General features: G+C 51.0%; 43 protein-coding genes and 1 tRNA gene (2 of these 44 cut by a window edge). 22 read left to right on the top strand and 22 right to left on the bottom strand.

Going from position 1 to position 57,671, the window contains the following annotated elements; all coding sequences use genetic code 11:
• From ltrA to KDC22_RS01145, 4 genes are all read left to right on the top strand, one after another.
• Positions 1-278 carry the final stretch of a group II intron reverse transcriptase/maturase gene (ltrA, locus tag KDC22_RS01130; RefSeq protein WP_211720874.1) on the top strand. 1,015 nt of this gene lie to the left of the window's left edge, so 278 of the gene's 1,293 nt are visible here — the last part of the coding sequence; its start codon lies off the left edge, out of view; the stop codon is at positions 276-278.
• A 242-nt stretch (positions 279-520) separates the two neighbouring features.
• The gene (locus tag KDC22_RS01135) at positions 521-2,668 is read left to right on the top strand and encodes a pectate lyase family protein (RefSeq protein ID WP_211721790.1); all 2,148 of its coding nucleotides are present in this window, start codon (positions 521-523) and stop codon (positions 2,666-2,668) included.
• A gap of 146 nt (positions 2,669-2,814) precedes the next feature.
• Positions 2,815-4,083 (top strand): AAA family ATPase, encoded by a 1,269-nt coding sequence (locus tag KDC22_RS01140; protein ID WP_211721791.1) that lies wholly within the window; start codon positions 2,815-2,817, stop codon positions 4,081-4,083.
• Positions 4,084-4,085: 2 nt separating this feature from the next.
• Positions 4,086-4,574: a hypothetical protein gene (locus KDC22_RS01145; protein ID WP_173135485.1), complete on the top strand. Its 489-nt coding sequence runs from the start codon at positions 4,086-4,088 to the stop codon at positions 4,572-4,574.
• 73 nt (positions 4,575-4,647) lie between these two features.
• Here KDC22_RS01145 and KDC22_RS01150 read toward each other — a convergent pair whose 3' ends face one another.
• On the bottom strand, positions 4,648-4,875 hold the full coding sequence (locus KDC22_RS01150) for a helix-turn-helix domain-containing protein (RefSeq protein WP_173135482.1): 228 nt from the start codon (positions 4,873-4,875) through the stop codon (positions 4,648-4,650).
• A gap of 146 nt (positions 4,876-5,021) precedes the next feature.
• Here KDC22_RS01150 and KDC22_RS01155 point away from each other — a divergent pair, with 146 nt between their 5' ends.
• Both KDC22_RS01155 and KDC22_RS01160 read left to right on the top strand, forming a co-directional pair.
• Complete coding sequence (locus KDC22_RS01155) at positions 5,022-5,291, top strand: DUF6809 family protein (protein ID WP_173135479.1); 270 nt, start codon at positions 5,022-5,024, stop codon at positions 5,289-5,291.
• Positions 5,292-5,542: 251 nt separating this feature from the next.
• Positions 5,543-6,520: a hypothetical protein gene (locus KDC22_RS01160; RefSeq protein ID WP_211721792.1), complete on the top strand. Its 978-nt coding sequence runs from the start codon at positions 5,543-5,545 to the stop codon at positions 6,518-6,520.
• A 97-nt stretch (positions 6,521-6,617) separates the two neighbouring features.
• Here KDC22_RS01160 and KDC22_RS01165 read toward each other — a convergent pair whose 3' ends face one another.
• Together KDC22_RS01165 and KDC22_RS01170 are read right to left on the bottom strand one after the other, a co-directional pair.
• A complete protein-coding gene (locus KDC22_RS01165; RefSeq protein WP_211721793.1) occupies positions 6,618-7,424 on the bottom strand; it encodes a WYL domain-containing protein in 807 nt (268 codons plus the stop codon).
• Entirely contained in the window at positions 7,411-8,724 is a 1,314-nt protein-coding gene (locus KDC22_RS01170; RefSeq protein ID WP_211721794.1) for a helix-turn-helix transcriptional regulator, read from the bottom strand. Before KDC22_RS01170 ends, KDC22_RS01165 begins: the two co-directional genes overlap by 14 nt.
• A gap of 175 nt (positions 8,725-8,899) precedes the next feature.
• Between KDC22_RS01170 and KDC22_RS01175 the strand changes: the two genes are divergently transcribed.
• Complete coding sequence (locus tag KDC22_RS01175) at positions 8,900-9,700, top strand: nucleotidyltransferase domain-containing protein (RefSeq protein WP_211721795.1); 801 nt, start codon at positions 8,900-8,902, stop codon at positions 9,698-9,700.
• Between the two features lie 284 nt (positions 9,701-9,984).
• Here the strand turns inward: KDC22_RS01175 and KDC22_RS01180 are convergent, their stop codons facing one another.
• Positions 9,985-12,366 carry a glycoside hydrolase family 94 protein gene (locus tag KDC22_RS01180; protein WP_211721796.1) on the bottom strand — a complete coding sequence of 794 codons (2,382 nt, stop codon included), beginning with the start codon at positions 12,364-12,366 and terminating at the stop codon, positions 9,985-9,987.
• A gap of 222 nt (positions 12,367-12,588) precedes the next feature.
• On the opposite strand from KDC22_RS01180, the gene KDC22_RS01185 reads away from it, so the two are divergent.
• From KDC22_RS01185 to KDC22_RS01200, 4 genes are all read left to right on the top strand, one after another.
• Positions 12,589-13,551: a GNAT family N-acetyltransferase gene (locus tag KDC22_RS01185; protein WP_211721797.1), complete on the top strand. Its 963-nt coding sequence runs from the start codon at positions 12,589-12,591 to the stop codon at positions 13,549-13,551.
• A 425-nt stretch (positions 13,552-13,976) separates the two neighbouring features.
• Positions 13,977-18,539, top strand: coding sequence for an S-layer homology domain-containing protein (locus tag KDC22_RS01190; protein WP_211721798.1), 4,563 nt, complete (start codon positions 13,977-13,979; stop codon positions 18,537-18,539).
• A gap of 110 nt (positions 18,540-18,649) precedes the next feature.
• Positions 18,650-19,795 (top strand): response regulator, encoded by a 1,146-nt coding sequence (locus tag KDC22_RS01195; RefSeq protein WP_211721799.1) that lies wholly within the window; start codon positions 18,650-18,652, stop codon positions 19,793-19,795.
• A gap of 97 nt (positions 19,796-19,892) precedes the next feature.
• Positions 19,893-20,615 (top strand): GntR family transcriptional regulator, encoded by a 723-nt coding sequence (locus tag KDC22_RS01200; RefSeq protein WP_211721800.1) that lies wholly within the window; start codon positions 19,893-19,895, stop codon positions 20,613-20,615.
• A gap of 151 nt (positions 20,616-20,766) precedes the next feature.
• Here the strand turns inward: KDC22_RS01200 and KDC22_RS01205 are convergent, their stop codons facing one another.
• Both KDC22_RS01205 and KDC22_RS01210 read right to left on the bottom strand, forming a co-directional pair.
• Entirely contained in the window at positions 20,767-21,078 is a 312-nt protein-coding gene (locus tag KDC22_RS01205) for a hypothetical protein (RefSeq protein ID WP_211721801.1), read from the bottom strand.
• Between the two features lie 109 nt (positions 21,079-21,187).
• Positions 21,188-21,760: a hypothetical protein gene (locus KDC22_RS01210; RefSeq protein ID WP_211721802.1), complete on the bottom strand. Its 573-nt coding sequence runs from the start codon at positions 21,758-21,760 to the stop codon at positions 21,188-21,190.
• Between the two features lie 339 nt (positions 21,761-22,099).
• Between KDC22_RS01210 and KDC22_RS01215 the strand changes: the two genes are divergently transcribed.
• On the top strand, positions 22,100-24,484 hold the full coding sequence (locus KDC22_RS01215) for a phosphoketolase family protein (RefSeq protein WP_211721803.1): 2,385 nt from the start codon (positions 22,100-22,102) through the stop codon (positions 24,482-24,484).
• Here the strand turns inward: KDC22_RS01215 and KDC22_RS01220 are convergent.
• Together KDC22_RS01220 and KDC22_RS01225 are read right to left on the bottom strand one after the other, a co-directional pair.
• Complete coding sequence (locus tag KDC22_RS01220) at positions 24,481-25,374, bottom strand: TIGR03915 family putative DNA repair protein (RefSeq protein WP_246553214.1); 894 nt, start codon at positions 25,372-25,374, stop codon at positions 24,481-24,483. The two genes, KDC22_RS01215 and KDC22_RS01220, sit on opposite strands and share 4 nt — an antisense overlap.
• On the bottom strand, positions 25,341-26,654 hold the full coding sequence (locus KDC22_RS01225; protein ID WP_246553216.1) for a putative DNA modification/repair radical SAM protein: 1,314 nt from the start codon (positions 26,652-26,654) through the stop codon (positions 25,341-25,343). The genes KDC22_RS01220 and KDC22_RS01225 overlap by 34 nt, the downstream gene beginning before the upstream one ends.
• Positions 26,655-26,799: 145 nt before the next feature.
• Here KDC22_RS01225 and KDC22_RS01230 point away from each other — a divergent pair, with 145 nt between their 5' ends.
• The 3 genes from KDC22_RS01230 to KDC22_RS01240 all read left to right on the top strand — a co-directional run bounded on the left by KDC22_RS01230 (position 26,800) and on the right by KDC22_RS01240 (position 31,704).
• Entirely contained in the window at positions 26,800-27,039 is a 240-nt protein-coding gene (locus KDC22_RS01230; protein ID WP_216857325.1) for a hypothetical protein, read from the top strand.
• A 305-nt stretch (positions 27,040-27,344) separates the two neighbouring features.
• Positions 27,345-30,131, top strand: a complete 2,787-nt coding sequence (locus KDC22_RS01235) for a glycoside hydrolase family 3 C-terminal domain-containing protein (protein WP_211721805.1) — start codon at positions 27,345-27,347, stop codon at positions 30,129-30,131.
• Between the two features lie 286 nt (positions 30,132-30,417).
• Complete coding sequence (locus KDC22_RS01240; RefSeq protein WP_211721806.1) at positions 30,418-31,704, top strand: glycoside hydrolase family 18 protein; 1,287 nt, start codon at positions 30,418-30,420, stop codon at positions 31,702-31,704.
• 97 nt (positions 31,705-31,801) lie between these two features.
• On the opposite strand, the gene KDC22_RS01245 is transcribed toward KDC22_RS01240, so the two are convergent.
• Positions 31,802-32,191 (bottom strand): hypothetical protein, encoded by a 390-nt coding sequence (locus KDC22_RS01245; RefSeq protein WP_211721807.1) that lies wholly within the window; start codon positions 32,189-32,191, stop codon positions 31,802-31,804.
• Between the two features lie 383 nt (positions 32,192-32,574).
• Here KDC22_RS01245 and KDC22_RS01250 point away from each other — a divergent pair, with 383 nt between their 5' ends.
• Both KDC22_RS01250 and KDC22_RS01255 read left to right on the top strand, forming a co-directional pair.
• A complete protein-coding gene (locus KDC22_RS01250) occupies positions 32,575-36,351 on the top strand; it encodes an S-layer homology domain-containing protein (protein WP_211721808.1) in 3,777 nt (1,258 codons plus the stop codon).
• A gap of 126 nt (positions 36,352-36,477) precedes the next feature.
• Positions 36,478-37,383 carry a helix-turn-helix domain-containing protein gene (locus KDC22_RS01255; protein WP_211721809.1) on the top strand — a complete coding sequence of 302 codons (906 nt, stop codon included), beginning with the start codon at positions 36,478-36,480 and terminating at the stop codon, positions 37,381-37,383.
• Between the two features lie 123 nt (positions 37,384-37,506).
• Here KDC22_RS01255 and KDC22_RS01260 read toward each other — a convergent pair whose 3' ends face one another.
• On the bottom strand, positions 37,507-39,297 hold the full coding sequence (locus KDC22_RS01260) for a helix-turn-helix domain-containing protein (protein ID WP_211721810.1): 1,791 nt from the start codon (positions 39,295-39,297) through the stop codon (positions 37,507-37,509).
• 241 nt (positions 39,298-39,538) lie between these two features.
• On the opposite strand from KDC22_RS01260, the gene KDC22_RS01265 reads away from it, so the two are divergent.
• Positions 39,539-39,622: transfer RNA gene (locus KDC22_RS01265), tRNA-Leu, on the top strand.
• Between the two features lie 420 nt (positions 39,623-40,042).
• On the opposite strand, the gene KDC22_RS01270 is transcribed toward KDC22_RS01265, so the two are convergent.
• Positions 40,043-41,329 (bottom strand): Gfo/Idh/MocA family protein, encoded by a 1,287-nt coding sequence (locus tag KDC22_RS01270; RefSeq protein ID WP_211721811.1) that lies wholly within the window; start codon positions 41,327-41,329, stop codon positions 40,043-40,045.
• Positions 41,330-41,457: 128 nt separating this feature from the next.
• Here KDC22_RS01270 and KDC22_RS01275 point away from each other — a divergent pair, with 128 nt between their 5' ends.
• Positions 41,458-42,273, top strand: coding sequence for an AraC family transcriptional regulator (locus tag KDC22_RS01275; protein ID WP_246553218.1), 816 nt, complete (start codon positions 41,458-41,460; stop codon positions 42,271-42,273).
• 114 nt (positions 42,274-42,387) lie between these two features.
• Complete coding sequence (locus tag KDC22_RS01280) at positions 42,388-43,116, top strand: bZIP transcription factor (protein ID WP_246553219.1); 729 nt, start codon at positions 42,388-42,390, stop codon at positions 43,114-43,116.
• A 69-nt stretch (positions 43,117-43,185) separates the two neighbouring features.
• Here KDC22_RS01280 and KDC22_RS01285 read toward each other — a convergent pair whose 3' ends face one another.
• The 7 genes from KDC22_RS01285 to udk all read right to left on the bottom strand — a co-directional run bounded on the left by KDC22_RS01285 (position 43,186) and on the right by udk (position 50,914).
• Positions 43,186-44,520, bottom strand: coding sequence for a 6-phospho-beta-glucosidase (locus KDC22_RS01285; protein WP_211721812.1), 1,335 nt, complete (start codon positions 44,518-44,520; stop codon positions 43,186-43,188).
• A 6-nt stretch (positions 44,521-44,526) separates the two neighbouring features.
• Complete coding sequence (locus KDC22_RS01290; RefSeq protein WP_211721813.1) at positions 44,527-45,522, bottom strand: N-acetylglucosamine kinase; 996 nt, start codon at positions 45,520-45,522, stop codon at positions 44,527-44,529.
• A 125-nt stretch (positions 45,523-45,647) separates the two neighbouring features.
• Positions 45,648-46,637: a LacI family DNA-binding transcriptional regulator gene (locus KDC22_RS01295; protein ID WP_211721814.1), complete on the bottom strand. Its 990-nt coding sequence runs from the start codon at positions 46,635-46,637 to the stop codon at positions 45,648-45,650.
• A 103-nt stretch (positions 46,638-46,740) separates the two neighbouring features.
• Positions 46,741-48,129: an ABC transporter substrate-binding protein gene (locus tag KDC22_RS01300; RefSeq protein WP_211721815.1), complete on the bottom strand. Its 1,389-nt coding sequence runs from the start codon at positions 48,127-48,129 to the stop codon at positions 46,741-46,743.
• A gap of 41 nt (positions 48,130-48,170) precedes the next feature.
• Positions 48,171-49,049, bottom strand: a complete 879-nt coding sequence (locus KDC22_RS01305; RefSeq protein WP_211721816.1) for a carbohydrate ABC transporter permease — start codon at positions 49,047-49,049, stop codon at positions 48,171-48,173.
• Positions 49,046-49,939: a carbohydrate ABC transporter permease gene (locus KDC22_RS01310; RefSeq protein WP_173135817.1), complete on the bottom strand. Its 894-nt coding sequence runs from the start codon at positions 49,937-49,939 to the stop codon at positions 49,046-49,048. Before KDC22_RS01310 ends, KDC22_RS01305 begins: the two co-directional genes overlap by 4 nt.
• A gap of 345 nt (positions 49,940-50,284) precedes the next feature.
• The gene (gene udk / locus KDC22_RS01315; RefSeq protein WP_173135405.1) at positions 50,285-50,914 is read right to left on the bottom strand and encodes a uridine kinase; all 630 of its coding nucleotides are present in this window, start codon (positions 50,912-50,914) and stop codon (positions 50,285-50,287) included.
• Between the two features lie 195 nt (positions 50,915-51,109).
• Between udk and KDC22_RS01320 the strand changes: the two genes are divergently transcribed.
• Entirely contained in the window at positions 51,110-52,201 is a 1,092-nt protein-coding gene (locus KDC22_RS01320; RefSeq protein ID WP_211721817.1) for a threonine aldolase family protein, read from the top strand.
• A 133-nt stretch (positions 52,202-52,334) separates the two neighbouring features.
• Here the strand turns inward: KDC22_RS01320 and KDC22_RS01325 are convergent, their stop codons facing one another.
• The 4 genes from KDC22_RS01325 to KDC22_RS01340 form a co-directional block, all read right to left on the bottom strand.
• Complete coding sequence (locus KDC22_RS01325; protein WP_173135399.1) at positions 52,335-53,849, bottom strand: oligosaccharide flippase family protein; 1,515 nt, start codon at positions 53,847-53,849, stop codon at positions 52,335-52,337.
• A 41-nt stretch (positions 53,850-53,890) separates the two neighbouring features.
• Positions 53,891-54,997, bottom strand: coding sequence for a polysaccharide pyruvyl transferase family protein (locus KDC22_RS01330; protein ID WP_211721818.1), 1,107 nt, complete (start codon positions 54,995-54,997; stop codon positions 53,891-53,893).
• The gene (locus KDC22_RS01335) at positions 54,994-55,983 is read right to left on the bottom strand and encodes a glycosyltransferase (protein WP_211721819.1); all 990 of its coding nucleotides are present in this window, start codon (positions 55,981-55,983) and stop codon (positions 54,994-54,996) included. The genes KDC22_RS01330 and KDC22_RS01335 overlap by 4 nt, the downstream gene beginning before the upstream one ends.
• A 273-nt stretch (positions 55,984-56,256) precedes the next feature.
• Complete coding sequence (locus KDC22_RS01340; protein ID WP_211721820.1) at positions 56,257-57,132, bottom strand: aldose 1-epimerase family protein; 876 nt, start codon at positions 57,130-57,132, stop codon at positions 56,257-56,259.
• A gap of 207 nt (positions 57,133-57,339) precedes the next feature.
• Here KDC22_RS01340 and KDC22_RS01345 point away from each other — a divergent pair, with 207 nt between their 5' ends.
• A protein-coding gene (locus KDC22_RS01345) for a Zn-dependent hydrolase (protein ID WP_211721821.1) crosses the window boundary here: on the top strand, positions 57,340-57,671 show its 5' portion. It continues 898 nt past the right edge of the window; the window shows 332 of its 1,230 coding nt (coding positions 1-332); it begins with the start codon at positions 57,340-57,342; its stop codon lies off the right edge, out of view.

The raw sequence follows: 57,671 nt of genomic DNA on the forward strand, positions 1-57,671 counted from the left end.
AACGTATCCGAGGCGTGGTCAAAGACCGATTAGCACCGCCCGGCATGCGCTGGAAATCGTTCGTGGAACACGTGGAATGGCTCAATCCAAAGATACAGGGATGGAGAAATTATTACTACACGAACTACAGCCAAAAGAGATTAGCCAAGCTGGATTGGTATATCCTGCAGCGATTTACGCGGTGGTATGCGAAGAAGAGACAACGGAGGAGATGGATGAGTTCATTCCCGGAGGTCAAGTATATGGTCAATAAGTGTGGACTAAAAACGCTATTGTAATCTGCATGCCCATGAATGACAAACATCGGAAAGCCGTATGAGGGAAAACCTCACGTACGGTTTGATGAGGAGGGGCTGGGTTGTACCAGCCCTTTACTCTAGAGCAATCATCTCGCTGCAAAATAATCATTATCTCATAATAGTGCATAGATGCTGCTGATATGAGCAAATGATTGTTTAAGCACTATTTTCACATCTGCTATGCTCTGGGGGCAACCAATAAAACCTCGGGAGGCAATAAAATGAAAAGAACAGTTGCAAAGGTTACCAGTATGCTGCTGATATTCTCGCTTACACTATCTCTGATCGCCGGCGGATGGGGAAGTGCAGTAGTACATGCTGCGGGTCTTACGATAACCAGCAGCGGAGGCGGAGATGAAGCGGCATATGTGGAGTGGTCACCCGTGAACAATGCAACAGGATACAATGTGTACGTCAAGGCTGCAAGTGCAGCGGACTCCCAGTATCAGCAGATTCATACTGAATTGATCCGCAAGTATGCTTCCTACTGGAGAGCAGATGCCGTGGGACTTGCGGCCGGAAGTTATGTCATGAAGGTGGAGGCCGTATTGTCAGGCGGGGGCACGGCAAGTGCGGTTACGGGGACGCTGGGAGTAGCGCCGTATGACCGGTCGGGATTTGCTTTTTCGGCCCAATCACCCTATGGTACAGGCTCCGGCGCTTATAATGACAATGGGACGCTCCGAAGCGGGGCGCAAGTGCTGTATATCACCTCTCAGAATGCACAGACCGTAACGCTTCCCGTAGTAGTAAGCAGTTCGGGTACGGTACAGACCGGGGTTGGACTTGGCGGGATTCTGACGCTGAGACAAAAAGGCTATGACACCACGCCGCTGGCTATCCGGATCATCGGAAAAGTGACGGCTGCGGATCTGAGCGGACAGCTGAACAGCAGCGGCTATCTTGAGCTTAAAGGCAAAGCAAATTATACCGAAATGAATATTACGATCGAAGGAATCGGGAAGGATGCCTATGCTTATGGCTGGGGGATGCTGCTCAGATATACCGGGAATGTAGAGGTAAGAAACCTGGGCGTGATGTTGTTCCCTGACGACGGCATATCAATGGATACAGGCAATGCGAATGTGTGGGTGCATAATAACGATATTTTCTACGGATCAGCAGGGAGTGATGCAGACCAGGCCAAGGGGGACGGTTCTACGGACCTCAAGAAGGGATCAACGTATATCACTCTCTCCTACAACCACTACTTTGATTCTGGAAAAGCATCCCTGGTAGGACTTAGCGAGTCTGCCGAATTCTTCGTGACCTTCCACCATAACTGGTTCGATCATTCGGACTCCCGTCATCCGCGGATCCGAGTGGCCTCGGTCCATGTCTACAATAACTTCTATGATGGAGTCTCCAAGTATGGGGTCGGCGTTACTACCGGAGCTTCGGCTTTTGTGGAAGGCAATGTGTTCAGGAATGCTAAATATCCTATGCTGAGCTCCCTGCAAGGGACGGATGCTCTGGGTGAGGGCACGTTCTCAGGAGAGAATGGCGGGATGATCAAAGCCTATAACAATAGTATTGTGGGTGCGGCCAGTATAATCTATGCCAACTCCAGTGCAGGAACAGCTCCGGCGAATGCAACTTCACATGATGCTTACTTAGCATCGTCCAGAAGTGAACCCGTTCCAGGTCTGTATAAAGCTCTAGTGGGCGGAACAGCGTATAACAACTTCGATACTACTGTAGATACTGGAGTGAATGTCTCTGCGGTGGATAGCGTAAGCACGGTTGAACAGAATGTTACGGCAAAAGCCGGACGTCTGGGCGGCGGGGACTTCAGTTGGACATTCAATGATTCCGTGGATGACGCATCCTATGCAATGAACGCGCCGTTAATGTCTGCCATCCGCAGCTATACCTCGGGGCTGGTGTCTGTCGGAGGCAATTCCAGCCCGGTAGGGCCAACTCCGACTCCATCGGCAACGGCAGTGCCGACGGCTACACCTGTTCCAACAGCAACTCCGGTGCCAACGGCAACACCTGCGCCTACAGCCACGCCAGTGCCAACGGCAACACCTGCCGTAGGAGCAGCGGTTCATAACTTTACTGCCTCTGGGCTGGCGAGTAACTTTTTCAATATTCAAGGGAATCTCTCAACTTCGAAGGGGACTGTGGTATATAACGGCCTGACCCTAACCCAATGTCTGAAAATCGAGAGCGCCACCAGCATCCAGTTCACCGCTGCCAAAGCCTCAACCTTAACGCTGGTGTTCAATTCAGAAGGGAACAAGATCAAAGTCGATGGGACAAGCTATCCGATCACGAATGGCATTGCTGCAATCTCGCTCGCGGCTGGGACGCATACGATTAGTAAGGATAGTACGGCTAATTTGTATTATATGGTGGTGGAATAAAAAAGGCGATTCCTTCAAAGCAAGATGGGGAGTCTGAACCAGGGCGGCCTGCACGGGTCGCCTTTTACGGTTTAGTATTACAATAACTATTATTTGCTATAATATAGGTTATACGGATATTACTCCACACGAAGGGAGAGTTGATCGTGCTAAAAAACTTTTCATTTCAAACCTTTAAAAGTTTTGAATCCTCTATATTAGAAATTGAGAAATTGACTTCAATTATTGGCACTAATGCGGGTGGGAAGACGAATGCAATTGAGGGGATGAAGATACTTTCTGAAATCTCTTCAGGAAGAGAGCTATCCGTTATTCTTGATGGTTCGAAGAATGTGGACAGTGACATCCGAGGAGGAAGTGTAGGCTGCCCTAGAATTGGTACGGATACCTTTACACTGGGGTGTTTGGTAGATATTGATGAAGAGTACGACCTGGAGTATAGCATAACCATTAAAGTGAGTAATCGGGTTTTTGTGCTTTCTGAGAGTTTGTTGAAGTTATCCTCTAGCGGTGCTAAGCCAATTGTAGTTTTTCAGACCAAAGGTACGCCTGATGATTATAGCGATATTAACGTAGAGTATAATAATGGGCGTAAGGGGAGGAATCCCGAAGTGACCTGTATCCGTTCTGTATCTGTTTTATCGCAGCTATCCTCCAAAATGCCTACAACCACGGAGAATAACAAGAAGAACGTATTGTATATAAACTTGGTTCTCGAACGTCTGGGAAAGATATTATTCTTAGATCCATTGCCTAGTCGTATGAGAGATTATTCAAGGATGAGTGATCATGAGCTGAGACCAACGGCTGATAACATATCTTCGGTAATCTATGAGTTATGCAAAAATAAAGAATACAAGAAAAAGCTATTGGGAGCATTAAAGGATCTACCGGAAAATGAAATTCTGGATATTGGATTTATTGAAACATCAATCGGTGATGTAATGTTTCAATTAAAGGAAAAGTATGGTGAACAATCAGAATATGTCGAAGCAAAACGCCTCTCGGACGGTACGCTCAGATATTTAGCGATTCTCTCTTCTCTGATCACTGAAGAGCCTGACAGCATGATTGTTATCGAGGAAGTGGATAATGGGATTCACCCTAGCAGAATTAAAAGCTTGATCCAAACCCTATCTCAACTAACCAAAGAAAGACAAATTGATGTAATTATCACCACGCATAATCCGGCACTACTGAATGCCCTATCCAAAGAAGAGTTGTTCGGTGTTGTTCTGTGTTACAGAGATCCAGAGGACGGATCAAGTAAATTCTTTTCCCTCCCTGATATGGAGTCACTGCCGGTATTATTATCTAAAGGCAATTTGGGAGATCTGACAGTTAGAGACGAATTAGTTAGAGCATTAAAGAAGCCAATGGAAGATAACAAAGATCTAAGCTGGCTGGAGGTGTAAATATGTATGTTAATATTATCGACACCTCTATTCTATGTAACATTCTAGACTTACCATTTATGAGTCAAAATCGTTCAGCCGTCATAGATGAACTGGCTGCATTACAACAAGATAAGCAGCAGATTCTTATTCTTCCTTTGGCTTCTATTATTGAAACCGGTAATCACATTGCTCATATTGCTGATGGTAACATTAGAAGGAACCGGGCCGAAAAGATGGCCGAATTAATCAAAAAAACAGTGAACGATGAAGCCCCATGGACCTACTACGGAAAAGAGTTCGAAAGAGAAGATCTGCTGGAAATATCCAAGTCAGTTGTTGATCATGCGGTAATGAAAGTCGGAGTGGGTGACTTGTCCATCATCCAAGTATACAAGAAGTACAAAGAGAATGTTCCAGCTATAGGCTCGATAAGAATATGGAGCCTGGACCATCATTTACAAGCATATTTCGAAGAGATGCCTTCTATTCGGAGAAGAAGAGACAGGTAGATACATAAGATTAACGACGGCAGCGGCAGTCCAAGACGTGATAATTAAAGTCTTAGACTACCGCTGTTTTTTGTCATCCTTCTTCTTTATCATCAACCAAGTCAATAATCTCCCGTATGTCCTCAATATGTAAAGCTTCTGCTATTCTAACGATATGACTGAAATTAATACTTTCTCTCTTACCGTTGGCCAGTTCGCTTAATGCTGCATGGCGGACCTTGGATATTCTGGACAACTCTCTTAATGAAATTTTATGCTTATGAGTCAATTCAGCTATGTTTACTACAATTCTCTTCCTCATTGGAATCCCTCACTTATCTATACGCATAAGCGTATCGTATAATAATTTTATAATTGTTACGTATATACGTAACAAACTCACTTTGGAAATATGCTACGCTGTTTCTGTATCATAAATTAATGTAGTAGCTCATAAAGGAGGCTCCAATGCCGAACATTCTAGAATCGCTATATCATGGCAGTTTATTCCCTAACGAGGACACCATCTCTAAGGACCCCAGTTACCGCCCGCTTAACAGGCAGATTTCGGAATCTATTGAGGCTTGGAGACAGAGGCTGTCCCCAGGTGAGTTCGAGGAGCTGGAGTCTTTGTTGGAACTGTATTCACAAGTGCAGGGGATGGATATGACAGCTGCGTTTGTGTCCGGGTTCAAGGCCGGGACAATGATGATGATTGAAGTTCTGGTCGAGGAGTAGGTAAATCATTTGCAAGTATAAATGTAAGCGAAATTATTAGATCAACCCTTTATAATAATATGGAATTTACACTTTGTGATAAGGGGTGCAGGATGAGAAAAGCGATAATCAGGTTGGTAGCAATAAGTTTAATATTATTGTGTACAATGGGTGCTTCTGTAGTTAAGAATCCGCTAGAGGTTACCCAGAAGTTGTACATTAAAAACGATCAGGGGAATAATGTAATTTTAAAGAATTCAGCAGAGTATGGTATGAATTGGTTCATCACCGATAAAAGTCCTTATCAACACTACACCTTGTATAAGGGGCCGAAAGAACTGATTTATGCCCAGAGTTTTGAGGAAATTATTGCAATTAACGCTGCGTCAGGTAAAGTAAGCTGGAGATTTCCAAGTGATTGGAACAGCGATCTGGGTTCCCTGGTAGGGGCAGACGGTACATATTATATTCTTGGTTATGATTATGTAAAGCACTTATCCTCTACAGTATATCAAGCAGATATCCTGCGGTTTTCAAGTTCAGGAGAAGCCACCACCTTCAAAAATATTAAGCTGCAGACAAAAAGCTTCTTTGAGGATGGGGCATTATTCGATTTTTATCATACAGGGGATAGCGAAGGGAATTACATTGTTCTGACGGATAAAGGCCTGCAGTCGATTCGCAAGGATGGATCAACGAATTGGATGTTGAATACTATTTCTATGAAGGATAGAGCATTGGATCTTAACAACATAATGGGGCTTAGTGCAGATTCTAATGGACATATTATTGTTGATTTTACAGATGCCAAGGCAGTTCTGAATACGAGCGGAAACATTATACGGGTTGAGGATTATAATCAGATGAAGGCTAGGCCGGTCAGTTATTCAGACATTGACAGCAAGGACGGACATGGCGGCTATTACATACTTGATGATAGAGCGGCTACCCTTCAGGATCTGGATTTCAAGACACGTAAGCTGAAATGGAGTTATTCAATGAATCAATATGAGAAGGCTGCCGGAATAAGTCTCTTCTCCGGAAGCTTCGCAACTGATAATAAAGGTAATGTGTACTTTGGCGCCAATAACGGCAATGTGTATTCATTGGATTATAACGGAAAGCCGCGCTTTACGCTGTCGGTTGGCAGTCGTGTAATCTCTTATCCTGACATTGTTAGTGTAAATGACAGTCTCACAGTGATTAGTGTAAATAACAACATTATCTGTTTGCAAAAAAAGAGCAAATAATATCGTAAGATTAGATATAAATTATGTTCTGAAAAAGGAAGGAGGACGGATCTTACCGGGCCGTCCTCTTGTCTATTTGTAATTACGCCTACCCTCTTCACTCCCCCTCCTCCCCATACCGCCCAACCGCCATCTCCGCCGATTTCAACATGCGCCACTTAAGCTGCTTGCCCTCTACAATCTTGACCCGCAGGCCCAGGAAGCGGATTCGGGATAAGAGGAACTCGCTGTCGTCTCTCATGTAATTGACATGAATCTGGTAGATGCCGGTGGATTCATCGAAGGACACGGACTTATCGAAGCAGGAGAAGGCGGAGAGTATCCGCGACAGCTCTGCATTATAAGCCGGGATGACTTGGATGCAGGCGGATTCCTTCAGGCCTTCTAATAAGCGCGCTATCCTTGCCTTCAAGCCTTCAATCTGCTGGGCCGGGAGGGAAGCGGCTTCTACCGACACAATGTTCCGCAGCTTCGTGGACATCAGAGAACGCTGCCGGGTGCTGTACCACTGAAGATACCACTCCCGCTTATACATATTGTACTCCAGCTTATGAGGGAATCCCGCCTGATCCGCGCGTTCGCCGCCATGCTTAATCTGGTAAGTAAGCAGCATCCCCTGATTCTGCATGATCATCCGGCGGAGTGTGCGGAGCAGCGGATGGTAGACCTGGCGCTCTTTACTGCGGGCCTTCTCGATAATAATCTCCCCTACTTCAATGGAAGCCTCGGGTTCCAGCAGGGTATTCAATTTACTTAAAGTCTCCTGTGTAAAAGCAGCCCCCGAAGCCGGATGCCGAAGCATCGTCTTCAGCCAGGAGCGCTCCTGGGAGGTCAGCGCAAGCGACCCCGTTTCATCCAGGCGTGAGATGATCTGGAAGTTGAATATTTTCTCAAAGGGATTCATAGTAGCTCCTGATCTCCTTCCATTCCGCAATGAATTGCTTGCGAAGCCAGCGGGGTTCTAAGATCTCACAGCTCGAACCGAAGCTCCGCAGCCACGGCTTAATCTCATAAATCTCGTTCACGGTGATCTCGTACAGAAACGCTGCTTCGGATTCTTCCGTGATGACTCCCCACTGTCCCTGTGCTTCCACCCGTTCCCGGATGAAGTTAGCACCAGACCGGACAGGATTATAGAATCGGACCGCTACCTTAACCGTACGGTTCGTGTCGGTCACCCAGCTATTCTCCATCTGCGTATCAAGCTGCTGAAGCCTCGCCGCATATTCAGCTTCTTCCACAGGCTCGCCCTCTTCCATCTGGGTAAGGCCCTCCATCCGGAATTTCTTGATCCCCATCCGGGCATGATGCCCGATCAGATACCACCGCCCATATTGATGATCGTAGACGACACGGAGCGGCAGGATGCTGTCGTTGACACCCGCCGACTCCCGCTCGAAGAGGGGATTGGTATTCTGGGAGGTGTAGTTCATCCCTTTCTTCGGGGACAGATAGAGGAACCTGATTCTGCGGCGCTGCTGAATGGCTCCGAAGATCGTATAGAGATGGGCCTCGTCCAGAATACGCGAATGATAATTGTATTTGTATCTATGAGTCTCTGTAGCTTCGGGGGGATAACCCCGGTTCCGCAGCGCTTTCTTCAAAGTGTCGCGCAGCAGGTAACCCTGCACAGATGGAATCTGTGTATTGGCGATGACATCCACATAGTCGTAGAGGTCCAGAAGTTCGTCGCCGCTCAGCTGGTCGATCAGATCGTTGGCAGCCTTGAACCGGTACGGACGCTTCTCATTCACACGCAGAATAACGCCGACTTCCTCCAGGTATTTCAGATCTCCCCGGATGGTTTTCTCATCCGGCAGCAGTGAATCGTCCGGCGTCTGCTCGCAGCAGCGGTCATGCAGTTCCTTGGCCGTTAGCTCCTCACTCTGAAGTGCGGTTAACAGCCAGGTAAGCCGGAGGCTCTCCGTCTCCTTCAGCGACTTCGCCCGGAACAGGAACAGAAGCAGCGGGTCGGCGGATTCATAGTAATTGTAGCGGAGCCACTCGGAGAGTTCGGCACCTTGCTCAACGGGCAGATTCTGCTGGAGAACGGTAACCATTTCCTTCAGGTTGCGCAGCGTTTTGTCATAGGTATGTACCGAAATGCCGAGCCGGTCGGCGAATTGCTGTCTGCTGTAAGCTCCCCCGGCTAAAGACAGCATACGCAGAAACTGAATTTCTTTATCGAAACTTTCCTTGGCCATTTGTATTCCTCCAGCCTGTAGCGAACTCATGGGAAGTGATAGCTCTTATGTATATTAAGCAACAGAGTTGAAGGAAATGGAAGGTTTTTTACCTGCCGCCATACTTCCGCCCTGTTCGCAGATGGGAATATGAGGGAAGATAGGGCCATGAAGCAAGCGAATTGGAGTGATTGCAATGACCGATATAACTAAGCTTATTCGTGAGCAGCTGGAGCAGATTGAACAGGAAGAGCAAGTGACCATACTCTATGCCTGTGAATCAGGCAGCCGGGCATGGGGGTTCCCCTCGCAGGACAGCGATTATGATGTGCGGTTCATCTATCTGCATAAGCCGGAATGGTATTTATCTATTTATGAGCAGCGGGATGTTATAGAGCGTCCCATTAACAATATGCTAGATATAGGCGGCTGGGACTTACGTAAGGCGCTTAAGTTATTCCGCAAGTCCAACCCACCGCTGCTGGAGTGGCTGCAATCGCCGATCCAGTATGCAGAGAAGTTCAGTGTGGCGGAGCAGCTTAGAGGGAGTTCACCGTATACCTTTTCACCGAAATCCTGTATGTACCATTACTTGAACATGGCTAAAGGCAATTACCGCGATTATCTCCAGGGCGGGCAGGTCAAGATCAAGAAGTACTTCTATGTGCTGCGCCCGGTTCTGGCCTGCGAGTGGATTCATAGGTACGGGGAGATGCCGCCGATGGAGTTCGAGGTACTATTAGACCGGCTGATCCCTCAGGATGGGGAGCTAAGGCAGGTAGTGCAGCAATTGCTGGCCCGGAAGCGGTCAGGAGAAGAGCTGGACTACGAGCCGCGATTAAGTGCGATTAACGAGTATTTGGAAGAGCAGCTTCAAGTGCTGGAGAAGGTGGCAGCGGCGGCAGCCTTAGGGGTTAACGAGCACGGTAGTAGAGATCAGCAGCTTGATATTCTTTTTCGGGAGGCGCTGAGAGAAGTGTGGGGCTTGAATGTATAACCAAAGCATCCCGGCGTGGTTCCGTACCTGAAAGGAGAAAGAGATAGATCCGCGATTGTAAGAAGGTTAGAGCTCCGTCATCCTTCATACGATTGCATTCTACTTCTATGCCAGGGTGAATATGAAGAAGCAGGCGGCAGAGTTAAACAAGAAATTGAAATAAGCCGGGAGGCTGCGGGGCATCTAAAGGAACGGCTGGGTCCACGCAAAAATAAAGAGAGCGCCCTAAGGTTTCCCTAAGGTCCCGCTCTCTTGGTCCATCTCTTAAACGTTATTCCGTAACGTTATCCCATCACCACCAGCACATCGTTCACTGCCGCCATCCGGGCTACCGGAACCAGGTCGCCCTGGATGATCTCGCCGTTCATGACGATGCGGGAGACTCCCTTCTGTACACCTTGCTTGTTCTCCACCCGGATGTTCAGCTTCTTCCCGCGGAATTCGCGCACCATGGAGAAGTCGGTCCAGTCAGAAGGGACACATGGGTTCAGGCGGAGGCCATCCTTCTGCGGCTGCACTCCCATGATGCCCTCTGCCAGAGAGACCATGACAGTCGAGGCGGTGCCGGTGAGCCAGTGGACATGTGCCCGGCCTTGATACGGGCTGTCTTTGGATTCGACGAACTGCCCGTGTACGTAAGGCTCCAGCTTGCGGACCTCTGCGGTGTCGTTCATGCTGGCCGGGCTGCAGTTCAGGAAGTACTCGAACGCGCGTTCACCGTTGCCAATCATCGTCTCCGCCAGAATGAGCCAGCCTTGCGGCTGACTGAAGATGCCCCCGTTCTCCTTGGTGGAGACGTTGAACAGGGCCATCAGTGCTACCGGCAAGCCGTATTTCCGGAAAGGCGGGTAGAAGAGCATGGTGCCGTAATCGGTCCGCAGGTTCTCGTACACCTTCTCCATAGCGAGCTTGGCCTGTTCCGGGCGCGCGGCGCCGCTGAGTACAGCCCAGCTCTGCGGGTTCAGCCAGATTCTACCCTCTTCGTTCTCCCAGGAACCGATAATATAGTTGTCTTCGGTGAACCCGCGGACGAACTGGTCGTTCTCCCAGGCATACTTTTGGATATTGCTGTCCAGCTCCTCCAGCAGGCCCTCTGCCCACGCAGCATCCTCCGGTTTATTCTTGTTCTGCGCGATGTCCATGAATACTTTGAAGCCCATGTACAGCTGGAAGGCAACGAATAGGGATTCGCCCTTGGCCCCGAGACGCAGACAGTCATTCCAGTCAGCATGAAGTCCCACCGGCATCCCGTGCGCACCCATACGGTCGAGGCTGAACTGTAGAGCCTGCCGCAGATGCCCATATACCGTATCTTCGCCTTGATCGGAATAAGGAATGACCTCATCTGTGAAGTCCCAGTTACCGCTCTCATTCAAGTACTTGATAACGGTCGGGAACAGCCACAGGGCGTCATCGGCCCGATAGTGGGGATGCCCGGTCTCCCGTACATATTCCGGGTCGTCCGGTGTGCCTTCATGGCCCGGGTTATGGTCAAACTTCACAAGCGGAAGCCCGCCGCCGTTAGAGACCTGGGCCGAGATCATCAGCCGCAGGCGTTCCAGGGCCATCTCATGATCGAGATGAATGATGCCTTGAATATCCTGCACCGTATCCCGGTAACCGAGTCCGTTGCGCAGACCGGAGTACTGGAAGGAGGCCGCGCGCGACCAGATGAAGGTAATGAAGCATTGGTAGGCATTCCAGGTGTTGATCATATGGTTCAGATTGTCGCTTGGGGTCTGGACCTGGAAGCGGTTAAGCTTGCTGTGCCAGAAGGTCTTCAGTTCCTCAAGCTCCCGGTCTACCACGGATAGATCCTTATATTGGCTAAGAATAGCGGCTGCACCCTGCTCCTCATACTGGCCCAGCAGGAAGGCGATCTCCTTCTCTTCCCCCGGCTGCAGCTCCACATTAATCTGCAGGGCGCCGCAGGCATTGGCGTTATAGTTCAGAGAGTTGGAGCATTGGCCATTCTCTACGGAGAGCGGATTTCCGTAGCTGCGGTAATCGCCAAGGAACGTATCGCGGTCCCCATCGTAACCGGCAACCTCTGCACCGGCAGCGCCGAAGAATCGCCAGGTCTGCTCGCCCGTGATGTTCTCGTTGATCACCTGAAGGATTTTATCGTTCTTGAAATACGTCCGGGAAATAAATAGAGTGTACTGCAAATTGACGGTATCCTGCTCATAGTTGTTATCGTTGGTGAATTCAGCGAAGCCGAAGAGGGCCAGCTTCCGCGCAGCGGGGCCGTCATTACGGATCTTCATGCGCCATACTTCATGGGTTTGGTTCAGCGGTACATAGTATAAGGACTCTGTATGAATGTTGTCGTAATCCGAGACGATGTTCGTGTACCCGGTTCCATGATGGCATACGGACTTATACTGGTCCAGGTCTTTACCCACCGGCTGCCAGGAACCGGACCAATAGTCCCCGTTCTCTATGTCTTTGACGTAAATGTAGCGTCCCGGCTCGTCCTTGGAGTTGAAGTGGTAGCGGATATGCCGACCGTTGGCGCCGGATTTCACGAAGCTGTAGCCTCCGGCATTACCTGAGATAATCGCACCGTACTCCGGCGAGCCGAGGTAGTTGGCCCAGGGAGCGGGGGTATTGGGCTTCGTAATGAGATACTCTTTGTTCTTTTCATCAAAATGACCGTATTGCATAACATTCCTCCTCAAAGTAGATGACAGGTAGGATTGTAAACGCGCGTTCATAAAAGGCTTTAAGCTCCCACCCTTTTCCATTATAAGACATATTTAGGCTGACTATGTACTCTATTATTTGAGAAAAACAAAACGTAGAGTCTTTTTATAACCGTTTGCTATATTGGAGCCCGGGAACCTTATGGTTAAGATAGTGGAGATCATTCATAGGAGGGGTGCAGGATGCAGGTCAAGGGTTGGTCTGAAGACACGATGAGCTATGAATTAACGGACGATTTGTCTATCCGCAGAGCAGAGCCGGAAGAGTGGGGGGTGTATTGCTCGGTCTACTATAATATGAGATATAACGGATTTTTTAGAGAAGAGAGCTATGCGAATCCGCGTAGCAATGCCTTTTGGATATATAAAGGAGACAGCAAAATCGGCGGAGTCCGGATGTCACCGAATGTGATCTATCATCTATTTGTAATCCCGCCCTTCAGCGATTCATTCGGAGTATTGAAGTTGCTTAAAGGGCTGTTGATTCATTGGTCAGACCGGAAGGAACCCATACGGACCTATGAGGTTCTGCCGGATCAGGTGCAGCTATATGCGCGTGCAGGCTTTTGGCCGGATGAATTCAGATGCCGCTGGATGCAGCGGCCTACAGAGGTTTTTCAAGTGGACTGGGAGGACAACCTGCGGATAGAGAGCCCTGAAGTAGCGGAGAATGAGGCAGGGGATAAACGGTTCATCCTTACAGAAGAGATTGCCCGCTGTGATTGGGAGAGCTTTAGAGGCGGCTTGGATGCGACCCGGCGGAAGCAAACCGTTGTGGGAGATTTCCTGCCTACTGATCCTGATTACTCTAATGAAATATTAACACAGGCCTCCACGCTGGTATTTGATAAGGCCACAGGACAGCTCATTGCCAACTGCCGGTTATGTCTGCAGGATCAGGTGGCGGCAGTCTATAGCATCGGCGTTAACCCCGCTTACCGGGGAAGAGGACTGGCAACACGGATGCTGCAAAGAGCGCTAACGATGCTGAAGGGTACTTATCCGTTGCTGAGGTTGTATGTAATGGAGGGGAATGATGCGGAATCTGTGTACTATAATTTGGGGTTTATGCCGGGGGTGCAGGAGATTCAGAAGATGGTTATACCGGTACTGAATAACTCTACCCATGAAATTCCGCATAGCTGAGAGGTCAGAAAATATTTTGCTATTATGCCAACCCTCCCTCTGACCCATATGCAGGATCAGACGACACCTTTTGAGGTGTCTTTTTTACTATGTAGAGAACGATAGCGCCACCATCTATGAGTGGGAATTATAATATCTCCTACGAAGGGCGGATGCGCTTCATAAAAACGCAATGATTTTTGTCACAAAAAAGGAGATTTGTAGAGTTAATGTAGAGGTCTGTCGGATACTATTAGAAACTAAGAGATTATCATACACAAACCGGCCATTTCCGTTTAGCACAATTTGGTGAACATCTGCATTAGAGGGGAGGAAATTACAGGTAGGGCAAGCAGTACAGGCAGCAAGAAGGACAAGCAGTAAATGAAGATTTTCAGTGTCGGCTGATGCAATAACAGTACATTTAGATGAGGAGTACAGAGAAAATGACAACATCGAAGAAATGGAACAAAAGAGGGTCCCGCAGTCTGGCCGCCTCTTTGTCGATTGCGTTGGTCGCTGCCAACCTTGCGCTGGCCGGACCCGTGGCCCATGCGGCAGTCGCGGATAATGAGGGTTCGGAAGAAATTATCACTTCGGAGAAGTACCGGAGTTTCACCAAAGACGGCAGCAATGCTGTAAACTTAACCTTCCCGGAGCTATCTATAACCGCAGATGCCGGTGAAGAAATGACAGGCGCCACGGTTGTCATTAACGGGTATAAGCCGGGTGACAAGATTACGTTCGTAACGGAAAACACAGGAATTACACTTAAACCCAGTACAGGGAACGGCGTCTATATATTAGAAGGCAAGGCTTCGACCCAAGAGTATCAGAGTGTACTGAAGAACGCCAAGTTTACCATGACATCGCCAGGAGAGCGCAGTCTGACCTTCGGCCTTGGCCCTGTCCCGTCATTTAATAAAAACGGCCATTTCTATCAGTATGTGGCGGAAACTAGCATCACGTGGCCGAAAGCCAAGGCGGATGCCGAGGAGAAAAGTTATTATGGACGCAAAGGGTATCTGGTGACGATTACCGACCCGGATGAGAACGCTTTTATTGTTGAAAAGACTCCGGTGATTGGCTGGATTGGCGGGAAAGATGTGGCCCGAGAACAGAATGAACAACAGAACGATAGAGCAACCACGCGCGTTTCCACCTTGCAGAACAACGGAGAATATAAAGGCTACGGGGATTGGCGCTGGGTGACCGGACCTGAAGGAAAGATGCAGTACGAAGGCAAATCCGGACTTCCTTTCTACAAGGGGTATATCGCTGATGGAGGAGATAATGATGCCGCCCCGGTTACCGATGCAACTTACGGCCCTATGTACGCTAATTGGGCTCCGAATGAGCCCAATGATAAAACATACGAGCATGTGGTCCATATTTATTCTAGCGGTCCTAATAGCGGAAAATGGAATGATTATCCAACTAACTCCCAGGGGGTGCATGCCTACCTAGTGGAATACGGTGGCATGCCAGGCGATTCCAACACCAGCATTAACACAACCATAACACTGGTGGACAAAACAGCGCTGAAAACGGATGCCGGTGAAGCGCAGGAAATTCTCGACCTCGCTCCGCAGGTCTATACAAAGGAGTCTCTGGCCATTCTTCAAAAGGCAACAGATGCTGCCAACGCTGTCCTTGAAGATGACCATGCTTCCCCTGAAGAGATTGAAGATGCCCGCAAGAGCGTGGCGGATGCGGTTGAGGGACTGGTGAAGCAGCCGCCTGTGGCTGAGGAAGCGAGCTATACAGCCGGAAGAAACGATCAGGTATCCATAAAGTTTGACAAACCGGTCAAATTCAATGGAAACGATGCGGACCCGACGGACGACTTCAGAGTGACACTGGACGGAAGACTGGTTGATGTTACGAAGGCTGTAGTATCGCCCGAAGATCCCACTGTCATTATTCTGACCTTGGCCAGCCCGTTGTCCAATGACCCTGTGGTTAGAATCGAATATGATGACGCGCAATCGGCAATCGAGGCTCAGACATCGGGGAAAGAGCCCGTTTCAGACTTTACCCTGATCGCGAACGGTCCATTCGGTGACTCTTTGCAGATCCAGGAGCCTGCGAAGGGAACAGAGGTATATGGAGCAGACTTCCCGCTCCCGGTAACCGGACAAGCTGCACTGGACTCGGTAGTTACGGCTGCTGTCTATAATGTAGATGCCCATCCTGACGCCTATCTGTTTGACCTTGAGGTGGGAATTACCGTAACCGATAATGTTTACAAATGGGACACCAAGCTGCCGGGGCCGCTTGCACCGGGTTCCTACCATGTGGCGGTTACTTCAACCAAAACGTTCGGCGATGAAGTGAGAACCGAAACGAAGCTGGTGCCGTTTACAGTGCCGCAGCTGGAATTGACCCATGTGGCGGTGAACGAAGGTCAGCCGGATCACGCGGTATTGACGTTCAACCAGCCTGTAGGTTCCATGCTGACCGAGGCTGATCTTACCGGACTTACCGTCGATGGACGGAAGGTTATTGCTGTGAAGTCTGTACAGGGCGATAAAGTAGAAGTCGTTCTGGAGGATGCGCTTGGTCCAAATGATCCATTGGTCGTAGGGTACGATCCTGCTGCCGGTAATGTTACGGCTGAAGGCAACGTCCTGAACGAATTGAAGCCGATCTATGCCGGCGACCAGTCAGGCATCACGAAGGATAACAATGTAATTCCGCTTCAGCTGATTGCCGCCTATCCCGAAGCGGGCAAGCTTAAGCTGGTGTTCAACAAGCCGATCAACGACTTAACGGATCTGGCCGGATTCACTTACGGCGGAGTGCCGCTTCAGGAGCCTTTTGAGATCAATGGCAATGAACTGATCGTTCCGATTCCTGCTGATCATAAGGGCGGTCTGCTGAGCTACGATCCAGCGCTTGGCAACGTAACGGAGAATGGCAACAAGAATAACCCGCTTACGGGTCTGCAGCCGGGAATTGATCTTGGCGGGGATTCCAAGTATATCTCAGACGCAGGCAAGCTGCCTGAGGACGGTCTGGGATTAAGTGTTGGAGGTAAGCCGGTATCCTTAAGTCCAGCCTTCCAGTCAGATGTACCAAGCGGCTATCAGGCGACCGTACCTAATGAGACGGGTACCATTGCGCTGAATCTTGCTAAGTCAGGAGGGGACGGTACGCTGCGCAAGGTTAGCTTGAACGGTGTAGAGGTTCCTGACGGAGACTGGAGCAAGCTGCCGCTTCAGGAAGGGCTGAACATCATCCAAGTAGATATTGTGGATGCGAAGCGTCCGGGCGTTAAGCTGGGGCAATACCAGATTCAGGTCATCCGCGCAAGCGGGAAGCTCGTATCGCTTGATCCTTCGAGCGGCACGCTGCAGCCTGAGTTCAAGCCTGAAACTGCAAGCTATGATGTATCCGTAGCGAACAGTGTATATGAAATGTCATTCAAGCCGGTTACACTTGATCCGGGTGCGGTGGTAACACTTAGCATTGCCGGTGAAGCTCCGGTAGAGGTGACGAACGGAGACTGGAGCAAAGCGCTCCCTCTAAAAGTAGGTAAGAATGAAGTTCTGGTTACCGTTAAGGATTCCGCTGGTAAAACAAACACTTATACGATAATCGTTACCAGACAAGAGCCTGTTTCGAGTGGCGGCGGAGGTTCCGCACCAGCTCCTGCTCCGGATACCACCAAAACCGAAGTCATTGAGGTAGATGTGGCCATCGGCGGAGCCAATGTGGCTGGCATCACGAAAGTGCCGGTCCAGCGGACGACTCACAGCAACGGAACGATAACGGATCTGGTCCGCTTCACCAAGGATAAGGCCGAAGAAGCAGTAAAGAAAGCAAAAGAGACGGGACAAAGCATCGCCCGTGTGGTCATTCCCGATCCGGCAGACAATGTCAGCGAAGTGAATGTCCAGATTCCGGCAGAGACTGCCAAATTGCTGAAAGAGAATGGCATTGTGCTTGAAATCTACACAGAGAATGCGATCATCCGTATCCCTAACGCTTCTCTGGAAGGAATCGGGCAGGATTTCTATTTCCGCCTAGTACCGGTAAGGAATGCAGCAGAGCGCAATGAGATTGAGAAGAGAGCCACACTTGAGGCTGTAGTCCGTGAAGTGGCGAAGGACAATCGGATTGAAGTGGTCGCAAGACCGATGACCATCGAGACGAACCTGTCCAGCCGGGCAGTCACTCTGATTCTGCCGCTCAAAGATGTGAAGCTGCCTGCGAATGAAGCAGAGCGCAAGGCGTTCCTGGCGCAGCTGGGTATTTTCATCGAGCATACGGACGGCACCAAAGAAGTTGTGAAAGGAAAGGCGGTTACCTACAAAGAGGGACTGCTTGGACTGGAATTCTCGATCACGAAATTCAGCACCTTTACCATCATCAACTTCAATAATCAGGCTGCTGCACATAAATCCTATATCGTTGGCTTCCCGGATGGTCAATTCAAGCCGGACGAACGGGTAACACGTGCACAGATGGCACTGATGATCGCCAGAAATCTGAATTATGATGAAAAAGCGGTAGTAAGCCGTCTTCCGTTCCCGGATGTTGCTCTGCGGCATTATGCGGCAGGAGCCATTGCCTTTGTTAACGCACAGGCAGTGATGAAGGGTGATCCGAACGGACAGTTCCGGGCTGCTGCACCGATTACGAGAGCGGAGATGGCAGCCGTTGCTGCCAACTACATGAAGCTCGCTGTATCTTCGGACGGTAAATCCAGCTTCAATGATACAAAAGGACACTGGGCACAAGCTGTAATCGAAGCTAACGTGACGGCAGGCCTGCTGAAGGGCTACCCGGACGGCAACTTCAAGCCGAATGTCTATCTGACCCGTGCCGAAGCTGTAGTGATCGTCAATCAGATGTTTGACCGCGGCCCGCTGCATGGAGCAGAAGCCATCAAATTCCCGGATGTGTCCGAGAATCATTGGGCTTACCTGGATATCCAGGAAGCCGTGGTGGATCATCAGTACCGGATCGACGGTGAGCAGAAGGAACAACTGATCTCAGAATAAACTATGGGGGCTGGAGGAGATATAATTCTCCTTCAGCCCCTAAATTATTAAAAATTAAAGTATAATGAACATACGGTTGTACCGATTTCCCAGTTGTGAAGGAGATCCGAATGAGAGCAATCCTGATTGATGATGAAGAATTAGCGTTGAAATACTTGGAGCACCATCTGCGCAGACTCGGTGATTTTGAAATCATCGGCAAATATACTGATCCTCTGCAAGGCAAACTAAAGGTGGAAGAGACCGATGTCGATGTTGTGTTTCTCGATATCCATATCCCGGAGCTGAACGGGATCGAGCTGGCGGAAATGCTACTCGAACGCAAGCCCCATCTGCAGGTTGTATTCGTAACGGCATATGATAAATATGCCATCAAGGCCTTTGAGCTGAATGCTCTGGATTATGTGCTTAAACCGATTCACATGGATCGTCTGAGGCTAACGGTACGGAGATTGTATGCTCACCGGAGGAATGAGATAGCGGCCTCAACAACGCCGGAGTCAACAAGCTGGAGAATCCTGATGTTAGATGCCTTCCGGATCTATGAAGGAACGCAGGAGTATCATGTTCCGCTTCAATGGAGAACGGCGAAGGCCCAGGAAATCTTTTTCTATCTTCTGCATCACCGTGGAAAAGTGGTCAGTAAAGCCACTTTGATTGAATTACTATGGGCTGATTTTGATCTGAACAAAGCTTACCCGCAGTTATACACTGCTGTATATCATATCCGCAGAATACTGGAGCCCTTTGGCAGAGACCGGATTCTGCTGCAAAACACGGCGGACGGCTATCTGCTGAGGCTGGACGGGGTATACCTCGACGTTGACGAGTTCGACTCCTTCATCAAGGCTGGCCTGGAACTCTCGGAGGATACAGTGTCCGAATATGAACGAATCCTGAAGCTGTTCAAGAGTGAATATCTGGAGGAGTACGATTATGTGTGGGCAGAGCTTGAGAGGCAGCGCTACCAGCTGCAGTGGATCAGGATGAAGCTGAATCTGGTTCATTGGTATATGGAGAGCGAAGACTTTGAGCAGGCCTTCAAGCACATTGAGCAAGTCTGTACCCGTTATCCGTTAGAGGAACAGGCGCAGTTATTATATTTGAAAATATGCGACCGGATGGGCTTTCATTTTCTGGTGCAAAGGCAGTATACGCTGCTGGAGACGGTGATGGAAGCGGAGCTGTCAGAGAAGCCCAACCCGGAGATCGTCAAATGGTATAAAGGCTGGGATAAGAAACGGCAAAAAGGGTGAATCCGGGGATTCATCCTTTTTGCCCGTCCTATCTTAAATATGATATATTTAATCTTGAATGTCTTAAGTTCTGTTATGATCGAAGAAGGAGCGCCCCATGACCCCATTTGTCTACAAGCAAATTATTGCTGACCTCAAAATGAAGATCTTTGCAGGACAGTACGCCGGTATGAAGCTGCCGGATGAGCGCAGTCTTAGCGAGGCTTATCAGGTTAGCCGCAGTACCATTAAGCGCGCGCTGACCAAGATGGAGAGCTCGGGCATTATTTTCAAAAAACGCGGTTCCGGCACCTTCATCAATCCGTTATACATAAAAAACGATTCGATTTTCAATTACGAAGGCTCCAATCTCGGGGTCTCGGACAATTTCCAGATGCACGGCAAGAAGCCGGAGATCAAGGTGCTGAATTTCGAGGTGATCCGGCCCACGGAGGAGCTTCAGCGGGATCTGTTCCTGCAGCCCCATGATTTCGTGTATAAGATCGTACGGTTGCGCCTGTTTGACGGGGAGCCTTTTATGATCGAGACCGGGTACATTCCGATCAAAATCGTGCAAAATCTCGACCAGACGATTATCGAGGGGTCGATTTTTCATTATCTGGAGGAATCGCGCAATCTGGCAGTCACCAAATCCTTTTTGTCTATTTTTGCCGAGCCGTCGTTGCCGAATGATCAGGAGCTGCTGCATCTGAAGGAGAATGAGCCAGTGGGAATTATGGAGGGAATCTTCTTCCTCGATAACGGGACGCCGTTTGAATTCTCGCATATGCGCTTCCATTATGAGTATCTCAAGTTCAACACGTTCGTGTCTGTTCATTAACGAAAAAGGCCGGGGAATTTCCCGGTCTTTTTGGGATCTGCATATAATTTAGCTTCGGTTTAGCGAGGGTTTACGGTTTGTTGGGAGTGCTTGAACAGCTCTTTCAGGGCAACCAGGCTGCTGACTTTACTTATCTCTTCTTTCTTGAGGGTTACTGACTCTTCTCCGTGTTGGTTTCGTACTTCAGATTAAGAGCGGTCATGTTAAGCGGCAGCTTAGGGATAAACATAATCACCCTGGTGTAGGCCTCATAAATTTCAGCAAGAGCTTCCTCCCTTTTCTCTGCTGTTATTGTGTGGGCGGACACATAGGCTTCAAAGCTGTTTAGATCTTTCCCTGTAAACTTTATTGCGAAATTCCCGCTGAAGTCCGGATATTCTGTATCAAAGGTATAGGCCACCCGATCGGCAATCCCCCGTCCCCCCTGACTTACGATTTTCTGTTTAAGCTCCTCTTCACTCAAAGGCCGGAATCCTTTTTTTCAGTGCTCTCCTACTTTAAAATCAAAGCCTGGCAATTCAAGCCGCTGAATAGCTAAGCCTGCATCTTCGGAGGAAACGCCCAGGTCATCTTCAAAACGGGAGAAAAAGTTGTTTTAGACGGTGGCTTTCTGCTTCACTGAAGAATGCTTTGGCTTTGGAGGCGATCTCGTCCAGATTCTCCCGGTTCACCGCTACGTAATTTTCATCAGATATCTCCCGGGACGAACGGGTTCCCCGATAAATAGACATAGGAATATCCTGCAGCTCAATGCCAAAATATTTCTTAACCAGAAGAGGATAATACTTATTTTGAGCGGTTTCCTCATAATTGTTGCTGAGCTGTCTCCTAAGCGGAAGACCACCATCCACATGGCCGTTGGTGCGGCTTACCGTAAATACCAAGCTGCGGTCATTCGCCGGTGATGCCTTAAACACCTGATACCCGTCCTCATTTAATCCTTCTTTAGACACGATAACAAATTCAGATTGATAGGTTGCATTTAAGGCCCGGACGATTCCTTTTTGATAAAAGTATCCGCTTTTGGCAAAGAATAAACCGAACCCTGTCCAAAGGCACAGGCCGATTGCGGCAAGAAGGACAAGTCCTGTAAGGGTCACTTTTACCGTAATACGGGATCGGGAGGGGGTGGATGAAGTTCTCACGAATATCTGATCTCCTTCCTGATAGCAGCTGGGTGATATGCTTATGATTTAAATTTGTAAGTAATTCCAAAATGATACCGTATTCGGAATGGTGATGTCTAGAAGGGAGAAGCTATAGCAGCATTTTCATCGAAAATTTGAATATAATTTATTTACATAAATTATAAAATAAAGGTTATATATAAATTTATTGCTCTCGATTTCATACTATGTTCAAAATTTCACAATATTGGACCGTATCAATTGTTAAAAAGATTGAATTTCTCAAATGCCGATGTATGATGTAACTGTAGAAGTGATACATTCAAAATACAAAGACAAAAATTAGGAGTGGAAGACATGGGATTATTAACCGCACAGGTGGATTATTCTTCTAAAACTTATTTGGCAAAACTTGACGCTTACTGGCGCGCAACCAATTACATCTCCGTAGGTCAGCTCTATTTGAAGGATAACCCGTTGTTAAGAGAACCCTTGAAGGACGCAGACGTAAAAGTGAAGCCGATCGGACACTGGGGAACGATCCCGGGGCAGAACTTTATCTACGCCCACCTGAACCGCGTCATTACTAAATATGATCTGAATATGTTCTATGTGGAGGGTCCCGGACACGGCGGCCAGGTCATGGTCTCGAACTCTTATCTGGATGGAACCTACACCGAGATCTACCCGCAGATCACTCAGGATATTCCTGGACTCACAAAATTATTCAAACAGTTCTCCTTCCCCGGCGGCGTGGCCTCCCATGCTGCTCCTGAAACACCGGGATCGATTCATGAAGGCGGCGAGCTGGGTTACTCCCTGTCACATAGTGTTGGCGCAATTCTGGATAATCCTGATCTGATCTCGGCTGTCGTTGTAGGTGACGGCGAAGCGGAAACCGGTCCTCTGGCTGCTTCATGGTTCTCCAACCGGTTCATCAACCCGATTACAGACGGCGCGGTCCTGCCGATTCTGCATTTGAACGGCTTCAAGATCAGCAACCCTACCATACTGTCCCGTATGAGCAGAGAAGAGTTAACCGCCTATTTTGCCGGAAATGGCTGGGAGGCCTTCTTCGTGGAAGGCGAGAATCCGGATCTGCTGCACCCGGAAATGGCTAAGGTTCTGGATACCATCATTGAGAGAATCGAAGCGATTCAGAAGAATGCCCGTGACAATAACGACACTACACGCCCTGTATGGCCAATGCTGATCTTCCGTACCCCTAAAGGCTGGACTGGTCCGAAGGCATGGGATGGCGTACCGAATGAAGGCTCCTTCCGTGCCCATCAGGTGCCGATTCCGGTAGACCAGAAGAACATGAAGCATGCACCGGCATTGCTGGAATGGCTGAACAGCTACAGACCTGAAGAATTGTTCGATGAGAACGGCCGTTTGAACGCAGATCTGGCTGAGATTCTGCCTACCGGTGACAGACGGATGGGGATGAACCCTGTCACTAACGCAGGTAAGCTGATTAAAGATCTGCACAAGCCGAATTTCCGCAACTACACCCTCGATAATTCCGTTCCCGGTCAAGTGATTGCCCAGGATATGGCGGTACTGGGGAAATACCTGAAAGAGGTCGTCACCCTCAACGAAGAGAACCGAAACTTCAGAATCTTCGGACCGGATGAGACGATGTCCAACCGTCTGGGACCTGTGTTTGAAGTAACCAAGCGCCAATGGATGGATTCCATCCAGGAGCCTCAGGATGAATTCCTGGCCCCTTACGGCCGTGTCATTGATTCCCAATTGTCCGAGCATCAGGCGGAAGGCCTTCTGGAAGGATATGTACTGACAGGCCGCCACGGATTCTTCGCCAGCTATGAAGCCTTCCTGCGCGTGGTGGATTCGATGATTACCCAGCACTTCAAATGGCTGCGCAAGGCTACAGACCAGACCTGGCGCGAAGATATTCCATCCTTGAATGTGATTGCCACATCGACCGTGTTCCAGCAGGATCATAACGGTTATACCCACCAGGACCCGGGTCTGCTGGGTCACCTGGCAGATAAGAAGCCTGAATTCATCCGGGAATATCTGCCGTCCGATGCGAACAGCCTGCTGGCTGTGTTCGACACGATCCTGAATGACCGCCAGAAGATCAACCTGATCGTATCGTCCAAACACCCGCGTCCACAGTGGTTCTCGGCAGATGAAGCTCAGGAGCTGGTGAGCAAAGGCCTCAAAATCATTGACTGGGCCAGCACCGACAAAGGCGGAGAGCCGGATGTGGTCATTGCTTCGTCCGGTACGGAGCCCACGATGGAAAGCCTGGCTGCCATCTCGATCCTTCATGAGAAGCTGCCTGAGCTGAAGATCCGTTATATCAACGTGGTCGATCTGCTGAAGCTGAGAAGCCAGAAGCTTGATCCGCGCGGCTTGTCTGACGAGGAGTTTGATCAATTTTTCACAAAGAATAAACCGGTAATCTTCGCATTCCACGGCTATGAAGGCCTGATCAAAGACTTGTTCTTCGACCGCCACAACCATAACCTGCATGTGCATGGCTACCGCGAGAACGGCGATATCACTACACCATTCGATATGCGTGTGCTCAATCAGATGGATCGCTTCGATCTCACGAAGGAAGCCGTACTGAGCTTGCCGGATGCCGGCAACTATCAGGCCATTGCTGACGAGATGGACGCTATAGTGAAGAAGCATCACCAGTACATCCGTGAAGAAGGCATTGATCTGCCAGAGGTTGAGAACTGGGTATGGAAGGCTTTGAGCTAATCGTCAGATGCAGGCTGTAATTTCAATATAGTTAGCTCCAATGAGGGAGTGCCCGGAGGGTCATGTAAATGGCCGGGGGCACTCCCTTTGTGTGCAGGAACGCCATTGCTGCCGTTCATCTCGACCATGTGCTTCCAGTAGCGCTTCGGCATCAGTGAAGAACGCAAGCGGTCGTTGCGGCGCTCCTTGATTCCGATGGCATGGTAAAAGCCTGTCCATAAGCGGCGGTAAGCCTCCTCCGCTTCATCCGGCTCGGGCGGTGTCCATCCGCTTAAGGGGAGAATGGCCTCCCGCCCAGGCTCATGAACCAGCGCCATTCCGTGGGTCTGGTCGTAGATCATGAAGCTCTCTCCCTGGAACCGGTCGCAAAAGTGCTTCTGAATCACAGGAAGGATGTATCCCTGCGGCTCAATGACTGCGGCCATAACCTGGCCGTATACGGAGAAACGCACAAATCCCGTATAGAGGTGGCCCTCCCGCCGGAGCTGCTGCACGGCCTTCATCAGCGCATTGACGGTGTCATCGGCCAGCATATTCATCACCTTGCGCCCGTGCTGGAAGCCTAGATACAGGAACCTCAGCAGCAGCATTTCCTTATCGGGTTCGCAGGTCCAGAAGCCCATGCGGACCAGCTCCTCGGCTTCAGGACTGATCCGCAGCGGGATGGACTTAAGGACCCGATCAGCCTTGTCCTTGTCGGTCCCGATCCATTTCGCTTCCAGCAGCAGTCCCTGTTCCCCGCCTTCGGCATGAATCGCAAGCGGAGTCTCCTTCCATACATAACTCTCAAATACACAGCAGAGCAGGCCCTCGAAGCTTCCATCATAGGTGTAAGCCAGTGCGGACGGCTGGAACATCAGGTCTCCGCTCCCTTCTTGAACCCGTCCCATCCCCCGGCTGCCGGGAGAGCCGCCAGGTTGAAGTCGTCGAATAGAGTCAGCTGCTCGTATTGCGGCGGCTGGTTAGGCGCGAGCTGCTGTCCGGACATGAGTGAGCGAAGCAGGGTATGCTCGCTCACCTTCAGTCCTTCCAGCGGCTTGTCCTTGCAGGTGATGAAGAATTGGGCGCGCTTGAGGACAACTCCGAGCTTCTTCAGCGCATGATAATCAAGCGCCCCGGCCCGTCTTGCCTTCACAATCCGCTGGGCACTCCTCACGCCGATGCCGGGAACACGCAGGAGCATCTCATACGGGGCGCGGTTGATCTCAACGGGGAACTGCTCCCGGTGATTGACAGCCCAGCTGCACTTCGGGTCCAGCAGCGGATTGAAGTTAGGCACAGCCTCGTCCAGCAGTTCACTCGCCTTGAAGCCGTAGAAGCGCAGCAGCCAATCGGCCTGATAGAGCCGGTGTTCACGCAGCAGCGGGGGCTTGGTATCGAGGGAGGGCAGCAGTGAATCCTCGATTACCGGAGTATAGGCGGAGAAGAATACGCGCTTCAAAGCGTATTTGCGGTATAAGCCTTCCGTCAGATTGAGAATCTGGTAATCTGTATCGGGCGAAGCCCCCACGATCATCTGGGTGCTCTGTCCGGCAGGTGCGAACCGGGGAGCGTGGTTATATTTGACGATATCGGAGCGGTTCTCCTTAATCCGGCCCGAGATCAGCCCCATCGGCTTCAGGATGGATACCTTGCTCTTATCGGGAGCGAGCAATCCGAGACTCTCCTGCGAAGGCAGCTCGATGTTAACGCTCATGCGGTCAGCGAGCAGCCCGAGTCTGGACAGCAGGGCATCGTCAGCTCCGGGGATGGCCTTGACATGGATATAGCCGTTGAAATGATAGACATTCCGCAGCAGCTCCAGCGCCGCTATCAACTGCTCGGTCGTATAATCCGGGCTCCGCATAATACCAGAGCTAAGGAATAGTCCTTCTATGTAATTGCGCCGGTAGAACTGCATGGTGATATCCGCGATCTCCTCAGGGGTGAAGGCCGCCCGGCGGATAGAATTGGATTTGCGGTTGATGCAATAGGCACAATCATATACACAACCGTTGGTCATAAGCACCTTCAGCAGTGAGATGCAGCGTCCGTCTGCCGCGAAGCTGTGACAGATGCCCATAGCGGAGGTATTGCCGAGCGCTCCCGCCTGGCTTGCCCGGCTGGAACCGCTTGAAGTGCAGGCCACATCGTATTTCGCTGAAGCGGTTAGAATCTCTAATTTCTCCATGACATCCACGGTCTCAATCCCCCTTATATGAATGCATTATATACCGAACATACGTTCTTGTCAAAATCGTGAAGCGGCAACCATCACCCGGTAGAATGTATGCGCATTCCTTCTTGTGCTATAATAGGAGGTGATTGTTCTGAGAATGAAGAATCATGGAATTACTGAAAATCGGGTTAGGAGTGTTGCTGAAGTGAGAGGATATAACATATGGCGGCCCATCATGCTGATTGCGGTTGCTCTGCTGACAAGACAGTTAGTGACAAGTATTTGTCTTATGTTTGGCATGTCGCAGGAATCGGCAGGTAGTGTCGCCATGCTGGGTATGATCGTTGCCGCCCTGATCATGTACAACCGCATGATGAAAGGCCGTCGCCGCAGATGAAATAGATAGAAGCTCCGCTGTATCAATCAGGTGGAGCGAATTGTATATGGCAGTGCCTGGAGACGCCCGCACAGGTGTCTTTTTATTATATACAGCCGTTTTCTCATGATACAGATGGGCCTGCACTTTGCATTCAGACAAGTGTTACTTGTATATTAAGGCTGGAGCTTTTATTCTTAGAAGGATGTGCTGAACAGATACGGACCTTAGGTCTCCTTCAAGATACCGTGAATCCCGCATGGGAAGGCGTGATCTATAGAATCAGCAGCACTCAAGCCCGGAATTTACTAACAGGAGGAAACCAATTGAGTACACAGAATATTGGAGTGCCCTTAGAGGGTTTTGCAGAATTTAGCCGGACGGTAGCCGCGGAAGGTGCGGTATTGCTTAAGAATGAGGGACAGGTGCTTCCGCTGGGTAACGGCGAGAGCGTTGCTGTTTTTGGCAGAATACAAGTGAATTACTACCGCAGCGGTACAGGATCGGGCGGGAGCGTTCACGTTGCATATACGACGAATCTGCTGGATGGACTGCGCAGCAAGAAGAACCTTAGCGTTAATGAAGAGCTGGCTGCAGCTTATGAGGCCTGGATCGGGCTTAACCCGTTCGACGACGGAGGGAAGGTATGGGCCGCTGAGCCGTGGAACCAGAAAGAAATGCCGCTAACGGATGAACTGGTGAAGCAGGCAAGAAGCCAGTCAGCCAAGGCGGTTGTGGTCATTGGACGGACTGCGGGCGAGGACCAGGATAATGCCGATACACCGGGCAGCTACCGGTTGACAGAAGATGAGAAGGCTATGCTGACGCAGGTTACCGCTCATTTTGAACAAACGGTTGTGGTGCTCAATGTCTCCAATATTATGGATATGAGCTGGGTGAATGACGCTGCTTATGTGAATCCCATCTCTGCTGTGATCTATTCCTGGCATGGCGGGATGGAGGGCGGCAACGCGATTGCAGATGTACTGTCCGGAGAAGTAACGCCAAGCGGCAAGCTGACGGATACGATTGCGTATTCCATTGAGGATTACCCTTCGACCAGCAACTACGGCAATGAGTTCAAGAACCTGTATGAGGAAGATATCTATGTGGGTTACCGCTATTTCGAGACCTTCTGTCCCGATAAGGTTCAGTATGAATTCGGCTACGGCATCTCCTACACGACCTTCAAGCTGGAGCCGGAGGAAGCGAAGCTGGTGAAGGCGGCAGACGGGGTGCAGCTTGAAATCGGTGTAACTGTAACCAACACAGGAACAGCCTATGCCGGTAAAGAAGTGGTGCAGGTGTATTATGAAGCGCCGCAGGGACAACTGGGTAAGCCGGCCAAAGTGCTGGCAGCCTTCGCAAAAACCAAGCTGCTTGAGCCAGGTGAATCCCAGCGGCTGCTGGTGAGCTTCCCGCTCCATTCCATGGCCTCCTATGATGACGCCGGAGTGACCGGGCATCCCTCTGCTTATGTGTTGGAAGCCGGAACTTACCGCTTCTATGCGGGAACCAGTGTTAAAGCTGTGACTGAAGTCGGTGTTGATGGACAAGCCGGGTATATACTGGACGAGCTTGAGGTTGTAGAGCAGCTCCAGGAAGCGATGGCGCCTACCGAAAGCTTCATGAGAATGAAGCCGGGTGCCCGGAAGGCAGACGGTTCTTATGAGCTTAGCTCCTCCGAGGTGCCTACACGCAAGGTGGATCTGGCAGCGCGGATTGAACGCAATCTTCCGCAGACACTGGAACAGACCGGCAATCAGGGGTATACCCTGAGAGATGTGCATGAGGGCAAAGTCAGCATGAGCACATTCATTGCCCAGCTTAGCGACCATGATCTGGCGGCGATCGTCAGAGGCGAAGGCATGAGCAGCCCGCTGGTTACTCCGGGTACGGCTTCGGCGTTCGGGGGAGTGAGCGACAGTCTGTTCAGCTACGGCATTCCGGTTGCAGCTACAGCGGACGGTCCTTCCGGTATCCGTATGGACAGCGGAGAAAAGGCAACCCAGGTATCCATTGGTACCCTGCTGGCCGCGACATGGAATGCAGAGCTGGTGGAAGCACTCTACGTTATGGAAGGCCAGGAATTATTGCGCAACCAGGTAGATGCGCTGCTGGGACCGGGTCTCAATATCCGCCGCAGCCCGCTGAACGGGCGTAACTTTGAATACTTCTCTGAAGATCCGCTGATCTCCGGGATCTTCGCTGCCGCTTGTACACGCGGGATTATGAAGGGCGGCTCCAATGCCACTCTGAAGCATTTTGCCTGCAACAACCAGGAGAAGCACCGCAGTAAGGTCGATGCTGTCGTGTCGGAACGTGCGCTTCGTGAGATTTACCTGAAGGGCTTCGAAATCGCCGTGAAGCAGGGCGGAGCCAATTCGATCATGACCTCCTACAATCCGGTTAACGGACACTGGGCGGCCTCCAATTATGACCTCAATACCACGCTGCTTCGCGGCGAATGGAATTTCCGGGGGATCGTAATGACCGACTGGTGGGCGATTATGAATGATGTGGTGAACGGAGGACCGGCAGACCGTAAGAATACCAACTGGATGGTCCGGGCTCAAAATGATCTGTACATGGTCGTCAGCAATTACGGAGCTGAAGTCAATGCTTATGACGACAATACACTCGCCTCCCTGGAGAATGGTACGCTCACCCGGGGCGAGCTTCAGCGCTCGGCCATCAACATCTGCGAATTCATCATGCAGGCGCCGGTATTCTCCAGAAAGCACGAGATTATAGAATCCGTAGATACCTTCACAGCAGATTCGAGCCTTGTGGCTGAGCAGGTTCAGACACTAAGCGAGAACGGACAGGTAACCCCTGCCAAGTCCGGGCCGACTTATATTCAGGTGGACGAGGCCGGTCAATACCGTATTATTGTCAGCATCATGTCTCCTGAACCTGAGCTTGCCCAAAGCGCCTGCAACCTGACGCTGAATGGACAATCCGTAACCACCATTCAGACGAATGGGACGGAAGGCAGATGGATCAGACAGAAGCTGGTCAAGGTGGAGCTGGAAGCGGGTATGTACGAGATGAAGCTGGACTTCGTTAAACCCGGCCTGCAAATTGAATGGATTGAATTCAAGCAGGTCTAAGCGCAGAACGGAGCTGTACCGCTTATAGCATCAATATACGGTAACCGAATGATTCATAGCACCAGCGACTAGACACCCTCCGGGTGTCTTTTTGCATATGTTGCACACGATAAATGCTCCTTCTGCTTCTCGCTGAAACGAATGACGTCCTTTTAAAGGAGAGCGTAGCCGCTTCTACTTGATATGCCGTGTGCTGTGATGCTGTTTCCGCCTGAATCCGCATACCTGTAAGGCCGCCGAATAAAATAGAGATATAACGGCTACTATGAAGGGATGGCAGGAACGTATGCAAATACATGTGGTGCAGCCGGGCCAGACGCTGTATGGAATTGCAGAGGCCTATGGGGTTAGCACAGATACCATAACTGAGGCGAATCAGCTGTCCGCACCCGGAATGCTGGTGGCAGGGCAGGCACTAGTGATCCCGATTGCCGGGCAGTATTATTGGGTTCAGCAAGGCGACAGCCTATATAGCATCGCCAAGAGGTTCGGCCTGAAGGCCAGCGAGGTGGCAGAAGTGAACGGGCTGTCATTGAACCAGCCGCTGCAAGTCGGATTACGTCTGTACCTTCCTCCGGTACCCAGGCGGCAGGCGGAAGTGAATGCCTATCTTGAGCCCCGGGGAGAGGCGGTGTCCCAGGCCCTGCAGAATGCTGCCCGTGAGGCTGCTCCTGAGCTTACCTATCTCGCACCGTTCAGCTTTCGGATCAAGCGGGATGGGACGCTTGAGGCACCGCCTCTGGACGGCCTTGCCTCCATTGCGGCAGAGCATCAGGTGACGCTGATGATGGTTGTGACGAATCTGGAGGAGGGCAAGTTCAGCTCGGAGCTGGGGCGTATTATTCTGAATGATCAGGAGGTTCAGGACCGGCTGCTGAAGAATATCATTACGGAAGCGAAGCGGCTGAATTTCCGGGATATCCACTTTGATATGGAGTTCCTCCGGCCGGAGGACCGTGAAGCGTACAATGCTTTTCTGCGCAAAGCGGCAGGCCTCATTCACAAGGAAGGGTTCCTGCTGTCCACTGCCCTGGCTCCCAAGACCAGTGCAACACAGGTGGGGGCCTGGTATACGGCACATGATTACAAGGTTCATGGCGAGGTTGCCGATTTCGTCATTATCATGACTTATGAGTGGGGATACAGCGGGGGGCCGCCGATGCCCGTCTCGCCTATAGGACCTGTCCGTCAGGTGCTGACGTATGCAGCCAGTGAGATGCCCGCCGGCAAAATCATGATGGGGCAGAACCTGTACGGTTATGATTGGACGCTTCCCTTTGTAGCCGGAGGCCAGTATGCCAAAGCGCTGAGCCCGCAAGCGGCGATTGATCTGGCCAGGAACAGGAATACCGCCATTCAGTATGACTATAGAGCCCAGGCGCCGCATTTTAATTACACAGATGACGAAGGCAAGCAGCATAAGGTGTGGTTTGAGGATGCCCGCTCGATCCAGGCCAAGTTCGATTTGATCAGGGAGCTTAATTTGCGGGGCATTAGCTATTGGAAGCTTGGCCTGCCTTTTCCGCAGAACTGGCTGCTGCTTGAAGATAACTTCAAGGTGGTCAAAAAATAGACCGGCAGCGTCCTCTTGATAGATGGCGGAGCCACTTGCAAAGAAAGGGCTGTGCCCTCCCTGAACAGGAGAGCACAGCCCTTTTGGTTTCGAAAATTCAGCCCATTAAGCCCTTGAGACCGCCCAGGAAGGGGCGGATGGACTTAATCATACTGTAGCCCATCTTCATGACCGGCATCGCCTTCTGCACCATTCCGAACATCCCCATGAGCCGTCCCAGACCCCCGGCACCTGCAGCCGCGCCTCCCCCGCCCATGAGCGAGCCGAGTAGAGGCATGAAGCCGGACACCTCTGCTTTTCGCGCAACTGAAGAGGATTTACGTTTCGATGAGGGCCCCTTACGCGAGCTTGGTCTGGATAAGATCACAGCTTCCTTGTTCAGGTCTGTGATCCACCCAACGTAGGAACGCCCATTATGCAAAGTGATGCAGACCGGCTGGCCTTTCAGCTGCTGTGCCCGCTTGCGGAGCTTTGTTGAATTTGCCATTCGTCATTCACCTCACTGTTCTAGATACTCTATTTTACTCAGAACCTGGGGGGCGGCTTGTGCGGGTATGGAGTTCTGCTGAATATATTTGAACAACCCGGGGCTGTCTTTGAGGGCAGATGGTCTGAAAATATACAAATTGTGAATTCTATTTAATTGTCGTGAAATATTTTACAGTGAAAAAAAGGAAAACGCATATGCATGTAGAATTACCCTGAAGTACTGGGTTTGGAGTGAAAAAGCATGACTTTAGTCCCGGTTCTAATTCTATTGGGGAGTGACCTAATCTCTTGGCTATCCATCGTTCATTAAGAAATACTTGCTTCATTGTCTTATTATTTGTTCTTCTACCCTTTACACGGAGTTACGCCGATGCCGGGCAAATGGCAGACATCAAAGGACACTGGGCGGAATCCGATATTCAGCAGTGGCTGGATCAAGGACTCATTACCGGCTATCCCGATCATACTTTCCGGCCAGGGGCTGAAATATCCAGAGGTGAATTTGTAGCTCTTGTGAACAGAGCGTTTAAGTATTCGGATACAAAGGCTATCAGCTTTAAGGATCTGAAGCCGGCGAATTTTGCGTACATAGAAGTGCAGAAGGCTACCGCTCAAGGATATATCAGCGGCTTCAGCGACAATACCTTCCGTCCTGACAAGCCAATCACAAGACAGGAAACTGCAGTTATCATATCCAGAATATTAGGCTTTGACAGTAAAGGGGCAACGGCCTCCGTCTCTGCACAGGACGCGAATCTTATCCCTGTCTGGAGCAAACCCGCCGCTCAGTATCTTTTGGATCAGGGGATCATGAGCAAGAATTCGGATGGAGCCTTCCAACCGCAGCGCAATATGACCCGTGCCGAGGCAGTGGTGGTCATTCAGAAGGCGCAGGCTCAGAGTACAGTAGTTTATGATCAGGCCGGTACCTTCGGGGAGGCAGCGGTAAGCAAGGTGCGTGGTGATGTGAGAATTCTGTCTTCTAATGTCACACTCCGAAATATGCATATCCTGGGTGACCTGGTCATTTCCAAAGAGGTTGCAGAGGGGGATGCCTTCCTGGAACAAGTTCAAGTAGACGGTGTAACACGTATTGAAGGCGGAGGCAGCAACAGTATTCATATCCAGAACAGCAAACTAAACACAGTATCTGTGAATAGGCTGAATCATGCGGTGAGAGTTGTGGCTGAGGGTACAAGCGTTGTCCAAGATGTACAGATTCTATCCAGCGCGGTTATTGAGGAGAAGGATCTTTCCGGCGATGGTTTTGTGAATGTAACCGTGCTTCCTGATGCCCAGACATCTTCATCAGAGCGCACAGTGGTGCTTGCCGGAGACTTTAAGAAGGTTTCTGTAGGCGGCAGCCTCAAAGAGTTCAATGTTCGTTCGGGTAGAATAGCTAACTTGGTGATTAAAGAGAACTTGGTGATTCCTACCCTGAATTTCAGCAAGAATGTTGTTATTGATCAGCTGGAAATGAAGAGTAAGCTGAAGATTTCCGGCGAAGGCCAAGTCAAAGGCATTGTATTGTCGGAAGGCGTACCGGACCCTAAGCTGCCAAAAGAACAACAGCCTGTTGCACCTGCGTCTGGCGGCGGGGGTGGAGGCTCCTCTGACCCTGGCACAGGCGGCGGTAGTGGCGGCGGTACACCAGATCCTGGTACTGGTGGTGGGAACGGGTCTACACCTGTACCGGCACTATCTGTAACCGGAATTACTGCTGCAAACGGCATGGTAGAAGTCCAATTTAACCGGAACCTGGACAGCATACCAGATGCTGCTGATTTCGCAGTTCTCGAACAGGTTAATCGTGGCGAGTTTCATAAGGTAGAGGTTACTCTCGTTACGCTGCTTGATAATAAAGCAACAGTTCAACTTACAATTCCTTCGATAGCGAATAGCGAGGCTGAGCAACTGGCGGTATACTCCTTGTCGTATAAAGGTAAAAGTCCTGTATTATCTGAAGCAATTACTGTGCCTAAAGCTAACGTAAGCGTAACTGGACGTTTGTTTGTTCAACCTTATACGGAGAATAAGCCGCTTCCTGCTTACAACCTTCATATCTATCTAAGAGGAGCAAAGGATACACAGGGGTCTTTTATGGCTATCGTTGCTAAGGGCGGCGAGTTTGCTTTTGATAATGTGGTGCCGGGGACTTATGTTGTACTTATCCCTATCTCGCCGTACACTTATTATACAGATGAATTTACTGTAAAATCAGGCGAAAATCTGGTTCTGCCAGACCTCACAGTTATACAGAAGCTGCCTGAAGCTAAGGTTGATCCAATCACTTATACAGATATGGCCTATATTAGAGGCAGTGTCCAAAGTTTGGGTGTGCCCTTCAATGTTAAGATCGAACTTGAGAACGGGAAGCAACTTAACACTCCTGTCGGTAAATACGATATGTTCTTTGACGTTAATTTATATTATTACAATCCTAACTTGCAGCTGAAGGAAAATGATAAACTTTTTGTGACTCTATACACGGATCGCGGCTGGACCAGTCAGCGGTTTGAGGTAAAAGTAGTTGAACGACCGCAGACTAAGGCGCCTGTAGTGACTAGCGTGGTGTACGAGGATACTAGAAGAATTAAAGGTACTATAGAAGATTCATCCGCAGAAATTACAATAACCCGGGAAGATGGAACGATTGTTGGGAAATCTAGTAGCTATGGCAATATGTTTGACATCTTCTTGTGGAATACCGTGCCCTTACCTGCCGGTGAAAAGCTGAAGGTTTATGCTCAGGCGCAAGGTAAAAGAAAAAGCGAGCCTTCCTCCGTTACTGTCATAGTACCTACTGCTGTAACAGCAACACCGGTTGTAACGGAAACTGTCTACGAGAATGATTGGGCAATCTACGGCACGGCTGAAGGAGAATCCACCATTGTTGTTAAACGTGCAGACGGAACTATTCTCGGCGAGGAAAAGATCAGCTATCAAGGACACGATTTAAAATATTCGGTCCCTTTAAATCCGCGTCCTGTTGTAGGGGAGACTCTATATATTACCGCCAAGGGCTATGAGAAACTCATTAGTAAGCCTGTTCCGGTCGTAGTAGTCAGCAGACCAGTTACACCTACTCCTACAGTGGTTGGTGTGGTGTATAGTGATGATACGGAGTTTAGAGCTTTTGTACAGTATAAGTATGATATAAACGTAACTCTCAAAGATATGAATGGTGAAGTTATTGATAGTGTTTCCACGTTTAATGGTACAGCTCTATTTTGGAATGTGAAACTCACTGGTGATACACAATACCAAATTACAGCGGAAGCACCATTACTAAAAGAGAGTAAGCCCTTCATCTTCACGGTAATAGCTCCAACCGTAGCGACTTCTGTGCCAAGAGTTACATCTTCAGTTTATGCATATAATGAAACCACATTTAATGGAATAGCAGAGCCTTTTGCTAAAGTCTATTTATATTTTGATGATGGTACCCTGCTTCATGAGTCTCAAGCAAACAGTCAGGGAGAATTCTATATGTATATGCCATCTTTTCCTAATCGTCTTGTACTTCCTGGTGATAAGCTGATCATTAGAGCTGATGCCAGAGGGAAGCTAATAAGTGATGCTGTTGAAGTTACGGCGGTGGAACTTACAGATAAGTCTAGCCAACCTATACTAAATAACAATATAGTGTATGGGTATACAACACAGTTAAATGGTAGTGCTGCTAAAAGTACCGTCATTGAGGTATTTTACGAAAATGGCCGTCCAGTCTATGTAGGATCCTATTCAGACAAGAACACAGGATATTGGCAATCTGGGATATGGTCTACTTATTTGCATGGCGGGGATCGGATCTATGTTATTGCCACTGAAGAAGGAAAGCTGCCAAGCGACCCTTTATACATTACAATAGAACCCTCCACTAAAGCCGATACACCTGTAGTGGCTGGTATTGTCAATGCAGGAGACGCAACAATTCAAGGAACATACTCTGGAGCCGTGAAGAGTAATGGTGTCTATACAACAATCTTTTTAATGAATGAGAATAATGAAGTCTATGATTCAGAGAGCGTGCAAAGTGACGGTTCATTCTCCTTTAAGACATATTTCCATCCCCTTATATCTGGACAGATTATTAGAATGTTTGCCAAAGAGGGCTATAAGGAAGCCAGTGAGTTATTAACATTTACAGTAAATTAGATCAAATAGAATCAAAAAGGACACCTGCGGGTGTCCTTTTTAATCGACCGTTTACACAGTGCAACTCAAGTCATATCTACTCTCTAGGCCTCTGCTAAGATCAGTAATGAAAGGAGGAGAACAACAATGTACGAATGGAATGAGATGGTCCAGCGCATGATTGACTGGGTGGAAGAGGATCTTGCGGCTTCGCCAACGTTGCTGGAGATGTCTGAGCAGCTGGGGTATTCGCCGTATTACTGCACTAGGCAGTTTCATGCGCTGACCGGGATAACGCTACGGGATTATGTCTGGCAGCGCAGAATTGGCCGGGCGGCTCTGGAGCTTAGGGACACGAATACGCGCATTCTGGATATTGCCGTGAAGTTCGGTTTTTCCTCGCAGGAAGCGTTCTCGCGGGCTTTTCTCAGAGCCTTCAGGCTTACTCCCCATGCTTACCGCAAAGCCCCGCAGCCGATTCCGCTGGCTATTCGTGCCGAGGTGTTCTCTCCTTATCATTATCTGATCAGGGAGCGGGATAGAATGAGACAGGTGCATTTGCAGGAAGCGGAGATTAAGCTTGAGTTGATACCGGCGCATAAGTTTATCGGCATCCGAGATATCGGCTCTAACAATTACGGAGGATTCTGGAAGAATGGGCATGACTGCGATGAGGTCTCCGGAACTCTGGAGAGCATGTCGCATTATACGCTGCCCGGGCAACTGGGCCAGACGGCAGGCTGGTTCTATCAGGACGGGCGCAAAGGCTACCTGTATGGTATCCTTGTCGCGGCTGATTACGACGGGGCGGTTCCGGAGGGTATGGAATGTTGGGATATTCAGGAATCTGAATATCTGGTCTTTTTCCACCCGCCCTTTGATTACTTGCAGGATAATGGTCAGGTGATGCAGATTGTGGAGGAAGTGGCCTGGAATTATGATCCCGCGGTTATGGGCTATGTGTGGGATGAGGAGGATAAGCAGGATTATCAGCGGCATTTCCCCGAGGGTTATGGGTATGCGGTGCTGCGGCCGGTCCGTAAATTAGACTAACTTCAGACAGCAGGCTGGCTTAAGCAAAAGCGTCCAGCGCTTCTGCTTAAGCTGCTGCATGTTGCACAAGAAAGCTCCGTAAGGCGAAACCCGGCACTAGAGCCGTTGAACAACAATGCTCTATTAAGTTAGGCTCAGCACCGTTTGTGCAAGAGTATCTCCCTGATACTCCAGCGAAGCGACCATCGCCAGCAGCTCTGTCTGCTGCTCACGCTGCCGGGTCGTCCAGCTGTGACTGGGTGAAGTACCTGTCTTCTTAATGACAGCAGGGTCGGGCAACTCCTCATAACAGGTTTCCAGCAGCTCAGCCATTTCCCCATACAGCTCAGCCATCTCAGACAAGGCAGCCTGTTGGCGCGGGTCATGCACCAGCGGCAGGGATTCATGCAAATAAGCCGCGGCACTCCGGCGGGCATCTGTCAGTGCCATCATGCAGAAGTGATTGACGGATAACCTGCGGCTGAAGGCCTCCTCGTCTGCTGCGGCGTACCAATGATAGTCCAGCAGTCCCGCTGCCCACATCTCCAGCGCTTTGTAGCCTGATGCATAAGAACTGTTGGCTGCGGCCTCACTTTGCATGGATGCCAGCTTAATACGGAGTGAAGCGTACAGATTCTCCAGCGTAGATGGAGCCTCAGTCTGATCGCCAAGGCGGATTATCCGATAAGGCCAATGGTCCACATAGAGGTGCCCTTTGCTTACCTTCATATGCGCCTGGAGCTCAGGGTCAGCTTCAAGCTTGCCGAAGGTCTCATCGTCAAAATAACTGCGGCACAGCAGCACATTTCCCCCCTCCAGATATCCCGTGATGACTCCCCACTCCGGCGCCACCCTAAGGTTAATCGCAATTGGCAGTCTGCCTTGGCGGATATCCTCCAGAATTGCCAGCTTCTCGGCTGCGCGCTGCTGCGGGTCCAGCCAGTTAGCCCGGCTGGCGCTTATTCCATAAGCCTTACAGACTGGTATGGAATAGTCATAGACGACCAAGGCATCCGCAGAGCTGTAATCCCACACCGGTTCAAAAGCCACTCTCCAGCAGGCTCCTGAATAACCCATCACCTGATCATAACTTGTCTCTATTCCTCTGGCTGCAAGGGAAAGAGCCATCGCCCCTGCCCAGGAGCAATCCTGATTCCGGCCGAAGGCCAGCCGCGGGGTTCCTTCCAGAATGCATTGCTGCTGAGAGGAATTAATCCGGTAGAGACAGCTTCGGTCTGGACTGTAGTGAATCTGTTCGCCTTCTGCACAGCTTACGGCATGAATGCCTTCTGCATTCAGGTAGACTAATAGCAGGTAGTCATTGCCTTCACTATTGATCAGACTGGGAAATAGCTCATGTGAGGCGGTGAAATGAGTCCATCGAAAATGCTCATAATGCTTCATTTTGGCGGTAACGCTGCGGTTGGCCTGTTCGTTACCGTAATTTGCCGCAATAATCTGCAGCTCATTGCCGCCGGAGGTATAACCGTCCGAATGGACGTCTATCGTAAGTAACTGGTCCTTCAGCACATAAGTCGAATAAATGCCAGCAGGTGTCTCATACGTAACGAGCAGCAGCTTCAGGCGGCCGTCCGTCCACGAGTGGGGGAAGAGGGGCTCCCCGGCGACTAAGCTTAAGCGGTCTGAGGCAACAAACTGATTCACCAGATGGGTAACATCCAGCTCTTGCTGACCGTCTGTGCAGATTGCTGAGAGCACCACAAGCTCCTGGGGCAGCAGAATGCTGTCAATCGGATGGTTTAATGCAGTGGAGAGGAGCGGGAGAGTCGCTGTCTCCGGCAGGGACTTGCCGGTCTCCCATTTGGATATCGCCTGAGCGCTGACATGGAGCTGTTCTGCTAATTGTTCCTGGGATAAGCCTTTAGCTTTCCGGAGAGAGGAAATCCGTTTACCCACTTTGTCGCTACTGATCATGCTTAGTCCAACTCCCATAATGAATTCCGACGTCGTAAGTCTATTATATTCCATGCATGCGAAATAACCATTTACTGGAGTAGGGTAGGGGGCATAGAACAAACAACTACAGGTTGATACGCTATGCTACTTAGCCCCCATGCTTCTACATTCTTTCTTAGCACAAAAAAATAAAAAAACTCTTGTTCTTCCGAAAGATTCGTGATATATTACTTCTTGCGTTGCATTATATATTTTCTTTGCGGTCATGGCGGAATTGGCAGACGCGCTGGCTTCAGGTGCCAGTGATAGCAATATCGTGGAGGTTCGAGTCCTCTTGACCGCATACAGGTTTTACACTTGATGCAAGCGAAAGCTCTTCTAACTGAAGAGCTTTTTTTTATAAGCTTTTGCCCGGAGTTAGTTGGAAATCCTCCACTTGCTTAAGCCCGGAGCAGTCTTTTCCAGGCAGCAATTGGAATAACAGCACTTAATCGACTGCAAATCAATCAGAGTAGAGGGAATGCATGAAATTAAATAACGTTTTTCCAATTAATATTCTTAAAGGCAGCAAAACATCCGAATTAAGATACGTTTATCCAATTGCTAACTATGATATTGTTCGGTAATGCGCGCAGGTTCACCGCAACACACGAAAGAGATGCGTCATACACCAGCTACAATGAAGAAGAACCCCTCCCCACACTCAAGTGGGTAAGGGGTTCTTCTGTGTACTCTCTGCCAAGGGGGAAGGCAAGACGCCTGACTACCCCTTCCAGAGTTCGTCTACCTTCACGGGCAGGCCGGTCTTCATGGAGCGGTTGGCGGCGATGCCGGTCATGATCGACAGGGCGCCGTCCTTGTGCGAGGCTGCACGATTGAAGCGGTCTTCCTGCTTTTTGTCAAAAATATCGCTGAGCAGCACCGGATCACCGCCGCCATGTCCGCCGCTGCTGCTCTCGAACTCGACGCGGTAAGGCTCCTTGAAGTGCGGGTAGATCATCATGCTGACGCCTTGCAGTGCGCCCTCGCTTTCTTTGCTTCCGCCCGAATTGACATAGGATTGCTCGGTGATGCGGACCTCCATGCGCCCCTGCGTGCCATTGAAGACGATGATGAAGCCTTCCCACGGCATATAGGCGTTAAGCGAATAGTTCATGACGGTCTTATTCTTATATTTGACCATTACGCTCATGGTGTCTTCGATGCTGATATTGTCCCCGAACACACTCTGGTCGCGCTGATACCCGTCTTCATGCTCGGCATCCAGGTACATGCTCTTCAGGTGTTCATTGCGGTCCAGATGGAGCGCGAAGGGATCGTTCTCGGCAGTCTTGCTGCCGTAGGCACGCTGGTAGAACTCCGTGATGCCGCGCTTCTCGGCATTCTCCCTGCCGTAGAAGCGCAGATCGCCCATGGCGAACACTGTATCCGGCTGCGAAGCCAGCCAGAAGTTCATCAGGTCGAAGTGATGCGTCGATTTGTGCACCAAAAGGCCGCCGCTGTTCCGCTTGTCACGGTGCCATCTGCGGAAGTAATCTGCTCCATGCTGGGTATTCAGCAGCCATTCGAAGTTGACGGACAGGATCTCACCCAGCACGCCGTCCATAATGACCTCGCGGATCTTCGTATTATGCGGCGCATAGCGATAGTTGAAAGTTACTCGTAGATTCTTGCCGGTACGCTCAATAGCGTCGAAGATCTCCTGGCATTTCTCCTCGTCGATGGTCATCGGCTTCTCGGAAATAACATCACAGCCCAGCTCCATTGCGCGGATAATATACTTGTGGTGGGTACGGTCAATCGTAGTCACCAGCACGAAGTCGGGCCGGGTCTCGGTGATCATGCGGTCGAAATCCTCGGCTTTGTAGGTAGGCACCTCATGGTAATTGTATTTGCCGGTAAGCATATGATTAGCGAAATTCATCCGCGTCTGATTCACATCACAGAAGGCCACCAGCTCGGACGTTTCATTGTAAACGGTAACAAGAGCGCCATAGAAAAATTCAGCCCGGCCACCGGTGCCGACGAGTGCATATTTCTTTTTGGACAAGGGGATCACTCCATTTACTTGGATTTGATTCTATTTTATAGTATAGGAAATGCAGAAAGTGAACGGTATTTAGTTAATTTCTCTCCAAAGTGTGCGTATATTATCCTGGCAAGGGGCGTGGTGGTAGGGTGGAACCTATATTCCAGATTGAGCAGTTGAAGCGCAAAGGGCCATTCAATATGGACATCGACCATTTCCATGATTTCTATGAAATTTACTACCTGCTGTCCGGGGAACGGCATTACTATATCCGCAACCGCATGTATGCGCTGGAGGCCGGTGACCTCGTCTTTATTAACAAAAACCATCTGCACCGCACAGCGGGCGGTAACCATCAGCCGCATGAGCGGGTCCTGGTGAGCTTCGACGATTCCTATGTTGCGCCGGTGGCTCCCGGCCCGGGATGGATGAATGTGTTCGGGGGAGAGAGCTTCCTGCTGCGGCCTACGGCGCATGAACAGGGAAGGATCGCCGATCTGCTCCAGGCCATGCTGGGAGAACAGAAGGAGGACAAGCTGTGGGGCGCTGAATATACAAGGACGCTGCTGCTGCAACTGCTGATTCAACTGGAACGGATACGCAAGGCGAAGCCTGCGCTGGTCTCCCCCGAACAGAGCGAGGGACAGCGCCGGGTGTACGGCATTATTGAATATCTGGATACCCACTACGGGGAGAAGCTGAGCCTTGGTGGAATTGCCGAGCAGTTCTTCATCAGCTCCACGTATCTGTGCCGGATCTTCAAGCAGACGACGGGGTTCACGATTATCGAGTACCTGAATTATGTCCGCATCCGCGAGACGAAGACGCTGCTGACGCAGACGGATTGGCCGATGACCCGGGTCGCCGCCGAGACAGGCTTCGAGAGCGTCGCCCATTTCGGGCGGTTGTTCAAGGGGATTACCGGACGTTCTCCGCTGCAGTACCGCAAGCAGCATAGAGAGTAAGTGGAGTATGGGATTATTTTGAAAGTGTATGTTAATTCGACATATTTTTCTATCCTCAATCGAGGGGGCTTGTCTTATAATATAGAGGGTTAAATACAAATATTGGGGTGTCTTATGAAGGTAAAAACAGGCGGTATGTGGTTAGCTGCTGCCATGCTGGCGGTATCGGTGGCCGGATGCTCTTCGGGCAATTCAGGCTCTAACGGAGACAACACGGAGAAGCTGAAGACAGAGATGGGCAAGCTGCAGCAAGAGAACAAGTTCCTGAAGGAAGAGAATGACAGTCTGAAGGCGGCGTTGAAGAAGCCTGAGGGGGCATCCGGGAATACAGAAGCGGCAGAGCCGCAGGAACCGGCAAGCGAAGAGGCCACCACTGTGGCGGCTGATCCCGGGAATGACCAGAAGGTGATCGTAAAAAGCACGCCGCTGGTGATTGAGGGGACCGGTGAATATACGATTACTAAGACCTCTTTTGGCAAGAAGGTCAGTCCGTCCAACCCGGGATCATTCCACACCTACTATGAAGCCAAGGAGCCGGGCACCATCTATCTGGCGATCACCCTAAAAGTGAAGAACCTGAAGGGCGAAGCCATGGATGCAGATAAGGTAGCGGATGTAGAGGTTACCTACGACAACAAATATGAATATGGAACCTTCGCTACCATGGAGGAGAACGGCGGTGAAGACTTCACGTATACCAGCATTTCCGAGATTGAACCGCTTAAGAACGGTACCCTGGTCTTCCTGGCTGAGATTCCTGACGAAGTGAAGTCCAGCGGCAAGCCGCTCTATGCCGATTTCAAGATTGAAGGCGAGACCTACCGCTATACGATTGTCCAATAAATAATACAGCCTGTGCCGGCCGCAAGTTATGATCTGCGGTCAGCACAGGCTTTTTTTGTCGAATCGCGTCTATATATTAGCTACGGGGGCAGCTGCTTGCCCGAAAAAGGCCGGCAGATACTCCTTATTCGCCTCCAGCATCTCATCCAGCATGGCGATGGCCACTTCTACAGAAGGGACAAGCGGATGGTGGGCCAAGGCTTGAATAGCCAGGCTGCGGTCTCCGGTGACAGCGGCGTCGATGGCGAGCTGTTCGTAGGTTTTGACAGCATGGATCAGCCCGGTGGCCATCGGCGGAATCCTGGTCAGCGGCAGGGGAAGGGGGCCAGTCCTGGTGACGACACAATTCACCTCGATGCTGGCATCGTCCGGGAGGAAGCTCAGAATGCCCCGGTTCGCCACATTCAGCGTCTGAATGTCGTTCGTGCCGTTGTGCAGGGAGCGCATCAGGTTCACTGCGGCTTCCGAATAAAAGGCTCCGCCGCGCTGCTCCAGCTGCTTCGGCTTCTCGTCCAGCTCCAGGTTGCCGTAGATTTCAAACAGCTCTTCCTCCACACGCTTGACGACTTCGGCGCGGTTCTCGCCTTGTGCGGCTGCAGCCTGCTGCTCTGCGAGCATCGCATCGGTCATGTAGAAATACTTCAAATAATACGAAGGCAAGGCGTGCAGCGATTGCAGAAATTCAGGATTCCACTCGCGTGCCGGCATATTCTTCGCGCTGTAACCTGCGGTATCAGCCAGCATGTCCTCCAGCTTATCTTCCCCCTCCACATCAATCCGGGTGATCCAGTGCAGATGGTTAAGGCCGACGAACTCGGCATAGATCCGGTCAGGGCCGGTATTGTATGTGGCCGATACCTGCTTGATCAGCCCAATCGGGGCATTGCATAGACCAATGCTCTTCACCTTGGAATATCTCAGCACCGCTTCGGTGACCATGCCCGCCGGATTGGTGAAGTTAAGCAGCCAGGCATCCGGTGCCAGCTCCTCGATATCCCGGCAGATGCCAAGGATGACGGGGATGGTGCGCAGCGCCTTCAGCATTCCTCCGGGACCGGTTGTCTCCTGGCCGATCACGCCGTATTTCAGCGGAATCGACTCGTCGCGGGCGCGGGCATCCAGCATCCCGACACGAATCTGGGTGCTGACGAAGTCCGCACCGGCAATGGCTTCGCGCCGGTCGGTGGTGAGGTGGACCTCTATAGGAAGACCGGATTTCTGAACCATCCGCTTAGCCAGAGCCCCCACGATATTGAGCTTATGCAGGCCCGCCTCAATATCTACGAGCCACAGCTCGCGGACCGGGAGCTCGCTGTAATGCAGAATGAAGCCTTCTACCAGTTCGGGGGTATAAGAAGAACCCCCGCCGATCACGGCAATCTTGAGACCTTGATTCGCTGCCAAGATGAATCACTCCTGTCTTAGGGTTATGGGAATAAGTTCGAACTCCTGATAGGTACGCATTGTATCATAGACTTCATTGCTTACCGGGATACCGTCACTCTCCAGTGCCGACCAGAGCGCACCGACAACGGGTTCGGTAGATAAGGTGACTACAGCCGCATTCGGTGCCGCTGCGCGTACAGCCTGCTCAATCGGGCCGCGAATCCAGCCGCGGTCCCCCCGGGTCAGCAGGCTTCCCGCCAATACTACATCGAAGCGGTCGTTCTCCATACCGAGCCTATGGATTACAGCCGCCGCAGCCTTGCCTAGCTCGACGCCCTGCCGGTTCAGGATCGCCAGCGCTGCAGCATCGCCTTCAGACGCCGCCGGGAAGAGCAGACGGGCGGCATCCAGCGGCACCTGCTTGCCGTGATCCAGGTAATCATTGTACATGTCTTCTACCTGCCCGTAGCCGAGCAGCTTCAAGAGCGGTGCAGTAAGCAGTGTTGACTGCTCCCGGCCGTCCCAGGCGCGGATAACTGTGCGGAAGACCTCGATATTCAGCGCGCCTCCTCCGCCGAAATCACCGTACATATAATCGAAGCCGCCGCACTGGAAGTGCTGCCCCTGGGGGCTGCGCCCCGCAGCATTGGTTCCGGTGCCGCAGATCAGGGCTACGCCGTAGGGGCGGTCCGTTCCGGCGCGCAGGCTGATCATCGGATCGCCGCTGATCGTATATTCTGTGAGTCCAATGCCGCGGATCATCGGATGGAGGATGTCGTAATCCGCCGCGCGGTCAGCACCGGCCAGCCCCAGGAAGGTATGCCGGATCTGATCCAGCCGGAGCCCGGCTTCAGCCAGGGCACCGAAGGCTGCTTCGCGGATACTCTCCGCTGCGCGCTTCGCGCCGGTCTGGTGATTGCCGTTGCCGCTCCTGCCCTTGCCGAGAATACGGCCGTGTTCATCGCTCAGCAGGGCGTAGGTCTTGCTGCCTCCCCCGTCGATCCCCAAATAGTAAGCCAATGTTCGTCACTCCTAAAGTTTTGTGAGCAGTGCTTCATTGAAATCTCATCGTACAAAACTCGCTCCGAAAGCATACGCAAAGTTTGATAGCCTAATCTTCTTTGATTCTCACTTCGCAAACTATGCTACCCTGAATGCGTCGATTCCCGCACGATCAGCTCCGGATCGATCCGGATATTGGAGCCGCGCTTCATCTCTCCGCTGATCCGGCGCAGCAGCATGTCGGCGGCGGCCACTCCGATCTTGTCTGCAGGCTGGCGCAGGGTGGTCAGATGCGGGCGGAGCTGGGAAGCGATATAATGGTCGTCGTAGCCGACGACCGCCACTTCCTCAGGCACCCGGACTCCGGCTTCCATCAGGGCGTTAATGACCCCAAGGGCAATATTGTCATCTCCGGCGAATACGGCCGCAGGCAGCTTGCCCTCCTGCAGCCAGCGCTTCGCGGTGCCGTAGCCCATGCCGATCTCGAAGTCGCCGGGAACGATTTCGAACGGGAGGATGCCCCGCTCCTGCAATGCCTGCAGGAAGCCCGCACGCCGTTCCCGTGTACTGCGGAACATCTCATTCCCGCAGAGATGGGCGATGGAGGTATGCCCCAGCTCCAGGAGGTGGCTGGCTGCGGCATAACCGCCCTTGAAGTTGTCGATGGTGACCGAGTAGGTGTCATTCTCCGGCAGCTGATTGTCGATCAGCACATAAGGGATGCCCCGCCGCTTCAGCTCGACAATATAATTGTCCTCTTTCATTGGTGAGAGCAGGATAAGCCCGTCTACGCGGTCTTCCTGAATCAGATAGTGGTTCTCGTCAGAGCCGATGCCCGTCGATATAGAGATCGCCAGGAAATATCCGTGCAGGGCCAGCGTCTCATTCAGCTCCTTGACCACGGCATCGAAGAAGGAATCCTGGAGTGTTGTTACAATCAGCCCGATGATGCCGGTCTTGCCGCTGGCCAGGCTGCGTGCAGCCGCATTCGGGCGGTAATCCAGCTCCTTGATCGCATCCAGCACCTTCTGGCGGTTGTTCTCCCGCACGGTCCCGGCACCGTTTAATACCCGCGATACGGTGACCACGGACAGCCCTGATTTTTTGGCTACATCAAAAATACTCACTTTCATCTTAAGCGCTCCTTGCGGCGGATTTTCCGGTGCTATATTCTCAGTATACAGGGCGCACCGGAGTTCCGCTAAACGTATCATTGCCAAGGCTGCCGGTGCCGCCCTATCTTGCGATAATCTCCGTGACCTTCTTCTGAATTATTGGCATAACCTCTTCCAGCGTCTTGTGTCCGGTCTCTACAGGCTGCAGCTCATTGATGAACATATCGTTGATCTGCGAGTAGTTAGTGATCAGATGGTTGTAGGATTCGTAGCCGTATTTGACCGCGCCTTCGTAGACCTTCTTCACATCCCCCGGATCAATCCCGTCAAAATGCTTGTAATAGACCTCAGCAGCTTCGGTATTGACCGGCGGATTGCCGCCGCTCAGCTCGATGGACTTCTCCTGGACTTCGGTGGTCATCAGATATTTGATCCATTCAAAAGCTTCCTTCGGATGCTTCGAATCCTTCAGAATCAGCAGCGGGTCAACGAACAGCGTGCTGCGCACCTTGTCATTGCCGCCCCACGGAACTGCAGCTACGCCGATCTTGAACGGGAAGTCATTGGCCCCGGCGAGATTCCAGGAGCCGCCGATCGACATGCCGATCTTGCCTGCGACGAACGGATCGCCGTTCTGTCCGGCCACGCTTTTACTCCATTCGGAAGTCGGGGACACCTTATCCTTGAAGACAAGATCGAACAGCTTCTGATAAGCGGCAATGACCTCAGGGGAGTCGAAACGGGTCTCGGAAGGAACGCCGCCGTTGGTCCAGGTATCCTCAGAATAGGGTTCAGCCCCGAAGTACAGCGGACGCATATCCCGCTCCGCCCAGGTGAAGTCTACGCCGTATTGCGTTTTGGCTATGTCATCCGAGACCAGCGTCATCTTCTTGGCATCCTCAACCATCCGCTCAAAAGTCCAGCTCTTATCCTCGTAATCACTTGGCGGATAGGAGACCCCTGCGGCATCGAACATATCCTTGTTGTAGAGCATCAAGGTAACATACATATTGACCGGTATGCCGTAGGTATGGCCGTTAACGGTATAGATTTTCATCAGATTGTCAGGAATATGGTAGTCCTCCGGCTTGAAGCCGTCTTCTTGAATGAGGTCTGTCAGATCCAGCAGCATGTCTTTGTTATAATACTCGGCGAAGCCGCCGTACCCGTAGTGGCTCGTAACATCCGGGGAATTGCCGCCGGCAATCAGCGTCTGCAGCTTGCTGTCGAACTGCTCGTAGGGTGCTTTCTCCACCTTGACCTTGATGTTCGGATGCTCCTTCTCGAAGTCAGGGATCAGCTTCTCGACAAAAGTCCGGTCCTCCGAGTCAATCGTATAATAGGATATCGTCACTTGTTCACCGGAACTGCCGGAATTCCCGGCACCGCTGTCTCCTGCTGCCACATCGCCTGCTGATTTGCCGCCGCCGCAGCCCGATACGGCTACCATTGCCGCCAGGGCGGTGGTAAGCAGAATTGCCGACCTCTTGCTGTTCACGATCTTGTTCATTGTTCAATCCCTCCATGATTTCAAGTGTTGTTGGACCGGGGTTACTTGATGCCTGTCAGTACAATGCCTTCCACGAACTGCTTCTGCGCAATAGCGAACAAGGTGACAATCGGGACCATAGCCAGGACAGAGGCGACCATCAGCAGATGCCACGGCGGAATGCGGAACCGTGAGGAGGTGAGCGAGGCCATGCCGACCGGAAGCGTAAATTTGTCCGAAGAGCTGAGGTAGAGCACGGGTGTCAGCAGATCATTCCAGCTGTAGATAAAAGCAAAGATCGCAACGGTTGCCAGTGCAGGCGCAGACAGCGGAAGCGCGATGGTCCGCCACATCCGCAGCTCGCCGCAGCCGTCCATCCGCCCGGCGTCGAACAATTCCTCGGGCAGCGTAGAGAAGAACTGCCGCAGCAGGAAGATGTTATACGCCGAGCCGAAGAAGGCGGGCACAATCAGCGGCAGGAAGGTGTCAATCCACTGCATTTTGGAGAACAGGACGAACTGCGGAATCATAATGGCCGGATAAGGCAGCATCATCGTGCTCAGCAGCAGGATGAACCAGAAGTTGTTGCCGCGTCCCCGGTACCTGGCGAATCCGTAAGCGACGAGTGCGGAGGAGAGCAGGGTGCCGAAGACAGAGAGACCGGCGATAATCAGGCTGTTCTTGTAGAGCGTGCCGAACTGGAGAGTCTCGAAAATATCGGTATAATTGCTCCAGGCCCAGCTCTCCGGCAGAAAGGTCGGCGGAAACTTCAGCATTTCCCGTTTGGATTTCAGCGAGGTAGAGACCATGAAGAACAGCGGCAGCAGCATAAGGAAGGTTGTAATGATCAGTGTGATGAAGCTGGCAATCTTAACGGGAGCAAGTCTCCGGCGGGGCCGGGAAGGCGGTCCAAGCGGGCTAGTTGCCTTAACAGTGCTCATCGGCGGCTGCCTCCTTCATAGTGGACATAACGGCGGGACAGCTTCATAATGACGGCTGTGAACAGCATGACGACAATGAGCAGAACCCAGGCGAGCGCAGAAGAATAGCCGGCCCGGTATTCCTTGAAGGCACTGGTATACAGATTATAGACGTAGAACCAGGTGGAGTAATTAGGCCCCCCTTGAGTCATGACGAAGGCTTGCGTGAATACCTGGAAAGAATCAATCAGGCCCATAATCAGCTGGAACAGCAGGACGGGTGAGATCATCGGCAGCGTAATATTCAGGAAAATGCGGAAGCGTCCTGCCCCGTCCAGATTGGCCGCTTCGATCAGGCTGGCCGGGACACCCTGCAGGCCGGCAAGGAAGAGAATCATGCCGGAGCCCGCTGTCCAGAAGGACATGATAATCAGAGCGTACAGCGCCGTATCGGGATTCATCAGCCAGGCCGGGCCGTGGATGCCGAACCAGGAGAGCATATAGTTGAAGAGGCCGATCTGCGGGTTGAAGATCCAGTACCAGAGGAGCGACATTGCAACGCCGGAGACCATGCTCGGGAAATACATCGCTGTCCGGAAGAAGCCGCGCCAGGGGAGGGACTGATGCAGCAGCAGAGCGAAGCCGAGGCCCAGCAGCAATTGTACCGGCACACTGATGAAGGTATACCTTAGGGTGACCTTCACGGATCGCCAGAATAGCTCGTTATGGAACATCTCGGTGTAGTTGGCGAGGCCGATGAACTTGGGCGGATGGATAATGTCATAATCGGTGAAGCTGTAGTACAGCGAAGACAAGATAGGGTACAGGGCGAAGATAAGGAAGCCGATTAGCCATGGAGAAATGAACAGATACAGGTAGAACGTCTGCCGCCGGCTCTCGCTTTTAATCACAAACACACCAGCCTTTCTTCCTAAAAAGTATAAGCGCTTTAACTTTGTGAATAAACTTAAGTTATAAGATGCCAATTTACAAAGGATAAAATAACTAAAATTAAACCGCTTTAACTTTAATGCCGACCCGTTGGAATAATCATAGTGGATGAAGCGGAAATAATCAACCCTTTATTTCGGGAATAAAGCGCTATCAGTCAACAAATATAACAAAGGGTGCGATCTCATTGTCCCATACCCTCGGTTTCACGGCGAAAAAGAGAGATGCGTGTCAGGAAAATTAACGCAAAGAGCCGCCCGGCATGCCGGACAGCTCTATAATTCCCATATCACTATACGCTCTGCTTAATTCCACTGATGATCGCCGGACAGATACTTCTCGGTCAATACGGACAGTAGCTGGATACCTACTTCATTCTGTCCGCCTTCCGGGATGATCAGGTCCGCGTACTTCTTGGAGGGCTCAATGAAAGCTTCGTGCATCGGCTTCACCGTGGTCAGGTATTGCGTGTGGATGGAGCGGATGGTCCGTCCGCGTTCTTCGATATCCCGCAGCACGCGGCGAAGGATGCGGACATCGGGATCGGTATCCACGAATACCTTAATGTTAAGCTGCTCGCGCAGCTTCTCGTCGGACAGCACATGCAGCCCCTCGAGAATCACGATATTATTCGGGGCAAGCGCCACAGTCTTGTCTGTCGAACGGGCATGAACAGTGAAATCATACACGGGGGCATAGGCAGCTTGTCCGGCCTTCAGACAATCCAGATGCTCTATCAGCAGTTCCGTGTCAAAGGCCAGCGGGTGGTCATAATTAATCGCACCGCGTTCAGCCATGCTGAGGTAGGAGTGGTCTTTATAGTAGTTATCCTGGGATATGAATGTAACTTTGTCTGAGCCAAGACGGTCAATCACGGAGCGTGCTACCGTTGTTTTGCCGGAACCGGTCCCGCCGGCGATACCAATAATAAGCATGGTGTATTTATAAACCTCCCTAAGCGATTGCCTTTGCAATTCCAATATTGTAGCACAGCGGTCAACTTATTTCACCTTGAAGGAGAGGAATATCATGTGAACATTCAAATAAATCGGGTATTTTGTAGAGAAATGATATAATTTCAAGTATTCGCACTGAATGAGGTGTATTGAGAAAGAGGGCGGGAGAACAGAATGGATGAGCAGAAGGCATTAATGGAGGCATTTGACAGGACAGAAGTCCGGCTTGCAGGCCATGGCGCACGTGACGTAGCGGTACTCAAGGAAGCACTGGCCGAAGTGGAGGATACTCTCACTGCCGACTTGTACGGGACAGGCGCTGTGATTGAGGACTTCCAGGCAGAGATGGCCGGAGTGCTGGGTAAGGAATGCAGCGTATTCTTCCCCAGCGGCACGATGGCCCAGCAGATTGCCCTGCGGATCTGGAGTGACCGCAAGGGCAGCAGGAGCGTGGCCTATCACCCGCTGTGCCATCTGGAGATTCATGAGCAGGACGGACTGAAGGAGCTGCATCATCTGGAACCGCTGCTGCTCGCGGATGCTGACCGGTTGATTACCCTGGAGGACGTTCAGAACATGCAGCCGGGCGTAGCCTGTCTGCTGCTGGAGCTGCCGCAGCGGGAGATTGGCGGACAACTGCCGGAGTACGCCGAGCTGGAGGCAATATCGGCCTACTGCCGGAAGCAGGGAATCATGCTCCATCTGGATGGGGCAAGACTATTCGAGGTGCTGCCCTACTACGGCAAGACCGCCGCAGAGGTCTGCGGGTTATTCGACAGCGTGTATGTCTCGTTCTATAAGGGCATCGGCGGCATTGCCGGCGCTATCTTAGCCGGAAGCCGGGAGTTCACGGAGGAGTCGAAGATCTGGAAACGCCGCCACGGCGGCGACCTGATCAGCCTCTATCCTTATATTGTACCGGCCCGGCATTATTACCGGGAGAGAATCGGGGCTATGGCCGGATATTATGAGCAGGCCAAGGAGCTGGCTGCCATGTTCAACAGCTGCCATAAGGTATCCACGGTGCCGGAGGTTCCGGTCTCGAATATGTTCCATATCCATTTTGCCTTGTCCAGGGAACAGCTTGCGCCCGTATTGATTCAAGTCTACCAGGAGACCGGCATTGGCTTGACGCCGCGGCTCAAGGAGACAGGAGACACCTCTTGTTACTATGAGCTGAACATCGGCGATGTCTACAGCGGAGTCTCCAAGCCCGCCCTGAGAGAAGCCTTCCGGCTGCTGGATGAGCGGCTGAAGCGGCTCTGACCCTGATATACAGCCAACAAGCCTCTGCGGAAGCCCGCAGAGGCTTGTTAGCTGATGGATCTAAGGTTCAGAAGTGGCTCTAAGCTCAGAAGCGAAGGCGCCTGAAGACTGCGTCCCGGCTCCACATAGAGTCCTAGGCCTGACTCCGCAGAGCTATTTTTCTCACCGGACCTTCAATCATCTTCTTCTCGCCAGCATTCATTCCGAAGAGCCACATGGTAAGCACGTAGAGGAGGGAATACACGATTACATACATCCCCAGATACACGTAAGAAGTGATGCTCACGAAGCTAAGCAGGAACCCGCTCAGCCCGGCCAGCAGCACCACCGGAATGAATACCCGGATGATCTGCAGCCAGAAGTGAAGAATATCGAACTTCAATTTATATTTGTAGTACACATTGTTCAGGCATACATTGATGATCATCCCGATGGCGGTGGCAATGGCGCAGCCCGTAATCCCCCAGAACCGGATGAACCAGAAGGTCAAGCCCACTTTGAGAATCGCGACAGAGAAATAGATGAAGGCCTTCACTCTGTGCATATTCATGGCCTCCAGCATGGTGGCGAACAGGGACTGCACAATCGAGGTAATCTGGGGAATGATAATGATCAGGGCAACCGTATACGCATATTTGTAGTCCGGGCCGAGCCAGATCAGAATGAAGCTCTGTCCGAACAGCACGAACCCCGAGACGATATACCCTACGATCAGCGCCTGAATTCTCCCTATTTTGACCAGCTCCAGCATTAAAGCCGCCTGATCTGCACCCTTGACGATCATCTTGGTAAGCTTGGGCAGATAGAAGCTGGCCAGCACATTGGAGAAGTTAAGAATATAGGTGTTGAGCTGGGCGGCGATGGCGAATATGGCGATTGGAGTCGCCCCCAGGAACATTCCGATGATCAGCGGATCGGCATTCGTATAGATCTGGAAGGCGATGGACGACAGCAGGATGTAGGATGAATAGCTGAAGATCTCCTTGAACAGCTTGGTGTCGAAACCGGTGAACCTCACAGTCAAATTGAGCTTCGTCCGGCAAAAGACCACATTGATCACACCGATCGTCAGGTTCAGCACAAGCGCAACCGTCACCATCCCGGTGGACCGGAAATCAAATAACAGCACCAGCACCATCATCGCCGGCGACAAAACGACCCGGATGAGATTGATTACTTTGAGATAGACGAATCTCTCATAGGCGGTGATGATGGAGCTGAAGATGTTGAGCGGGAACGACACAGCCACATTGATCGCGGCGATGATGAAGATGGTCTTCAGAATGCTCAATTCCGACTCGCTCAGGCTGCTGAAGATGGAGCTGAAGTTGAACACCAGAATCACACTTGCAATTAATGAGACCAGTCCGATCGCTGAGAACAGGAGCAGGAACATCCCGTTGATATTCCGCTGGCCTGTGGAGTTGTTCTCGGAGATATACTTCGCATTGAAGCGGATGACCGCACTCCCGAAGCCCAGATCCAGCAGGACGATATAGGCGATGATCGAATTCACCAGGGAGAATAGTCCATATTCGGATTTCCCCAGGGTCGACACAATGAAGGGCGTCGAGCCCAGGGAGATAATAACGCCTAGAAATACGGAAGCATAGGTTATGATTGCAGCAAGTTTAATATTGGTTTTCAAACAGATCGCTTCCTCGCTACGGAGAGTGTCTTGTGCGTATCTTAAGCGGTAACGATGGATGAAGCAGAAGGTTCATTCAAGCTGTCCGACATGGATTGGATAATTTGGTTGTAATGCCGGGCTGAGAATTCGTTATTGTATCTGGGGTGTTCGATCTGTCTTAACTCTTCGATAAGCTCGGGAATACGGTTCAGATCATTGGTGAATTTAACGTAGCCCAGATGTTTGATCCATTCGTAGCTGCCTACGACCTTGTAATTGTAATTCCCCAGCGCAATACAAGGCGTGGACGTAATCGCCGCAAAAATCATCCCGTGCAGCCGGTCTGTAATCACAATCTCCGCCTCCTTGAACTGATTCCATAAGGTATTCAGCTCGTGATCCCGGTCTTCCAGGGAGACAGGGCGAAGGATGCAAGTATCTGTAGTTGTAATTTGGCTGAAGTGCTTCGAGCTGTAGTTCTGGATGCTTGCTTTGTCCTGATCACTGAAGATGCTCTCCTTGTCCGCTCTAATGCAAAGAAGGGCACCCTTGCGTTCCTTAGGGGGATCGGTGAGGTCCAGGGACATTACAATGTCCGGAGTTAACAGAACATCGTTGTTTCTGAAACCTGCTTTCATAATTTCATACGACGTAGCCTCTCTGGCGACCAGAGTAAGGTCTTTATGGGAGCCGTAGAGGTCCTGTGTCTTCTTGAACTCCGCGCGCCCAAGCTCGGTATCTCCGAAGTAGATGGTCTGCGGGAAGACGATGATTTTGTTATTCGGGAATTCGGAGATGATCTTCCGGCGCACCTCTTCCTCGCGGAAATACTCGATTCCGAAGTTGCCCCCGCCCTGAAGCACGAAGATGTCATCCGGCGTGGAGTACAGCTCCAGACATCTCATGTTATGCATCAGCCGGTTGGCTACAATCTCGATCAGGGTATAATCGGGAAAAGCTTTTCTCAGGAAATTCATCTGTGCGTAGGTGATCGCATGATCGCCGAGATTGTCGTGTTCGGGTGAACCGACCACAAAAATGGTTTTGGATTTGCCCTTATACTGGTTCCGGTAGCTCAGATAACCTTTATAATACTGATAGACTCTAATGTTGCTTACATAATTCCGGAAGGACAGCGGCAGGAGCTTCTCGAGGGCTTGGTTCATATCATATTACTTCCCTTCAAACGGAGTTTGGAATAATACAGCATTTTATATACAGTGGAGCTTGTCAGGATGAGCAAAGCGGCGGTCTTCATTTCCCGGCGGAGCGTACGGTTGCGCAGAATCTGGGAGATATGCTTGCTCAGGAACCCGCCCAGCTCGGCAAGGTATTCCTTGTTGACGGCTGTTTCGCCGGTAATGAGCTGATAATTGCATAGTTCGATTCCCTCGGTCACCGTCCGGGACAGGGAGATTTCTTTGGCGACCGGATAGTTCTTATCCTGGATCGTCTCGTAGATCTCCAGCGCCGCACAGAAGCGGTCATAATATTTCTTGTTGTTCATGGCTCCGGTAATGCTGTCGCTTCGCTTCAGGTACATGTATTTGGGCGAATCCAGCAAGACGGTATTATCCGCTTGAAGGAATAATTTATAGGTTGTGAAAATATCCTCAAAATATTTGCCGACCGGGTATCTGACCTGCGCGAACAGCTCAGCCTTATACAGCTTATCCCAGGCCAGATTCTGAATTTCTTTGTCCTCCAGAAGCTTGTCGAGGCCTTGGGCATTGTTATATACATGTACCTCATGAGAGAACGACTTCTCCAGCGGTACATCATCCATCACCTCGTAGTGGCCGCACGCAGCAATATCCGCATCATGGGACGTAATGAGCGAATACAGGGATTCATACATATCCGGTTCAATCCAGTCATCACTGTCCACAAACCCGATGTATCTGCCCCTGGCAACCTCAATTCCGTAGTTCCGGGCATCGGACAATCCGCCGTTCTGCTTGTGGATGACGACGATGCGCGGGTCCAGCTCCTTGTAATACTCACAGATTTCACCGCATTTGTCAGGTGATCCGTCATTTACCAGGATCACTTCGAAGTTGCTGAAGCTCTGTGCCAGTATCGAATCCACACACTTGTTCAGGTACAATTCCACGTTGTAGATAGGCACAATAATACTTATCTCTGGCTTCACTTGAGCAGTCACTTCCTTTCCGGGTAAACGAGTCTACGCGTCACTTGATTTGTGAATATCTTACTATCCGGGTCAAAAGGTTGTATATACTACTTTAGTGTACTTATCAGCCGGAGGGCTGGCGGAAAGGCGGCGGGATAAGCCTGATTTGACACTATTGGGAGGTGTCTTCATTCACGGATTCAGGTACATATCCATGACAAAAAGGCCGCAGTCACCTTGTCGGTGCTGCGGCTTTCCTGTTGCTTCGGGAACGGCTGGAGCGGCATTCTGTTAATTGAACGTGATCGTAAGGGAGCTTGTAGATTGGCCGCCCGGCGGCAGGGAGATGACTCCTGCCTTGTCCTTCATTTCCCCGGTGAAGCCCTCGCTGTCGGCCACGCCGTGCCAAGGCTCAATACACAGGAACGGGGCATTCTTCGGCTGCCAGATTCCGAGGTCGGGGAAGTTGTGATAAGCCACGGCTACGCTTTTGTCAGACAACTTGCTCTTCAGCGCAACAGACTGCGAGCTTACATTCTTGAAGACGAGGGCGTCATGCTCGAACAGCTCATGCTGGAGCGGCAGGGTGTTCCCGTCTCCCAGCATAGGGTCGCTTTTATCAGGAATCAGCTGCCCGGTCTTGTTCAGGAACAAGCGCTCCAGACGCTCCGGCTGTTCAAATTCAAGATAATAGTCCGCGAAGCTGCCCTCTCCATCCATCGGACAATTAAATGCGGGATGAGTGCCGAGCTGGAAGGAAATCTCCTGCTGGTCGGTATTCTCTACACGGTAGCTGATCTCCAGTGTGTTGCCGCTGAGGACATAGGTGAGGAACAGGTTGAAATGGTACGGGTAGCTGGCTAACGTGCTCTCATTCTGTGACAGACGGAAGACCGCCCGTGAATCGTCCGCTTCCACCAGCGTGAATTCACTGCGTCTGGCGAAGCCGTGATTGGCCAGCTTGTAGGCCTGACCGTTAACCTTGATCTCGCCTCCGTTAGCGGCACCGATGATGGGAAACAGCACCGGCGAACGGCCTGTCCAGTAAGCGGCATCCCCGCTCCACATATATTCAGTCCCGGTATCCGTTCTTCTGAAGCTGACCAGCTCTGCCCCGAGTGAACTGATTACAGCTTCAGCTGTACTGCTGCGCACAATTGTATTCATATTCCTAGCTCCTCTCAAATGGTGTTCCCAGTGACTCATATTCTATCAGACTTCCCCGAAGGTGTTGCAACATAACGTGAACCAAACCATAAAAAATTATTACAGTATGTAAAATGACAAAAATAAGGAATGGGTTAACATAGATAGCAAGGAAGTAACGGAGTAGATACACCTAATAGGAGCAAACGAAACGGAGGGGGCAAGCCCATGCAGCTGCAGCAAATATTCGTGAACGGTGAGAGACTGAAAAATACGATCGAGGCCTTCGCCGACTTCGGGCGGACAGACAACAATGGGGTCACCCGGCTGTCACTGTCGGAGCAGGATGTAAGGGTACGCGGCTATTTCACCACCTGTGCAGAAGAGCTGGGCATGGCCGTCAAGGTGGATGATATGGGCAATATGTATGCCACTCTGGAGGGTAGCGGGGAAGGTCCGCCCATAGTGATTGGCTCGCATCTGGATACGGTCAAAAAAGGTGGCCGTTTCGATGGTGTGCTTGGTGTCATCGCCGGGCTGGAGGTAGCTAGAACCCTGGT

Source organism: Paenibacillus tritici (assembly GCF_018207515.1).
GTDB lineage: Bacteria > Bacillota > Bacilli > Paenibacillales > Paenibacillaceae > Paenibacillus_AQ > Paenibacillus_AQ tritici.

Coding starts and splice junctions, on each gene's coding strand:
- KDC22_RS01250 (WP_211721808.1), top strand. CDS start 32,575: ATGGCAGACATCAAAGGACACTGGGCGGAATCCGATATTCAGCAGTGG.
- udk (WP_173135405.1), bottom strand. CDS start 50,914: ATGCTTATTATTGGTATCGCCGGCGGGACCGGTTCCGGCAAAACAACG.
- KDC22_RS01295 (WP_211721814.1), bottom strand. CDS start 46,637: ATGAAAGTGAGTATTTTTGATGTAGCCAAAAAATCAGGGCTGTCCGTG.
- KDC22_RS01145 (WP_173135485.1), top strand. CDS start 4,086: ATGTATGTTAATATTATCGACACCTCTATTCTATGTAACATTCTAGAC.
- KDC22_RS01170 (WP_211721794.1), bottom strand. CDS start 8,724: ATGGCCAAGGAAAGTTTCGATAAAGAAATTCAGTTTCTGCGTATGCTG.
- KDC22_RS01160 (WP_211721792.1), top strand. CDS start 5,543: ATGAATTGGTTCATCACCGATAAAAGTCCTTATCAACACTACACCTTG.
- KDC22_RS01200 (WP_211721800.1), top strand. CDS start 19,893: ATGACCCCATTTGTCTACAAGCAAATTATTGCTGACCTCAAAATGAAG.
- KDC22_RS01150 (WP_173135482.1), bottom strand. CDS start 4,875: ATGAGGAAGAGAATTGTAGTAAACATAGCTGAATTGACTCATAAGCAT.
- KDC22_RS01225 (WP_246553216.1), bottom strand. CDS start 26,654: ATGGAGAAATTAGAGATTCTAACCGCTTCAGCGAAATACGATGTGGCC.
- KDC22_RS01260 (WP_211721810.1), bottom strand. CDS start 39,297: ATGATCAGTAGCGACAAAGTGGGTAAACGGATTTCCTCTCTCCGGAAA.
- KDC22_RS01280 (WP_246553219.1), top strand. CDS start 42,388: ATGAAGGTAAAAACAGGCGGTATGTGGTTAGCTGCTGCCATGCTGGCG.
- KDC22_RS01195 (WP_211721799.1), top strand. CDS start 18,650: ATGAGAGCAATCCTGATTGATGATGAAGAATTAGCGTTGAAATACTTG.
- KDC22_RS01190 (WP_211721798.1), top strand. CDS start 13,977: ATGACAACATCGAAGAAATGGAACAAAAGAGGGTCCCGCAGTCTGGCC.
- KDC22_RS01180 (WP_211721796.1), bottom strand. CDS start 12,366: ATGCAATACGGTCATTTTGATGAAAAGAACAAAGAGTATCTCATTACG.
- KDC22_RS01340 (WP_211721820.1), bottom strand. CDS start 57,132: ATGAATACAATTGTGCGCAGCAGTACAGCTGAAGCTGTAATCAGTTCA.
- KDC22_RS01165 (WP_211721793.1), bottom strand. CDS start 7,424: ATGAATCCCTTTGAGAAAATATTCAACTTCCAGATCATCTCACGCCTG.
- KDC22_RS01330 (WP_211721818.1), bottom strand. CDS start 54,997: ATGAACCAAGCCCTCGAGAAGCTCCTGCCGCTGTCCTTCCGGAATTAT.
- KDC22_RS01240 (WP_211721806.1), top strand. CDS start 30,418: ATGCAAATACATGTGGTGCAGCCGGGCCAGACGCTGTATGGAATTGCA.
- KDC22_RS01135 (WP_211721790.1), top strand. CDS start 521: ATGAAAAGAACAGTTGCAAAGGTTACCAGTATGCTGCTGATATTCTCG.
- KDC22_RS01255 (WP_211721809.1), top strand. CDS start 36,478: ATGTACGAATGGAATGAGATGGTCCAGCGCATGATTGACTGGGTGGAA.
- KDC22_RS01155 (WP_173135479.1), top strand. CDS start 5,022: ATGCCGAACATTCTAGAATCGCTATATCATGGCAGTTTATTCCCTAAC.
- KDC22_RS01300 (WP_211721815.1), bottom strand. CDS start 48,129: ATGAACAAGATCGTGAACAGCAAGAGGTCGGCAATTCTGCTTACCACC.
- KDC22_RS01320 (WP_211721817.1), top strand. CDS start 51,110: ATGGATGAGCAGAAGGCATTAATGGAGGCATTTGACAGGACAGAAGTC.
- KDC22_RS01245 (WP_211721807.1), bottom strand. CDS start 32,191: ATGGCAAATTCAACAAAGCTCCGCAAGCGGGCACAGCAGCTGAAAGGC.
- KDC22_RS01215 (WP_211721803.1), top strand. CDS start 22,100: ATGGGATTATTAACCGCACAGGTGGATTATTCTTCTAAAACTTATTTG.
- KDC22_RS01185 (WP_211721797.1), top strand. CDS start 12,589: ATGCAGGTCAAGGGTTGGTCTGAAGACACGATGAGCTATGAATTAACG.
- KDC22_RS01175 (WP_211721795.1), top strand. CDS start 8,900: ATGACCGATATAACTAAGCTTATTCGTGAGCAGCTGGAGCAGATTGAA.
- KDC22_RS01230 (WP_216857325.1), top strand. CDS start 26,800: ATGAAGAATCATGGAATTACTGAAAATCGGGTTAGGAGTGTTGCTGAA.
- KDC22_RS01305 (WP_211721816.1), bottom strand. CDS start 49,049: ATGAGCACTGTTAAGGCAACTAGCCCGCTTGGACCGCCTTCCCGGCCC.
- KDC22_RS01220 (WP_246553214.1), bottom strand. CDS start 25,374: ATGGGACGGGTTCAAGAAGGGAGCGGAGACCTGATGTTCCAGCCGTCC.